The sequence below is a fragment of the Streptomyces sp. NPDC054866 genome (genome assembly GCF_053610745.1).
Window position 1 is genome coordinate 1,259,671 of the sequence record NZ_JBSGZA010000001.1, and the last position, 57,358, is coordinate 1,317,028.

Here is a 57,358-nt window from a genome sequence, read left to right on the forward strand (position 1 = left end):
GCCGGGCGTACGCGGGACCCGGCGAAGCCGACCTGGCTGCCGGGCAGGGCGAGGATCAGGTCGGCGCCCGCCCCCAGGGTGGCCCAGCCGCCGCCCGTGGTCGGATCCCGAAGGACCGCGATCCGGGCGAGGCCCGCCGCGCCGGTGAGCTCGGACTGCAGGGCCACGCGCTGCAGTTGGACCAGGGCGCGCATGCCCTCCTGCATACGGCTGCCGCCCGTCGCGATCAGCGAGACGACGGGCAGCCGGTGGTCCCGGGCGTGACGGTGCGCGGCCTCCAGGCGGTCACCCGTGCGCTCACCGAGGGAGCCGCCCAGGAAGCCGAACTCGAAGGAGACGATCACAGCCCGGGTGCCGCCGACGGTGGCGGTGCCGCAGACCACCGACTCCCGTTCGCCGGTACGTTCCTCGGCGCGGGCGCGGGACTGCGCGTACCCCTGCCAGGCGAGCGGGCCGTCCGGGCGGGAGCCGGTGTCACTGAACTCCGTATCAGGAGAGGGGAGTTCGCGGAAGCTGTCCTGATCGACGACGGCAGTGATGGCCGCGCGGGCAGTCAGGCGGAGCGCCGGGCCGTCAGGCGTCGGCTCAGGCATGGAGAGACCGCTTCATGATCTTCCCCATGTCGTTGCGGGGAAGCTCCGCCAGATAGCGCACCACCCGAGGGCGCTTGTGCGGGGCGAGCTGCGCGGCCACATGGTCCGCCAAGTCACGCTCCGAAGGCGGCTGTTCGGGGTCCGCCGGCACGATCCAGGCGACGATGCGCTCACCCAGGTCGTCGTCGGGCTCCCCGGTCACGGCGGCCTCTCGTACACCCGGGTGCTCAAGCAGGGCGTTCTCGATCTCGCCCGCGCCGATCTTGTAGCCGCCGCTCTTGATGAGGTCGGTGGCCTTGCGGCCGACGATGCGCACATAGCCGTCGTCGTCGCGCACCGCCATGTCGCCGGTGCGGAACCAGCCGTCGGCGGTGAAGGCGGCGGCGGTGGCGTCGGGCCGGTTCAGATATTCGGTGAACAGATTCGGGCCGCGCACCTCGATCTCGCCGACCTCCCGCGGGTCCGCGGTCTCGGCGCCCGTCTCGTCCACGAGGCGCAGCTCCACACCGGCCAACGGCACCCCGACGGTTCCCGCGCGGGCTTCGCCGTCCGCCCGCACGCTCGTGTTCATCAGGGTCTCGGTCATGCCGTACCGCTCGATCACCCGGCGCCCGGTGGCCGCCGCGATCCGCTCGTGGTCGTGCACGGGCAGCGCAGCGGACCCGGAGACCAGGATCCGCGCGCCGGACAGCGCCTTGGCGAGCCCCGGGTCGCCGGGCAGCGCCTCCGCGATGCGGTGGTACATGGTGGGAACGCCGAACAACATCGTTGCCCCGTCGGCGAGTTCCTGCTTCACGCCCTCGATGGAGAACCGGCCCAGGTGTCGCACGGAACCGCCTCGGCGAAGCGGCCCGAGGATGCCGAGGATCAGCCCGTGCACGTGGAACAGCGGGAGCCCGTGCACCAGCACGTCGTCGGACGTCCACTGCCAGGCGTCCTCAAGGGCGTCCAAGGTGGTGGCGAGGGCCCGGCGCGGCAGCACGGCGCCCTTGGGCGGCCCTGTGGTGCCCGAGGTGTAGACGATCAGGGCGGGGGACTCGGGGTCGGGCTCGACCGGCGCTTCCGGGGTGGTCGTGACGCCGGTGAGAGTGATGTCCGTACGCGCCAACGCACGTAGAGGCTCCGGCAGTTCATCACCCGGCCCCGCGAGCACCACTGACGGCGCGCTGTCCGCCACGATGTGTCCGAGCTCGCGCTCGCCGGTCTTCGGGTTGAGCGGCACGACGGGCACACCGGAGAGCAGCGCGGCCACCACGCCGACCGCGGTCTCCAGGGTCGGCGTCGCCCACAGCGCGACCCGGCGCGCGGAGCCGATCGACGCGGCCAGGGAACCTGCCGTGGCGGCGAGTTCGGCGTATGTCAGCGAGCGCTCGCCGAAGCGCAGGGCGGGGAGATCGGGGGCCGCGGCGAGGGCAGGGAAGAGGGGCGGGAAGGCGGGCGGTCGGGGGGAACTCACGCTGAGTGTCTCCTTGGTCGTAGGGGGCCTGTGGTGGTTCGTCCTACCCGAATCCTGGCACCACGAGGACGAGCCACACCGCGGCGGGCACCACCGCCACCACGATCCCGCCGTACACCATGAGCTGCCGGAAGAAGCGCTCCCGGTCGACGTCCGGGGCGGCGGCGAGCACCAGCGCGCCGTTGGTCGAGAAGGGGCTGACGTCCACGACGGTGGCGGAGACGGCGAGCGCCGCGATCATGCCGACCGCGCCGATCTCGCCCTGGGCCAGGAACGGCACCGCCAGCGGGATGAGCGCGCCCATGATGCCGACGGAGGAGGCGAACGCGGAGATCAGCGCCCCGATGTAGCAGAGCAGTACGGCGGCCAGAAGCGGGACGCCGATGTCGGACACCCCCTCACCGGCCCAGGTGATGGTGCCCATCTCCTCCAGTACGCCGACGTAGGTCAGCACACCGCAGATGAGCAGCACGGTCGGCCAGGCGATCTCGCCGACGGCCTTGCGGCTGGACTCGGGCCAGAGCGCGCTCAGGAGCACGGCCAGGGTGATGGCGCTGAGACCGGCGTCGAGATCGAAGCCGAGGACGGCGACGACGAGGGCGACCAGTGCGGCGAGCGTGGCGATCTTGGCCGGATCGAGCCGTGAACCGGCTTCGTTCTCGGCCGATTCGGCCTCTGCCGACTCGTCGCCCTCGTGACGGCCGCCCAGCTTCAGCCCACCGAAGAGGACGAAGACGATCCCGGCGATGAGGAGATTCACGACGAGCGAGGCGAGGAAGAGCGCGACCTCGTTCCCCGGGAGTTTCTCGCGCTCCACGATGCCGTTGACGATCGAGCCGTAGATGCTGATGGGTGAGAAGCCGCCGCCCTGGGCCCCGTGCACCACCATGGCGCCCATCAGGAGCGGGCTGATTCCGTACTGGGCGGCGAAGCTCAGGGCGATCGGCGCGACGATCGCCACGGCGGCCGGACTGACCGCCCCGATCGCGGTGAGCGCACCGGTGATCACGAACATCACCCAGGGGATCAGCGCGATCCGCCCGCGCACAAGGCGGATGGACGCGTGCACCAGCCAGTCCGTGGTGCCGTTGGCGCGGGCGATCGCGAACAGATAGGTCACGCCGACCAGGACCACGAACAGGTCGCCGGGGAAACCGGCGAAGATACCGTCCGCGTCGAGGTCGGCGGCCAGTTCGCCGACCGCGAAGGCGGCCGCGAACGCGAGCGCGCCCATGTTGATGGAGCGGGTGGTGGCGATCACGAAGACCACCACGAGTACGAGGATGGAGATGAGTTCGGCGGACAACGTGGGCTCCCGTCCCTGGGGCCGTCCCTCAGTGGCCAAGTGGCTGAGCCAATATGGCTGTTGGCGGAACTCAGCGTCGGGGTATCGGTTTCGGCCGTCAAGGGATCGGACGCAAATTGGCTCAGCCACTTGTCCACTTGCCCACTTGTCCACTCGTCCACCGGGTCGGCCGCTGTTAGGCTGCGGACCCATCAGCACGGGGACCGAAATCCGGCACGGGGGCCGAAATGGGGGATGGGATGTCCGACGCGCTGCGCCCCATGGGCAGGACGAGGCTGTACGAGCAGGTGCTCGACCGGCTGCGCGCCTACGTCGGCGAGGGCGGCCTGCGCTCCGGCGACCGGCTGCCGCCCGAGCGTGAACTGGCCCAGCGTCTCGGCGTTTCCCGCGCCTCCGTCAAGCAGGCCATCGTCGTACTCGAAGTGCAGGGCCTGGTCGAGGTGCGGCACGGTGGCGGCACCTATCTGGTCAAGGACAGCCTGGACGCCGAGCCCGTGGAGCGGCTCGTGGAGCGCAAGCGACGGCTGCCCGACGTCCTGGAGGCACGCGAGGCCCTGGAGACCAAACTCGCCGAACTGGCCGCCGAGCGCCGCACGGACGAGGACCTGCGGGCGATGCGGGACGCCCTCGACACGATGGCTCGGGAGATCGAGACGGGCGAGCGCGGCGTCGAGGGCGACCGGCTCTTCCACGCCGCCGTGACCGCGGCCGCCCACAGCGCACTGCTCGCCGAGTTCATGCGCTCCATCGCCGAGCAGATCACCGAGAGCCGCAACGAGTCGCTGCGCCAGGTGCGCCGTCCCGCCCGTTCCCTCGCCCAGCACCACGCGATCCTCGACGCGATCGAGGCCGGCCGGGGCCGGGCGGCGGCGGCCGCCATGCGCCGGCACGTGCGGACGGTCGCGAAGGTCCGGCTGCTCGACTGGAACCCGGACGACGAGGCGAGCACCCCGGGCGACTCGGAGGCGTAGGACCCGCGGTCACTTCCCTGCCGCACGGAGGGTGCGGGGCTTCGTCGGCGGCCGGCCGGCCGTGTCGTTCACCCCGGGCGCCGCACGCGGCACCGAAGGTGGGCCCATGCACGACGACACCGAGGACACCGACGACACCACGGACGACGACAGCGCTCCCCGTCAGCCAGGCACCGAGGCACGCGCCTCCGCCCTCCTGCGCCACCCCAAGCTGTGGCTGGTGCCGACCGTTCTGACCGGGCTGCTCGCGCTGCTGCTGTCCCTGCTCTACATGGGCGGCATCATCAGCCCCAACCGCGACCTGCGCGACCTGCCCATCGCCATCGTCAACGCGGACCAGGGAAAGCCCCCGGCCGGGCAGAAGCAGAACCTGGGGACGCAGGTCGCCGAGACCGTCCTCGCCGACACGTCGAGCGACAAGGCCGACTGGCGCGGGCTCACCCGGGCCCAGGCCCAGGACGAGCTGGACTCCGGCAAGATCTACGGGGCCCTGGTCATCCCCGCGAACTTCACCGACTCCGTGGCCGCGCTCACCACCCCGCGTGCGACGGAGCGGCCGACGATGACCGTGCTGACCAACCCCGGCATGGGCAGCCTCGGTTCCTCCCTGGCGAGCAGGATCACCACGGCGGCCGCACAGCAGTCGTCGCAGGCCATCGGCAAGCAGCTGAAGTCGGCGGGCGCCGACAAGGAGGCCGGTTCCACCGCGGGCCTGCTGCTCACCGACCCCGTCGGCATCACCACCGAGGTCGGCCGCCCTATCGGCGACAACAGCGGGTTGGGCCTGAGCGCGTTCTACTACACCCTGCTGCTCGTCCTTGCCGGGTTCCTCGGCGCCAACCTCATCAGCATGGGCGTCGACACGGCCCTCGGCTACGCCGACAGTGAGATCGGCCCGTGGCACACCCGTCGCCCGACCGTGCCGATCAGCCGTACCCAGACGCTGCTCCTGAAGATGGCCATGACCGCGGGGATCACGGTCCTGACCACCACCTTGATCATGCTGGCCACCATCGCGGTCCTCGGGATGGACGCCACCCACCTGCCGCTGCTGTGGATCTTCTCCTACTGCGCGAGCCTCGCCGTGGGCCTGGGAGTTCAGGCCATCAACGCCGCCTTCGGCGGGATCGGTCAGCTCGTGTCCATGTTCGTGTTCATCGTCCTCGGCCTGCCGTCGTCCGGGGCCACCATCCCGCTGGAGGCGGTCCCCGGCTTCTACCGCTTCCTCGGCATCTTCGAGCCCATGCGCCAGCTCAGCGGGGGCGTCCGCTCCATCCTCTTCTTCGACGCCCGCGCCGATGCCGGTCTCGCCCGCGCCTGGATCATGATCGCGGTCGGTGTTGCCCTCGCGGCCGTCTTCGGGTTCGCGATGACCCGCTACTACGACCGCAAGGGCCTGCACAGGATGACCCCGCAGCCCTCGCCCTGAAGCGGCCTGCCCGTGCGGGACGGCGGCCGTCAGCGACGGACGCTGATACGGGTCATCAGGTCTTCGCCCGCGGGGCCAGAAGCCGACTTGTCGACCACGTACGCGGTGCCTTCGGCCACGTGGACGTGGTTGGGGAGGGGGGCGGTGGCCACGGTCCTCACGACGGCTCCCTTGCGCGGATCGACGACCGTCACGGTGGCGGAGAGGCGGTTGACCGCCAGGACGTGGCCCGAACGGTGGTCGACGGCTACGGACTTGGTGCCCCCGCCGGATGCCACGGACCGGGTGACGGCGCCCTCGCGCAGGTCGACGACCGAGACCGTACCCGCGGTCTGGTCACCGGTGTAGGCGGTGCGGCCGTTCTTGGAGAGTGCCACCGAGAGCGGGCCGTCACCGGTCGGTATGAGCCGTGGGCTCTCGCCCTTCGGGGATACCTCGATGATCCGGTCGCCGGTGTGGTCGGCCGCGTACACCGAGCCGGACCGCTCGTTCACGGCGAGACCCGTCGGACCCGCGCCCGGGACGGTGACGCGCCGCTTCTCCTTGAAGGTGCCGGAGTCGAAGGCCACGAGCGTGCCGTCGCCGAAGGCGCTCGCCCACACCAGGTCGCGCCGCTCGTCGACGACGATCTCCCGGGAGTGGGTCACGCCGGGCAGGGTGGCGAGGTGCCTGCCGGTGCGCTGGCTGTAGACGGACACGGAGTTGTCACGGGTGTTCGTCGTCCACACGGTGTTGTGCTCGTCGTCGACGGCGACGCCGTAGACGGACTGGACGGTGCCCGTGGCCGCGTTGACGACCGGCGCGTACGACTTCTCCACCCGCAGGGTGTCAGGGTCGACCTTCAGGAGCCTGGACTCGGTGACGGGCGCGGGCGGCTGGCCCACGGAAGAGGCGACCCAGAGCGCGTCGTTCCGCTCCGAGTACGCGGACTGGTACAGGCCCGGCGCGATCGGCGAGGAGGTGACGGGCGAACCGGTGCCCGCGGTGGTGGCGCCCGCGGTCCCGGACGAGGCCAGGGCGCTCCCCGCGGCGAGGGACACGGCAATGGCGATGCTGCGGACACGGTGGGTGGATGCGGTCATGCTGCGTCGATCTCCTTGGCAGAGGTGGCTCCGGAGGGAGCCACTCGCCGATCAACTTAGCCGAGCCTTACCTAATCCGTCACCGGACGGTCCGCGTCCTGCCTCGCCCGGCGCCGCTCAGGACAGGCAACCGGCGTGCGCGAGGGCCTGCTTGAGGAGGACACCGTGACCGCCCGGCATCTCGTTCTGGACCACCTCGGACGAGGCCTCCCGCGGACTGAACCAGACCAGGTCGAGAGCGTCCTGGCGGGGACGGCAGTCACCGGCCACCGGGACGATGTAGGCGAGGGACACCGCGTGCTGGCGGGGGTCGTGGAACGGTGTGATGCCCTGCGTCGGGAAGTACTCGGCGACGGTGAAGGGCTGCAGCGAGGCCGGGACGCGGGGGAGCGCCACCGGGCCGAGGTCCTTCTCCAGGTGGCGCAGCAGGGCGTCTCGGACCCGCTCGTGGTGCAGGACCCGGCCGGAGACGAGGGAGCGGCTGACCGCCCCGTCCCGTCCCATGCCCAACAGGAGTCCGATACTGGTGACTTCGCCGCTGTCGTCGACGCGCACCGGCACGGCCTCGACGTACAGGATCGGCATGCGGTTGCGGGCCTGCTCGAGCTCGTCGGAGGTCAGCCAGCCGGGCGTGGTTTCGGTCGTGTCAGACATCGGCTGATCATACGTTCACTGGCTCCCGCCGTGCTGCTTCACCTCGCGGTACGGGTGCCTGACCACGTCTCCCACAGGGCGGCGTACGGCCCTGAGCCCGCGCGCAGTTCGTCGTGGGTGCCGCTCTCCACGATGCGGCCGCCCTCCATGACGACGATCCGGTCCGCGGTCGCGGCCTGGGTGAGGCGGTGCGCGACGATCAGCGCGGTGCGTCCCTCCACCGCCCGGCCCGCGGCCTTCTCCAGGAGACGCGCGCCGGTGCTGCCCGCCTCGGCCGTCGCCTCGTCGAGCACGGCCACCGGCGGGTCGGCCAGCATCAGCCGGGCCAGGGCGAGTTGCTGCACCTGGGCGGAGGTGAGCCGGTGGCCTCCGTCGCCCACGACGGTTCCCAGGCCGCCGGGCAGGGCCTCGACCCAGTCGAGCGCCTCGACGTCGGTCAGCGCCGTGCGCAGCTCGTCGTCGGTGGCGTCGGCACGGGCCAGGCGCAGATCGTCCGCGAGCGGCCCGGCGAAGACATGTGTCTCCTGGGTGACCAGGGCCACCGGCAGGCCGTTGCCCCGGCCCCGGGTGCCGGTCAGGTGTACCGAGCCGGAGGTCGGCTGGTGCACGCCCGCGATGAGTTTGGCGAGGGTGGTCTTGCCCGCACCGCTCGGGCCGACCAGCGCCACTCGTTCCCCGGCCCGCAGCGTCAGGTCCACGTTCTGCAGGACGTGCTGCCCGGGTACGTACGCGTGGTCGATGCCGATCACGGTGACGGTGCCGTCAGGCTCCTCCGGCTCCGTATCGGGCCGCGACGGCTGGGCCGTCCCCCGTGCCCGCGCGGGCTCAGGCGTCGGCTCGTCGGCGACTCCGACGAGGCGGGCGAGCGAGGCGGTCGCCGACTGGGCGTCGTCGAGGAGTACGAGTGCGGAGTTGACCGGCGTGAACAGGCTGTGGAAGTAGAGCGCGGCGGCGGTCGCGGTGCCGATGGACACGGAGTCCGCGCGGACCAGGAAGAACCCGGTGACGAGGACGGCGGTGAGGCCGAGGTACTCGGCGACGTGCAGGCGATTGTAGAAGTCGAGGACCAGCCGGATGCCGCGCATCTTCAGCTCGACCGCGGTCGACGAACGCCGGGTCACCCGCGCGGTGTGCTGCTCCTCGATGCGGAAGGCCCGCACCGTGCCCGCGCCGGCGATGGTGTCCAGCAACTGCTGCTGCTGGGCCCCGGTGGCGATGCGCTGCTGGGCGTAGAGCGGGACGGCGTGGCGGACGTACCAGCGGGCCGTGGACGCCTGGATGGGCACCGCGAGGAGGGCCGCGACCAGGAAACGCCAGTCGAGCGCGGCCATCGCGGCCAGCGTCAGCAGGATGGCGAGCAGCGAACGGGCCAGTTCGGGCAGGGCGCTGCGCACCGCCTCGCCCACCACGGAGACGTCCCGGGTCACCCGGGCGGTGAGGTCTCCGGCACCGGCCTTCTCCACCTGTTCGAGGGGCAGCCGCAGGGCCTTCTCCACGAACCGCTCGCGCAGCTGCGCGAGCACGGTCTCGCCGAGCCGGGAGACGAGTGACAGGCCGAGCGCTGTGGTCCCGCCGTGCGCGAGGGCGACCAGGACAAGCAGGACGACCGGCAGCGTGAGGTCGCCCGCAGGGCGCTGGTCGGCCACCAGGTCGACGATGCGGCCGAGCAGCGGCTGGACGAGGAGTCCCACGGCCGTCGCCGCGATCATCACCGCGAAGCCGCCGACCGCGAGGCCGCGGTACGGGCGCACGAGGTCGCGTACCGCGGCGCGGGTGCGTGGTGCGGTGGCGACGGGGAGCAGCTCGCGGGTGTCCGTGTGCTGCTCGGTCGGGGTCTCGTTCATGCCAACACCGCCGTGCGATAGGCCTCATGACGCTGGATCAGTTCGGCGTGCGGGGCCGTGTCGGTGACCCGGCCATCGTCCAGGAGCGCCACCCGGTCGGTGACCGAGAGCAGGGCGGGACTGGTGGTGACCAGGACCGTGGTGCGGCCCTTGCGGATCTCGCGGAGCCCGGCCGCGATGCGGGCCTCGGTCACGGCGTCGACCGCGGTGGTCGGGTCGTGGACCACGAGGACGGGGGGCTCGGCTGCCAGCGCCCGTGCGAGGGCGACGCGTTGGCGCTGCCCGCCCGAGAGCGACCGGCCGCGCTCGCCGACCGGCGTGTGCTCGCCGTCCGGCAGTGTCCGGGCGACCTGCGCCACTCCGGCGGCGGCCATCGCCTGCTCCGGGTCGGTGGCGTCGGACGCGGCGGCGGTGACGTTGTCGCGGACGGTGCCTTCGAAGAGGTCCGCGTCGTGCTCGGCGACCAGCATTGCCGTGCGCAGTTCGGCCGGGTCGACGTCCCGCAGGGGTATGCCGTCGAGCTCCACGGTCCCGGTGTCGGGATCGGTCCGCCGGGCCAGGCAGCGCAGCAGGTCGCCTGCGTGCGCGGGGTCCGTCGCGACCACGCCGAGCAGCTCGCCGGGCGTGATGTCCAGGTCCACTCCGCGCAGCCCGCCGTACCGTACGCCGTCGAGGCGTACCGCTCCGCGCACCGGCACGGGCAGGCTCCGGTCTCCGCCGGTGACGGCGGGCGCGGTGGCGACGACCTCCGCGATCCGTCCTGCCGATGCCCGGCCCTGGGCGAACTCGGCGTTGACCCAGGAGAGCGTCTCCAGGGGGCCGAGGAGGAAGAGCGCGAGCCCGACCGCCGACACCAGTTCGCCCAGGCTGATGCTGCCCTGGGCGGCAAGCCTGCCTCCGACCAGTGCGACGGCGGCGATCAGGCACCCCGTGAGGGCAAGGACCACACCGCTCTGGAAGGCCTGGGCCCGTGCCGCCTTCAGGGTGGCACCGAGGGAGTCGCGGCTGGTGGTGCGGTAGCGGGCGATGGCCGCCGACTCACCACCGATGCCCTTGAGGATCCGCAGGCCGGTCACCAGGTCGGCGGCAACGGCGGATGCGTGCGCCGCGCGCTCCTGCTCGGCCTCGCTGCGGCTCTCCAGCGGCTTGCTCAGGAGGTGCCCGAGCCAGAGCAGCACCGGTGTGCCGAGCAGCACGACGAGGCCGAGCGTCAGCGACATCCGCAGCAGGACGACGGCGCAGGTGAGGATGCCGGTCAGTGCCGAGATCCCGGCCATCAAGGCCATGTTGACGGCGCCGACCCGCTTGGCGTCCTCGGTCGCGATGTTGGCGAGGGCGCCGGGCAGCCGGCCTTCCTCGGCTCCGCCGCCGGGATGGAGGATGCGTCGTACGAGGGAAATGCGCAGCGTGTGCTCGGCGCGGGCGGCGGCCCGCTCACCGGCCATGGCGCCGAAGCGGAAGCTCAGCGCGAGCGCCACATAGCCGACGGCCAGGACGCCGAGACACAGGAGCAGGGCGCCGGTGTCGGAGTCGGTGACGGCCTGGTCGATCGCGACGCCGATCAGGACGGGGACGAGCGCCTCGCCTATCTGGTGCCCGGAACCCAGCACCGAGCCGACGGCGACATCGCGCCGCTGGCCCCGTATCGACTCTCTCAGGACGTCCCGCCCCGACGGACTTGAAGAACTCACCCGCCACCTCTCCAGGGCCGGACAGCAAAAATCTAGGTGAGGCTACCCTAAGTCGGTTCGAGGCCGGGTCATCGCCCGAGGGAGCCCGCGCCACGCCCCGTGGGCCGCCCTCGTCCCTGTGGGCCCCTAGGCTTCCTCCTGGCACCGGCCCCGACCCCTGGAGCGCACACCGTGTTCGACCCCGCACCGGAGCACCCGTACCCCGACGGTCACCGACCGGACGAGGCACCGGCACCGCACGCGCTCCTCGCGCCCGTGCTCGGTCTCCTGGGCACTTGGCACGGCAGGGGGCAGGGCGAGTACCCGACCCTCGACGCGGACTTCACGTACGCCCAGGAGGTCACCTTCAGCCACGACGGCCGCCCCTTCCTCCGCTACGAGGCACGGGCCTGGCTCCTCGACGCCGACGACGCGCCGCTGCGGCCGTCCGCACGCGAGAGCGGCTGGTGGCGGCTCCAGCCCGACGGACGGGTGGAGGCGCTCATCACCCAGCCCACCGGCATCGCGGAGATCGCGGTGGGCCGGGCGAGCGGCAACACCATCGACCTCTCCACCAGTGAGGTGGCCCGTACGCCCACCGCCAAGGAGGTCACGGCCACCCGTCGCCGCTACACGGTCACCGACGACGGTGAACTCACCTTCGTCCACGACCTCGAAGCGGTCGGTCAGCCGCTCCAGCACCACCTCTCGGCACGGCTGCGCCGCACGGCGTAGGGCGGGGCGGGCCCGCCGCCCGTACGTGGCGCGAAAGCGGCCTTGACCGAGGCTGGCCAAAGTCTATGGTCTGGACTAATCGGTCTGGACCAATCGGCCATCGCGAACCTCTGGCCTCAGCACGTGCGCTTCATGAACACCCCCCCACCCCAGTACGTCGCGCAACCCGCAGAAGCACTTCACGCACACCCCCACCCCAGCGCCGTGAAGGAGTTACGCATGCACAGGAAGCGGAAGTTGGCCGCCATGATCGGTGCGGGTCTCGCGCCGGTCTTGGCCCTCACCCTGCCGACGGGTTCGGCCAGCGCGCACGGATACGTCAACGCACCGGCGAGCCGGCAGGCGCAGTGCGCCGCGCGCACGATCGCCTGCGGCGACATCAAGTACGAACCGCAGAGCGTCGAGGGCCCCAAGGGCCTGCGCAGCTGCCACGGCGGCAACGCCAGGTTCGCTGAGCTGAACGACGACAGCAAGGGCTGGAAGGTCAGCGATGTGAGCAGGACGCAGACCTTCACCTGGACGTTCACCGCACGGCATCGCACCGCGAACTACGAGTACTTCGTCGACGGCACGAAGGTCGCCACGATCGACGGCGGCAACCAGCAGCCCCCGGCCACCGTCTCGCACCAGGTCAACCTCGGAAGCGCCACCGGCAGGCACAAGGTGCTCGCGGTCTGGAACATAGGTGACACGTCGAACGCCTTCTACGCGTGCATCGACGTCAACATCCGCTAGGGCAGGCGCCCTTGGTGGAAATCTCTCCCGTCATGGCCCTATGAACTGATACGCCCTCTGGTTACCCTCCGCCGCATGATTTCCACGGTGGTCTGGGGTACCGGAAATGTCGGCCGAGCGGCCATCCGTGCCGTCGAGGCCCACCCGGCGCTGAAGCTCACGGCCGTGCTCGTCCACAGTCCCGAGAAGGTCGGCCGCGACGCGGCCGACCTCGCCGGTCTCCAGGGGCAGTTGGGCATACCGGCGACCGACGACATCGACGCGGTCCTCGCGGCCTCGCCCCAGGCCGTGGTGTACGCGGCATCCGGCGACATCCGCCCCGACGAGGCCCTGGACGACGTCGGCCGGGCGATCCGGGCCGGAGCCGTCGTCGTCACCCCCGCGCTGTACGCGCTCTACGACCAGCGCAACGCACCGGCCGAGCTGCGGGACCCGATCCTCGCGGCCGTCGCGGACGGCGGCGGCTCCCTCTTCGTCTCCGGCGTCGACCCCGGCTGGGGCAACGACGTACTGCCGCTCCTGATCAGCGGACTCGGCAGCACCGTCGACGGGATCCGCTGCCAGGAGATCTTCGACTACTCCACGTACGACCAGGAGGATTCCGTACGCCACCTGATCGGCATGGGGCATCCGATGGACTACGAGCCCCTCATGCTCGCCGAGACCGTACCGACCATGGTGTGGGGCGGCCAGATCCGGCTGATGGCCAGGGCGCTCGGCGTCGAACTCGACGACATCCGCGAGACGTTGGAGCGGCGCCCGCTCGACACGTCGGTGAGCACACGGACGATGGGCGACTTCGGCGCGGGCACTCAGGGCGCCGTGCGGTTCGAGGTGCAGGGCATCGTCGGGGGCGAACCCCGCATCGTCATCGAGCACGTCACCCGCATCCACCCGTCCTGCGCACCGGACTGGCCGACGCCGCCCGACGGCGCGGGCGCGCACCGCGTGATCATCGAGGGCCGCCCGCGCATCGAGGTCATGGTGGAGGCCACCGACGAGGGCGAGAACCGGTCAGCGGGCGGCAACGCCACCGCCGTCGGCCGCCTGGTCGGCGCCATCGACTGGCTCGTGGACGCGGCCCCCGGACTCTACGACGCCCTCGACGTCCCGCTGCGCCCCGCGACCGGCAAGCTCGGAAGGAGCAAGCAATGAGCTCGATGCACATAGACATTCCCGAGGGGCAGGAGCCCATCGGGTACGTGTGGGGCGAGATGGTCCCCGGGATCGGCATGGCGGCGGCGAACTTCTCGCTGTCGGTGTACGAGCACACGACCCTGGGGCTGCGGGAGTTCGAGGCCGCACGGCTGCGTGTCGCGCAGATCAACGGGTGCCTGTTCTGCCTCGACTGGCGGACCGAGCGCGAGGGCCAGAAGGTCGAGGAGGAGTTCGCCGAAGCGGTGACCCAGTGGCGCACCACCGATGCCTTCGACGACCGGACGCGTCTTGCCGCCGAGTACGCCGAGCGGTACGCCCTGGATCACCATGGCCTCGACGAGGAGTTCTGGAAGCGGATGACCGCGCACTACAGCCAGCGCGAGATCGTGGAACTGAGCATGAGCATCGGCTCCTGGCTGGCGTTCGGCCGGCTCAACCATGTGCTCGGCCTGGACGCGGTCTGCGTACTCCCCGGCCATTGAACGGTGTCGCTACACATCCGTGGCGATGATCTTCTCGATGTTCCGTTCGGCGAGCGCCGTGATGGTGACGAACGGATTGACGCTCGTGTTGCCGGGGATCAGCGAGCCGTCGATGACGTACAGGCCCGAATAGCCCTGCAGACGGCCGTAGTTGTCGGTGGCCTTGTTCAGGACGGCGCCTCCGAGCGGGTGGTAGGTGAGGTGGTCGCCCCAGATCTTGTACGAGCCGAACAGATCGGTGCGGTAGATCGTCCCCTCCTTCGAGTTGATCTTGTCGAAGATGGTCTTGGCGGCGTCGATGGAGGGCTGCTTCCAGGCGGTCTGCCAGTTCAGCTCCACCTTGCCCGCCGCCGCGTTCCAGGAGAAGGCGGCACGGTTCGGGTTCTTGGTGATCGAGAGATAGAACGACGCGTACGTCTCGATCCCGGTGGGCAGCGGCGCGACCTCGGCGAACGCGCCACCGGACGCCCAGTTGTCGATGCCGGCCGTGGGGATGGACGACTGGACCTTGCCGGTCGCGTCCCACATGTGGTTGGCGCGGCCGCACATGACGTTGCCGTTGTCGCCCCAGCCCTTGCCGATCTCCCCGTTCAGCCGGGGCAGCGCTCCGGTGGCCTTCAGTTTGACCAGCAACTTGCTGGTGCCGACACTGCCGGCCGCGAAGAACACCTTGTCCGCGGTCACCGTCTTGGTGGCGGTGGTGGTTCCGCTGGTGTTGAGCTGCTCGATGACGACGGTGTAGCCGCCGCCGGAGGCGGGGGAGACCGAAGTGACCTTGTGCAGCGGGGAGATGGTGACCTTTCCAGTGGCGGTGGCACGGGCGATGTAGGTCTTCTGGAGTGACTTCTTGCCGTAGTTGTTGCCATAGAGGATCTCACCGGCGACCGCCGACTTGGGGACTGTTCCGGCCGCCTCCTGCTTCATGTAGTCCCAGTCATAGACACCGGGCACGAAGACGAACGGGAAGCCGGAACGCTGGGCGTGCTTACGGCCGACGCGGGAGTACTGATAGCAGTCGACGCTGTCGAACCATGCGGGGTCGATGGTGCTGACGCCGAGACCGGCGTTGGCGCGCGGGTAGTAGGTGGAGTACATCTCGTCGGCGTCGACCGACGGGAGTACGGCGCCGAAGTTCTCGCGCTTGGGCGTGACCGCCATGCCGCCGTTGACCAGCGAACCGCCGCCGACGCCGCGGCCCTGGTAGACGAGGATCCCGCCCATGTCCTCGGCGTCCAGGATTCCGGTGTAGCGGGGGATGTCCTTGTCGATGGGGAAGCCGAGGAAGTTGCTCAGGGGCTGTTTGGTCCTGGTGCGCAGCCAGTAGGAACGGCCGTCGGGCGAGGTCGTGTGGGCGAAGATCTTGCCGTCGGGGCCGGGGGTGTCCCAGGCCATGCCCATCTCGGCCATGTGGACGTCGACGCCCGCCTGGGCGAGCCGCAGGGCGGCGACGGAGCCGCCGTACCCGGTGCCGATCACAAGGACCGGGACGCGGGCTCCATCGCCGATGGGGCCGGCCGCGGATCGTGTCTGCGCGGAAGCGGCCTGAGCGGAGAGCGTGACGGCTCCCAGAATAGAACCAGTTCCAGCGATGAATCTTCGTCGGCTGACGCCCTCCGGGACGGTTATACGCGTGGTAGAGCCACTCATGTGACGTTCCTCACTCTCGTAGGAATGGGAACGAGTTCTACTGCTACTGGCACATTAAGTCACTGCATACCTAGAGGTAACTTCTGTCCGATCTTGTTCCGCTTGCGGGTCGGACTGCTGCGGCGGAGCGGGCCGTTCACGGCCACCCGTGCCGCCGAGCTGACCGGCGAGTCCGTGGCCAGCTGCTCGTACCACCTGCGGATACTGGCGAAGTACGGGCTCGTCGAGGAGGCGCCCGGCGGCCGGGGGCGCCAGAAGCCGTGGCAGGCGACCGCGCAGTTCACCGACTGGCCCGGATACAGCGAGGACCCGTCCATCGCCGAGGCATCGGACGCGCTGAGCGCGGCGGTCGCCGAGCGGTACTTCGAGCGTGCCGTCCGGGCCATGGAGCAACGCCACCGGCTGCCACGCGTCTGGCGCGAGGCGGAGGAGTTCAGCGACACGCTCCTCCACCTCACCCCCGATGAGCTGACCGGCATCATCGAGCGCATCGACGGACTGCTGCAGCCCTACGAGGACCGTGAGAACGACCCGGACCGGCGCCCCGAAGGCGCGCGCCCCGTCAGCCTGTTGCGCCTCGCCTTCGTCGACCGGGAGATCCCCGAGGAAGTCCCGGACGGTGGTACGGAGGAGGCTGGCGGGTGAAGCTCCGGGAGCGGATACCCGGCCTGCTGCGCGAGCGGAGCTTCCGGCGCTACTGGACCGGGCAGACCGTCTCGCTCATCGGCGACGAGATCTCGCTGATCGCCATCCCGCTCGCCGCCGTGCTGGTCCTCGGCGCGGACGCCGCCGAGATGGGGTGGCTCAAGACCGCCGAACTGCTGCCCACGCTCCTCCTGAACCTGCCGCTCGGCGCATGGGCCGACCGGCAGGCCCGGCGGAGGCGCGCCATGATCGCCGCCGACCTGGCCCGCGCGGCGCTGCTCCTCACGCTGCCGGTGGCCTATTTGCTCGAGGCCCTCACGCTCGGGCAGCTCTACGCGACGGCCTTCGCTATCGGCGCGCTGACCGTTCTCTTCGACGTCTGCAACGCCACGCTGTTCGTGGCGCTGGTGCCGGCCGAGCGCTATGTGCAGGCCAACTCCCTGGTGAACGGCAGCCGTTCGATGTCCTGGCTGGCCGGTCCCGGGGCGGGCGGTCTCCTTGTCCAGTTCCTCACCGCTCCCTTCGCCCTGTTCGCCGACGCCCTCACCTATCTGGTCTCGGCACGCCAGCTGTCCCGTATCAAGCCCGTCGAGCCCGAACCGGCGCCGGTCGCCAAGGGGCACTTCACGGCCGGGCTGCGCTGGGTCGTCAAGGAGCCGACCATGCGGGCACTCTTCGCCTGGTCCGGCACGATCCAGTTCTTCAACTACATGTTCCACACGCTCTTCGTGCTGTACGTGACGGTCGAACTCGGCCTGAGCGCAGGCGTTCTCGGCGCGATACTCGGAGCGGGCGCCGTCGGCGGACTGCTGGGCGCCGCATGCAGCGGCATGGTCGTACGCCGCTTCGGCATCGGTCCTTCGATCATCGTCGGCTCCCTCGGCTTCACCATGCCGCTGCTGCTCATCCCCCTCGCGAGCGGCCCGCTGCCGCTGGTCGTCGCCACGCTCTTCGCCGCCGAATTCCTCTGCTGCGTCGGCGTGATGGTCATCGACATCGCCGCGGCGTCGCTCCAGATGGCGCTGATACCCTCCGCCATCCGCTCCCGGGTGATGGGCGCCTACCGGACCCTGAACCACGGCTTCCGCCCGCTGGGCGCCCTGCTCGGCGGTTTCCTCGGCACGGCCGTCGGCCTGCGCCCCACGCTCTGGATCGGCACGGGCGGGGCCGTCCTCGCGGTGCTGTGGCTCCTGCCGTCGCCCGTAGCGGGAACCCGGGAACTGCCCGAACCCGCGGAAGACGCCGTGCGGGTCCAGGGCCCCTGAAAGGCCGGTGCCCGCACAGGCCGCGCTCTACGATGAGCAGCGCGGACCACATCGGGGGAAGGGGCCTGGGCGTGGAGGTCAACCTCACGTTCGGAGAAGGCAGCGGAGGCAGCGAAGGCACGGACGCGGCGGCCGAAGGCGCCGAGTCCACAGCGTCCGTCCTCTCGCTGTACCGCTGGCTCGTGGCGGAGTCCGAACTGCGCGGCCAGGCACGGGTGTCCACCGGGACACGGCACGTGGCGCCGGGGAGCATGGGCGACGGTCTGGACCTCGTCAACGTCGTCCTCACCAACAGCATCGCCCTGGGCGGCCTGATCACCGCCGTCGCCGCCTGGCGGGGCTCGCGTCCGCGTCCGCCGCAGGTGCGGCTCGAACGGGACGGCGTCGTGATCACCCTCCAGGACAGTTCACCGGAGACCGTCGAACAGGTCCTGCGGCTCTGGAACGAGGGCGCAGGGCCCGCGCCCGCCCCGGCGGACGGAGATGACGAGTAACCGTGGCGCTGCTGTCGGATCCGGCCCGCTCCGAGGCCGTACTGGTCGGTGTCCACGACTACACCCGCCTGGACGACCTGCCCTCCGTCGCCCGCAACCTGCGGGGGCTGCGGGAGGTGCTGACCGATCCCGCCGTGTGGGGGCTGTCCGACGACGCGTGCACGGTGCTGCCCCAGCCGAGCAGTGCAGGACAGGTCCTCGACGTGGTCCGGGAGCGGGCGCACCGAGCCCTGGACACCCTGCTCGTCTACTACGCCGGGCACGGTCTGATGGACCCGCACACCGACGAGCTGTACCTGGCCCTGCCCGACTCGGACGGCGAACGCGAGTACACCTGGCTGCGGTACGAGTACCTGCGCAGGGCCGTGCTCGACCCGCGGGCCCGCGCCCGCAGCACGGTGCTGATCCTCGACTGCTGTTACAGCGGACGGGCTCTGGTCGGCAAGATGAGCGCGAGCGCGCACCTCGCGGACCAGGCCGTGGTCGACGGTACGTGCGTGCTCGCGTCCTGCGCCGAGACGCGTCCGGCGCTGTCCCCGCCCGGCGAGACGTACACCGCGTTCACCGGTGAACTCCTCACCACCCTCGCCGAGGGGGTCGCGGGCAAGCCTGATCCGCTGGACATGGACACCCTCTACCGGGACGTGCGCCGCGCCTTGACCAGCAAATCCCGCCCTGTGCCGCAGCAGCGCAACCGCAACCTCGGCGGCGACATCGCCATCGCCCGCAACCGGGCGGCGTCCCGCGGTGCCGCGCCCCCGCCCGACCGGTGGCGCTTCGACCTCCGGCAGCGGGAGGCCGAGGAGCGGCTCGCGCGGATCGAGCGGCGGGCGGAGCAAATGCGGTGGGAGAGCGAGGAGTTGCGCCGGGAGGCCGAGCGGCGCGCCCGCGAGACCGTCGAGACCGCGCAGCGCCTCGCGGCGGCCGTGGCGGCCGCGCCCGATCCGGACTTCGAGCTGTTCTGGTTCGCGGTGCCGGTCGCGCGCCCGCTGATGGGTGAGGACGGGTCGTTGCAGCCGGTGGCGGAGCTCGAACCGGGCGTCTGGCATCTGGCGGCCGAGCAGCGCGGCACGGCGCTCGTCGCCTTCACCAAGGAAGGCCGTCGTGGGTTCCTGCTCGACACGTCGGGCATCCAGCGGGGAATCAGCGAGAAGCCCGACGCGCCGGCCGTGAAGGCGAGTTCACCGCTGGGCGGCAGCGACGCGGCGGCGTCGAGGCGGCGTACCGAGCGGACCGTGCGCGAGGCCCGGCGACTGGCCGACGCGGTGAGTGCCTCGCCCGATCCGGACTTCGAGCCGTTCTGGTTCACGGTGCCGGTGGCGCGCCCGCTGATGAGCGCGGACGGCGACTTCGAAGAGGTGGCCGAGCTGCAACCGGGTGCGTGGTATCTGGCGAGCGAGCAACGGGGTGAGGCGCTTCTCGCCCAATCCCAGGACGGCTTCTCCGGGTTCCTGCTCGATACGTCGGGCATCGAGCGGGGGATCGGCGACAAGCCCGGCCAGGCGGGCGCCGCATTCGACCCGGACTTCGAGCCGTTCTGGTTCGCGGTACCGGTACCGCGCCCGCTGATGAGCGCGGACGGCGACACGGAATGGGTGGCTGAGCTGCAACCCGGCACGTGGTACCTGGCGATCGCGCGCCGGGGCGAGGCGCTCCTCGCGCTGGCCGAGGACAGTCGCCGGGGGTTCCTGCTCGACACGTCGGGCATCCAGCGGGGCTGACCGCCGCCCACGGCCCGCATTCAGGGGGCCGGCCTCCGCCCACGCCTTGCGCTGCGCGAACCATTGACATCCCACCCCGGCGTAGAGAAGCTCCATCACGCCCGTGTTAACGCTAACACCGGGCCGACACACACCTGGGGGGGAGCCACCCATGTCAGGTAGTCGTCACCGCGTTCATCCGCTGCCAGGTGCTCCGCTCGACCGTCGTGCCCTCCTCGCCGCGGCCGCCGCCGGAGCGCTGGCCACGGCCTGCGGAACCGCGAGCGGGCAGCCTCCCGGCAAGGTCGCCGTACTCGGTGACAGTGCGGCCTGGGAGAAGCCGATGGCCGCGGCGGGAGCCGCCATGAAGTCCGCGGCGGGCCTCCAGTTGGTGCCCGAGGTCAACCCGTCCCTCGAGTCGTTCGAGCAGGTCGTCAAGTCCTCGCTGCGCACCAGCAAGACACCGGACATGCTCAAGTACTGGTCGGGCTACCGGCTCCAGGACCTCGCCCGAACGGGCGGCATCGTCGACCTGACCCGGCAGTGGGACAGCGCCGTCAGGAAGGGCTGGGCCGATGCTTCCTTACGGGACGCGTTCACCTACCGGGAGCGGGTCTACGGCCTGCCGATGAACCTCGCGTACTGGGTGTTCTTCTACAACATCGAGGTGTTCGAGGAGCACCGACTCCAAGTCCCCGAGACCTGGGACGAGTTCCTCGCCACCTGTGAGCGGCTCAAGAAGAGCGGGATCGCCCCGCTGCACGGCTCGGCGGCCGACCGCTGGCCCGCCTTCATCTGGTTCCAGGAGGTCCTCAGCCGCCAGGACCCCCATTTCTACGAGGACTTGATGAACGGTCGCGAGCGGTACACCGACCCGCGCGCCGAACGCGCCCTGCGCACCCTGGAGTCCTTCTTCGACAAGGACTGGTTCACCTCCATGGACATGAGCCACGCGGACGCCGCGGCGGCCGTCGTGCACGGCAAGGTCGGGATGGTGCCCTGCGGCACCTGGCTCGGCTCGACCCTCGTGGGCGCGGGCGCGAAGCCCGGCAAGAACCTCGGTGCCTTCATCCTCCCCATGGCGGATCCCAAGGCACGTCCCTGCGTCATCTTCGAGTCCAGCGCCCTCGTCTCCACCGTCAAAGGCCCCGACAGGCAAGAGGCGTTGAAGGCGGCAGGCAACTGGCTGCGGCCAGCCGTCATGAAAGCCTTCTCGCACACCCTCCAGGACGGCTGCCCCAACCCGAAGGTCGAGCCCCCGAACCCCGTGATCGCCGGCCTCGCGAAGAAGGTGCGCGGCGACAAGCTCTGGCTGCTCAACCGCTTCTGGGAACAGGGACCGCCCGAACTGGTCGAGGCAACCGTCGACGATCTCGCCGGGTTCCTGCTGAATCCTTCGTCCGCCCGCAAGACCCTGCGCACCATGCAGGACCGCGCGGACGAGGCCTGGCAGGTGTGGCGGGAGGCGGAGGAGACATGAGCGAGATCGTGACCCCCGCCCGGCACACCGCGAAACCCGTGCGCGTACGCCGCCGCGTCCCGACCCGCAGCCCGCACCAGGCCGTACGCGGCAACGGCAGGCTCGGCGGTCCGCTCGCCGCACTGCCCTGGGCGCTGCCCGCCTTCGCCTTCGTCGGCGTACTCCTCGTCTATCCCTTCTTCCGCAGCGTCTACGGCAGCTTCTTCGAGGACAACGGCTTCACGAGCAGCTTCACCGGATTCGACAACTACGCCCGGCTCGCCGACGACCCGATCTTCGGCCGGTCGCTGCTCAACACCCTGATGTGGGTGGCCGGGACCCTGCTCCTGCCGGTCCTCGCCGGACTGCTCATCGCCGTCGCCACGCACCGGATGCGGTTCGGTGGCATCGCCCAGCTGGTGATCGTGCTGCCCTACGCCATCTCGGCCGCCGCGACGGCGGTCCTATGGAACTTCATGCTGACGTCCGACGGCGCGGTCAATCAGGTCCTTCGCGGGATCGGCCTCGACTCATGGGCGCAGACCTGGCTCCTTGAGTGGCCACAGAACACGCTCTCGATGATCGTCGCCAGTACGTGGCAGGCCACCGGGCTCAACGTCGTCCTCTTCGCGATCGGCCTGCGGGCCATCCCCCAAGACACCGTCGAGGCCGCCCAGTTGGACGGCGCGAGCGGCTGGCGGATGTTCCGGTACGTCACGCTGCCCCAGCTGCGGGCCGTGACGGTCGTCGTGGTCGGGATGGCCATCGTGAACAGCCTCAAGGCGTTCGACATGATCTGGATCCTCACCAAGGGCGGCCCGTCCCGCTCCTCCGAGACCCTCGCCCTGAGCATGTACCGCGAGGCGTTCCGGCTCTTCCACGTCGGCTACGGCTCCGCGATCGCCCTCGTCCTCTCGGTGATCGTCGTCGCCTCCTCCTGGATGTACCTGCGCCGCCAGATGCCCGAGGCCGACTCCCGCGCCGCCACCGCCAAGGCCTGAGGAGGTCCCCATGGGTCGCACCGTGCGCCATCTCTTCGTCACCGGATGCGTGCTGCTCTGGCTGGTCCCGATGTATCTCCTCGTGGTCAACGCGCTGACGCCCGCCGCCGAGTACACGGGCAAGCCGGACTGGACCTTCCAGGGATTCGACCTCATCGAGAACATCAAGACCGCCTGGAACGTGGCGGGCATCGGCGACAGCTTCCAGGCCTCGCTGCTCTACGCCGTGGTGTGCGGCCTGGCCGCCGTACTCATCGCGGCCATGGCGGCGTTCGCCGTCGTCGTCCTGCCCATCCCCAGGCCCGCCTTCTGGTTCTGGCTGATCTACTCCGGCACGCTCTTCCCCCTACAGATGTTCCTCGCGCCGCTCTTCGGCCTGTACGCGGACGCCGATCTGTACGACACGCGGATCGGGCTCATGCTGATCTACGTCGCGTGGGCGGTGCCGTTCGCCTTCTTCCTGATCCGCAATCAGATGACCACGATGCCGCCCGAGTTGACCGAGGCCGCACTCATCGACGGCGCCTCCTTCCGGCGGATCTTCTGGCGCATCCACGTACCGCTGATGAAGGCAGGGCTCGGCGCGGCCTTCATCTTCCAGTTCACGGCCGTCTGGAACGACCTGCTCCTCGGCATCACGCTCAGCCGCAGCCCCGACGTCCAGCCGGTGATGGCGGCGCTGACCACCCTCAACAACGCCTACTCCTCGACGGGGCCGCCCGTCATCCTGGCCGGCGCGCTGATCGTCTCCGCGCCCACCCTCGTCCTCTTCCTGGTGTTCCGCGGCCTGTTCCTGCGCGGCGTCACCGCATCCGCCCGCTGACCTGCCCCTCTCTGGGAGAACCGCATGACGACACGGGCCCTCGTCCGCACCACCGACTGGGACAACGACCGGATACGCGACAGTCTGCGCTCCTCCGTCATCACCGCGGAGGGAAGCCTCGGCGGCAGCGCGCTGCGGCTGACGGAGGAGCCTCTGCTGCGCAGGGCCGCGGATGGCGAAGGGCTCGCTCAGTCGCTGCGGATCGAAGCGGTCAACGGGTCGGTCTTGCCAAGGGAGTTCACTGTCCGTACCGAGTCCGGTGCCGTGCTGCCCGTAGAGCAGCTCACTGGCCCCGGAGGCTCCGTACGCCTCATGGTGCCCGCCGTCGACACCGAGACCCGCCTCACGGTCTGCCTGCCGGACGCCACCGAGGGTGTGGATGTCCGCCTCACCCCCCAGCGCCGGTGGACCCTCCACCTGGTCCACCACTCCCACCTCGACATCGGCTACACCGACCCCCAGGGCCATGTCCTCGCCGAGCACCTCTCCTTCCTCGACTCCTGCCTGGAGCTGACACGGGCCACCGACGACTGGCCAGCGGAGTCTCAATTCCGTTGGTGCGTCGAGTCGTTGTGGTCGTTCCAGCAGTGGGCGGACGCCCGGCCCGCCGAGCAGGTCGACGAGTTCGTACGCCGCGTGCGCGAAGGACGCATCGAGCTGACCGCACTGCCGTTCAACCTGCACACCGAGACCTGCTCCACGGACGAGCTGCACGAACTGCTCCGGCTCGCCCACGACGTCCGCGACCGGCACGGCGTCACGTTCACCTCCGCCATGCAGACCGACGTGCCGGGGGCGGTCGTCGGCCTTGTCGACGCGCTGTCCGCGGCCGGGGTCAAGTACTTGTCGGTGGCGCACAATTGGGCTGGACGTTCCGTGCCCCACCTGGTCGGCGGAGAGAAGCTGCCCCGCCTGTTCCGCTGGCGCGCCCCCAGCGGCAACAGCGTCCTCGTCTGGGTCACCGACACCCCGCACGGCCTCGCCTACATGGAAGGCCCGCTGCTCGGCTTCGACACGGCCTACGCGGACGTCGACGACCTTCTGCCCGCCTATCTGACCTCCCTGGCCACCAACCCCTACCCCTACCGCGGCGGCATCTTCGGCTGGGCCATGGACCAGACGGAGGTCAAGCGCGAGCCCTACCCCTGGGACGTGCTGCACCTGCGCGTCCAGGGCAAGTTCGGTGACAACGCGCCGCCGCGCCGCATCATCGCCGACACCGTCCGCCGCTGGAACGAGACCTGGGCCTTCCCCCAGCTGCGGCTCTCCCGCAACGAGGACTTCTTCACCGACGCCGAGGCCAGGCTCGGCGATGCCATCCAGACCTTCGATGGCGACTGGACCGACTGGTGGGTCGACGGAGTCGGCTCGGGTGCGCGGCCGCTTTCCCTGGCCCGCACCGCCCAGTCCGTGGTCGCCGACGCCCAGACCATCGGCACGTTCGCAGGACTCCTCGGCGCCACGGGGGCGGAGGAAGACAGCGCGGACGCGTCCGGGGTCTACGAGGCGGTGTCGCTCTTCGACGAGCACACCTGGGGCGCCGGCGACCCGTGGACACACGGCGACGAGGGCGGCCACTCCGGCGAGCACCAGTGGCACTGGAAGTACGGGCAGGCGATGCGCGCGTACGACGACGGGAACGCGCTCCTCGGCAGGGCGAGCGCCCGGCTCGGGCAGCGGCTCGCCACGTCACCGGGCGCCGCCGCCACATACCACGTGATCAACACCTGCTCCTGGCCGCGCACGGACGTCGTACGGATCTTCCTGCCGGAGAGCAGCGTGCCCCTTGAACAGCCGGTGGCCGTGCACGACGCCCGAAGCGGCCACCAACTCGCCCACGAGGAACAGCCGCAGACCAACGAGGACCACCGGGACGCCGGACGTTTCCTACTGCTCCGAGTGGACGAGGTACCGCCCACGGGCTCGGTACGCCTGGACATCACGGCAGCCGCGACACGGCCCGACGAGCGGTCGCCGATCCCGGTCGTGAAGGCGGCCCCAGGCAGGAACCCCACTGGCGGCCCGGGGCGCGAGGATCCGGCGGAGGCCGCGGCCGACGAGCGTCCCGCGGCCCCGGTCGTGAAGGCCGCCACCGGCTGGAACCCCACCGGCGGCACCGAGCGTGAGGACCCGGCGGAGACCGCCGCCGCCGCGCTCGCTCGCCCCGGAGCGACGCTTCTGGAGAATGAGTATCTTGCCGTCCGTGTGGACCTCGCGCGCGCCTGCATCGCCTCTGTCGTCGACAAGGCCACCGGTCGTGAACTCGTCCGGTCCGGCGCGATCGTCGGATTCAACGGCTACATCCACGACAGCTACACCACCGCCGGGGCCTTCAACCACAACTCCAGCCGCACGACCGCCTCCGACCGCCTCGAACACCTCGGCAACCGTGCCGTCGCGCCGCCCGCCGCGCTCATCGCCCGCCACTCGACGGCGACGGCCGAATCCATCACGTACGAGACGCGTCCTGCCGAAGCCAACCGGCTGCGCACCACCCTCACCCTGCCCCTGGGCGTGCCCCGACTTGACATCGAGAACCGCCTCGACAAGGACGCGACCCTGCGCAAGGAGAGCGCCTACTTCGCGTTCCCCTTCGCCTTCGACGAGCCGGTCGTCCGGATGGAGGCGTCGGGCGGGCTGACGGGCAACTCCCTTCCCGTGGTGCCGGGTTCGGCCCTTCACATGCGTGCCGTGCGCCGTTGGGTGACTCTCGCCGACGACGCGCTCGCGGTGGCCTGGTCCACTCAGGACGCCCCGCTGGTGCAGTTCGGCAACATCGCGCTGCCGTACGCGCCGTTCCCGAAGACCATGGGGCACGACGAGCCCGCCACCGTCTTCTCCTGGATCCACAACAACCTGTGGGACACCAACTTCCCCAGCGAGCAGGGCTTCGAGTTCACCTACCGCTACAGCCTGGCCTGCGGCCCCACCGCCGACGGGCTGGGCCCCCGCACGGCGGCGGCATGGAGCCGCCCGCTGCGGGCCGTGCGGGCCAGGGGAGCCGAGGGCGGCGGACAGGCGTCGCTCGCCTTCGTCGACGTGGGGGACGCCCGGGTCCGCCTGGTGGGAGCCACCGCGCCGGGCCCTGGAGAGGTCCTGCTCCGGCTGCAGTCCTTCGCGGAGGAGCCGGTGGCCTGCCCGCTGCGGGTCCACTTCCCGGTCGCCGCCGCTCACAGCGCGGACTACCTGGGTTGGGCAGGCGGTGAACTGCCGCTCTCGGACGGGGCGTTGACCGTCGACATCCCGGCCCTCGGCACGACCGCGGTGCTGTTCGTACGCCCCTGAAACCCCCGCGAGGAACCTCCGCACGAAGGAGCACGCGTGTACCGGCTCGACCCGCGTTACCCCCCGGCACCGGGGACCGTACTGACCGGCGGCTGGGAGGCGGTCGCCGCCCAACTGCCCACCGAACCCGCGATCGTGGCCGTCGAAGGGCCACCCGCCGCCGACTGGGAGACCATCGCGGCCCGGCTCACCACCGGATGCCCCCTCCCCGTACGCACCCTCGACATCCGTACGCGCTACGCACCCCCTGCCATGGTGCGGCGCCGCACCATGAGCGCGCCCGACGCCGACGACCCCTACTACTGCAAGCTCGCGGAGAACCCCCTCACCGACCTGTTCGAGGAACTCCCGCAGGACGACGGCGACATGGAGGGGCTGCTGATCGTCTACGGCCCTGGCGCCTCGCTGGTCCTGCACGACGTGCTCTGGTACGCCGACCTGCCCAAGCGGTACGCGGAGATCGCGGTGGCGGCCGGAGAGGGAAGCAACCTCGGACTGCCGGGTGAGCGGGCCGAGTTGAAGCGGCTCTTCTACGTGGACTGGCCGATGCTCGACCGCCACCGTGACGCGATCGCCCGTCAGCTGGATGGCTGGGTGGACGTCCAGGATCCGGAACGGCCCGTGTTCGTCGACGGCAACGGCCTGCGGGCGAGCTACGCCGGCCTCGCGCGACGCCCCGTACGCACCAGGCCGTTCTTCAACTCCACCCCGTGGGGCGGACGTTGGGGACAGCGGGCGCTCGGCTTCAACCCCGGAGCGCGCAACACCGCCCTCGGCTACGAACTCATCGCCCCCGAAGCGGGCATCCTCATCGGAGAGGGACCCGAGGCCCAGGCGGAGGTCCCCTTCCAGCTCCTGTGTGTCCTCCACCCCGACGAGATCCTCGGCCCCGAGACGCACGCCCGCTTCGGCACGTCCTTCCCGATCCGCTTCGACTATCTGGACACCGTGGGCGGCGGCAATCTGTCGGTGCACTGCCACCCCAAGGAGCCGTACATGCGGGAGCGGTTCGGCTGGCGCTACACGCAGCACGAGACGTACTACATGACGCTCGGCAGCGCGGACACGCGCGTCTTCCTCGGCCTGCGTGAGGACGCCGACCTCGCCCTCTTCCGCAAGGAGATCGAGGAAGCGGCGCACGACGGGGTGCCGATGGACCCCGCGGACCACGTCATGACGTACCCGGCCGAACAAGGCAGGCTCTTCATGATCCCGGCGGGCACCCCGCACGCGAGCGGCGCGGGGAATCTCGTCCTGGAGATCAGCGCGACCCCGTACCTCTACAGCCTGCGCTTCTACGACTGGCTGCGGCCGGACGCCCACGGCAACCCGCGCCCCCTGCCCTACGAACACGGCCTGGCCAACCTTGAGACGGAGCGGCGCGGCGACGCCGTGACGCGTGACCTGGTGCAGGAGCCGTACGTCCTGCGGCGCGGGGACGGCTGGCGCGAGGAATTGCTCGGCGCGCTGGACGAGATGTTCTACGAGGTGCGGCGCTACGCGCTCGACGCGGACGCGGTGGCCGCCGACGACACGGCGGGGCGGTTCCACGTCCTGAACGTGGTGGAGGGCGAGGGGGTCACCGTGCTGACCTCGGCGGGGGACCGGCACACCCTGGAGTACGCGGAGACGCTGACGGTGCCCGCGGCGGTCGGCGGCTACCGCCTGGAGTCGCGGGGCGGCCCGGCCAAGGTGGTGAAGGCGCTCGTGCGTGACCGACGCGGCGCGGGCGCGGGGCACCCGTGAGAGCCGTCCTGGAGATCGGCGGCACCCATGTCACCGCCGCCCTGGTCGATCCGTTACGCACGCGGGTGAGCCGCCGCATCCGGCGGCCGCTCGACGCGCGGGGCAACGCCGAGCACATACTCGGCACGGTCGTGCGCTGTGCCGGGGACCTCCAGGTGCCCGCGGGTCAGGTGTGGGGCGCCGCCGTGCCGGGGCCCTTCGACCACGAGAAGGGGATCGCCCGCTTCGAGGGCGTGGGGAAGTTCGACGACCTGTACGGCATCGACGTGCGCTCGGTGCTGCTCGACGGAGTCTGGCCGAGACCCGCCGACGTGGTGTTCCTGAACGACGCGCACGCGTTCCTGCTCGGTGAGTGGAGCGCGGGGGCCGCGGTCGGCCACCGGCGCTGTGTCGGGATCACCCTGGGGACGGGGGTCGGGTCGGCGTTCCTCGCGGACGGCGTCGTGTGCCGGCAGGGCCCGGGGGTGCCGCCCGAGGGTCGCGTCGACCTGATGCGCTGGTCCGGCGCGCCGCTGGAGCACACCGTTTCGCGGCGGGCGATCCTCGCCCGCTACGGCGGTGACCACGGCGTGGACGTGCGGGACATCGCCGTGCGCGCGCGGGAGGGCGAGCCGTGGGCGGCGCAGGTCCTTGACGAGGCCCTCGCGGTCCTGGGTACTGTCCTCGCCCCGTGCGTACGTGACTTCGGCGCGTCCGCGGTCGTCGTCGGCGGGGGCATGGCGCTGTCCTGGGACCTGGTCGGCCCTGCCCTGCGCACCGGACTCGGGGATACTCCGGTGGGGCCGCGCCCCGGCACGCTGGGCGCGGACGCGGCGCTGATCGGGACGGCCGAGTATGTGGGGGCTGCCGGGAGGTGAGGCGATCCCCCGGGAAAGGACACACATGACGATGCCCGAACCGCGTCCCCCCTCGGACGGTCCGCCCACCCTGCGGGACGTCGCCGAGCGGGTGGGCGTCAGCGCGATGACCGCGTCCAGGGCCCTGCGCGACGACCCGCGCGTGCTCCCGGCCACCCGGGAGCGCATCCGCGCCGCGGCGGCGGAGCTCGGCTACCGGCCCAACGAAGTGGCCCGCAGCCTCCGCCTGGGGCGCGGTACAGGCCTGGTCGGACTCGTCGTCACGAATCTGGCCAACCCCTTCTACTCGCGGTTCGCCCTCGGCGTCGACTCCGTCATCGCGGGCGACGGCTTCAAGACCGTCATCGGGAACACCGGGCAGGACCTGGACGCCGAGCGTGAACTCGTCGCCGACCTGGTGGCCCGCCGCGTCGACGGCATCATCGCCGTCCCCGCCGCGGCCGACCAGCGCCATCTCGCCGCGGCGGTGGCCGACGGCGTGCCCGTGGTGCTCGCCAGCCGGCCGCCCGAGGGGTTCGAGGCCGACTGCGTCCTGGTCGACGACTTCGGCGGGGCCCGCGCCGCCACCGTCCGGCTGATCAGCCGCGGTCACCGCCGGATCGGCTTCCTCGGCTCACCGCCCGCCGTCTACACCGGCACCGAGCGGCTGCGCGGGTACGCAGCGGCCCTCGCCGCGCACGGCATCCCCTTCGACGAGCACTACGTACGGCAAGGACAGACCGAACCGCGCGAAGCCCGGCGCGCGGCGGCCGGACTCCTGGCACTGCCCGAGCCGCCCACCGCGCTGTTCTGCTCCAACAACCGCAACACGATTGGCGCGTTCCGCGCCCTTCGCGCATCCGGCACGGACACCGCGCTCGCGGGCTTCGACGACTTCGAACTGGCCGACGCGCTCGGCCTGCCGCTCACCCTTGTCGCGTACGACAGCGATGAGCTCGGCCGGGTGGCGGGCAGGCTCCTCGCCGACCGGATGCGGGGGAGGGAGCCCGACCCGGGCAGGAAACCGGAGCCGGGCCCGGCCCGACGCATCGTGACGCCCACCAGCCTGGTGGAGTACGGGAGTTGACGGCCGCTGTGTCCGGCCTCGGTCGAGGGGCGTGAGGCGGGGGCTGAGGGCCGGGCGCCGGGTCGGCTGCTTGCCGATCGGATGTGGGGGGGCGGGGGTCTGATGCTGCGAGGAGGCCCCGCCCGGTTCTGGCGTGGTGCGTCGTGACTTCCACCAGCCTGGTGGAGTACGGCGGTCGACGCTCGCGGCGGCCGCTCTCAGCCGGCCGGTGCGAGCGGGGCGGCCGACGGTCGTGCGCCCGCCGAGCGGCGGCCGAGTACAGGCTCGGCCACCCACCGTGCGGGGCGGCACAGGGTCTGACCGTGCCGGGCGAAGAGATCGTCGCGCGAGTCGAAGTGCCCGAGATCATCGAGGACATGGGCCGACAGATCGCAGGACGCGGCGTCGGCGCCGCAGGCTGTCGCTCCGTCCCAGTCGACCGCCGTGCGGGACAAGGCCTCGAAGAGCGTCTCCGCCCCCGCGTTGGTGAAGCCACCGGCGCGGCGCTCCCGCAACTCGTCCAGACCGCCGAAGAGTTCGGACACCGGGAGCCACGGGCCGGTGGCGCCGCCCCGGCCGGGCGTCGGCTCCGGGAAGCGGAACTCCGGCCACGCAAGGAGCACTTGATCCGGGACGAGCCGTCGAAGGTGCGGGAAGCGCGGGTGCCAGAACGCCCCGTCCACGAGGAGCCCGCGCACCCGCGTGGCCACGCCGGACGCCCGTGCCACCGATTCGAGGATCGCGAGCCGCTGGCTGCACGAGCCACGGCCGCGCCGCAGCACCTCCGACACCGGCCGCTCGTCGTGCACCGAGTACACCGGCCGTACGGTCGCGGCGATCCGCCCGTGCGCGCGGCGCAGGGCCGCCAACTGGCCGAGGGAGTCAGGGGAGTCGGGAGCGCCGGTCGGGACGGCTCCGACACTGCGGATGAGGTCGGCGACGCGAGCGTGCCGCCAGTCGAGTATCCGCGTCGGCTCCGTGCTCCCCGCCGCGTCCGGACGCCGTGGCTTCACGCCTGACCGCCCGGCGTCGGCTCCGCCTCGGCGCCCGCACGGCGGCGCTGACGCGAGGCCCGCAGGTTCGCGGCGTTGCCGCAGCCGCGGGTGGAGTGCCAGACGCCGCTGTTGTTGCGGGAGCGGTCGTAGAACGCCGTGGCGCAGCGTTCGTTGCGGCAGATCTTCAGGCGCCGCCACTCTCCGGTGGTCTGGGCGAGCAGCGCCTCGCACAGCACGGCCGACGTCAGCCAGCGCCAGCCCTCGCCCTCCGGCTCGGTGGTCAGGGCGGCGTCGCCGTGCAGGCTGACCTGAAGGGCGCACGAGGTGAAGCGCGCGGTCTCGCCGCTCGCCGTGCCGCACCGGGAGAGCAGGGCCCTGCGCAGCTGTTCGCGCAGTTGCCGCAGCTTGGGCAGGTCCTCCTCGGTGAGGGTGAGCCGCACCGCCGTGCGCCCCGTCCTCTCGGCCCAGGTGGGCAGCGCCACGGAGACCCAGTCCTGCGCGGAGGCCACGTCTTCGAGGAGATCCGCGCCGGGAACACCGCAGGAGGGCGCGGTGTTCAGGATGTCCTGCACGAGCCCCAGGCCGCCGGGGACGGCGGTGGGGAAGTAGCGCTCGGTGGCAGGCCAGGTCATGCGCATATCGTACGCGACCGCGGGCGACAGCAGCGTACGGCCTTGGCTGCTGTCGCCCGGTGGCCCTCGCTCAGGCCCGGTGGCCCTCGCTCAGGCCAGGCTCTTCAGGAGCGACTTGTCGAAGGGCAGCGCCTCGCCGAGCCGGTCCTCAAGGGCCTTGGCCGCCCACTCCGGGTCGGCGATGAGGGCGCGGCCCACCGCCACCAGGTCGAACTCGTCCCGCTCCAGGCGGTCGACGAGCAGTTCGATGCCCGTGGCCGCGGACGGCCCCGCCCAGCCCTGCGGTCCGACGAACTCCTGGTCGAGGCCGACCGAGCCCACGGTGACCACGGGCTTGCCCGACACCTTCTTGACCCAGCCCGCGAGGTTGAGGTCGCTGCCGTCGAACTCCGGCAGCCAGTAGCGGCGGGTGGAGGCGTGGAAGACGTCCACGCCCGCGTTCGCCAGCGGCGTGAGCAGGCGCTCCAGCTCCTCGGGGTTCTCGGCGAGCTTGGCGTCGAAGCTGCCGGCCTTCCACTGCGAGAGGCGGAAGAAGACGGGGAAGTCGGGCGAGACGGCGGCCCGTACGGCCGCGACGATCTCCGCGGCGAAACGGGTGCGGGCCTCGATGTCACCGCCGTAGCCGTCCGTACGCCGGTTGGTGCGCTCCCAGAGGAACTGGTCGATCAAGTAGCCGTGCGCGCCGTGCAGTTCGACGCCGTCGAAGCCTATGCGCTCGGCGGCGGCAGCGGCGTCGGCGAAGGCCCGGATCACGTCGTCGAGGTCCTCGGACGTCAGCGCGCTGCCCTTCGGCTGCCCGTCGAGGTCGATCCCGGAGGGGCCTGCCGCGGGGGCGGAGGGCACCGGGCCCTTGCCCTCGTCGCGCGTGACGCCCACGTGCCACAGCTGCGGAATGATCTTCCCGCCCGCGGCGTGCACGGCGTCGGCCACCTTGCGCCAGCCTTCGAGGGCGTCGTCCCCGTGGAAGCGCGGGACCCGGTCGCTCGTACCGGCCGAGGCGTGATCGACGTACGTCCCCTCGGTGATGATCAGGCCGACGCCGGCGGCGGCCCTGCGGGCGTAGTACTCCGCCACGTCCGCGCCCGGCACGCCGCCCGGTGAGAACTCCCTGGTCATGGGCGCCATCACGATGCGGTTGGGCAGGGTGAGGCTGCCGACACTGAAGGGGCGGTCGAGAGTCTGGGGGGTGCGCGGGGTCTGCGACGCCGAGGTCATGCGTCCTCCTGGCAGGGAACGAGGGAGCGATCTCCCGTGATCAATGACGTAAGCGTACGCGCTTTGCCCATGTCGCTCGCCGGGAGGGGTCTCTGTTCTGCCGGCCCGGTACGAGACGAGGGAGCCGCGCGGTGGCAGGTCTCCCCGCGGGCGACGTAAAACCGTGGCCGCGTGGGAGAATTTTCCGCGTGGACGGGGGGATCCTCGAGCGGGATCTTGAGCTGGCTCGACTGGCCGCCGCCGCACGGGAAGCGGCCGACGGAGCGGGTTCGGTGGCGCTCGTCTTCGGCGAGGCCGGGATCGGCAAGTCGAGCCTCGTGAACGCCCTTCCCGGTGCGCTGTCCGCGCAGGCCAGGGTGCTGGTCGGGCAGTGCGACGACCTCGCGACGCGGCGGCCGCTCGGACCGTTCCGTGACCTTGTCGGCAGTGTGCGGGCCGAGCTGGCGCAAGCGGTGACCGAGGGTGGCGACCGGCACAGGGTGTACGACGCGCTGCGGGCCGAGCTGAGCGAACCGCCGCATCCGACGGTCCTCGCCGTAGAGGACGTGCACTGGGCGGACGAGGCCTCGCTCGACGCACTGCGGTTCCTCGTACGCCGCGTGGACCGGATGCCCGCCGTCCTTGTGCTGACCTTCCGCGACGACGAATTGAGCCGTGAGCACCCCCTGCGGCACCTCCTGGGCCAGGTGTCGAGGGCGGCACGCGTGCACCGCGTCCCCCTGCCCCGGCTGTCCCGCGACGCAGTACGCACGCTGAGTGCCGTGAGCCGCCTCGATCCCGCGCAGGTGTACGCCGTGACCTCGGGCAACCCCTTCTACGTCGCAGAGGTCGTCGCGGCGGGCGGCACCGGCGATGTGCCGCCGACCGTGGTCGACGCCGTGCTGGCCCGGCTGCGCGGCCTCGACGACGTCGCGCGCGACGCCCTCGAACAGCTCGCGGTGGTGCCTTCGGCGGCCGAGCGCTGCCTGGCCGACGCGCTACTGCCGGACGGCATATGCCAGTTGGCGTCGGCGGAGCGGCGGGGCCTGCTCGTCGTGACCCCGGAGCGGGTCATGTTCCGGCACGAGATCATCCGGCGGGCCATCGCCGACTCGCTGCCCGCGGCGCGGCGGATCGAACTCAACCGCCACGTGCTCGCCGTCCTGGTCGCACAGCCGGGCGCCGACTGCTCCCGTATCGTCCACCACGCCGCACAGGCGGGCGACCGGGACGCCATCGCGCGGTACGGACCCGACGCGGCCAGGGACGCCGCACGCACCGGCGCGCACCGTGAGGCCGCCGCCCAGCTGCGGCTCGTCCTGCGGCAGCGCGAGCGATACGGTCCGGCCGAACTCGCCGGCCTCCTTGAGCGGTTCGCGGTGGAGAGCTACACCATCGCCGACTCACCTGCCGCAGTCGGCGCCCAGCGGGAAGCCGTCGCCCTGCGCCGCTCGCTCGGCGACCTGCGGGCGCTCGGCGCCGATCTGCGCTGGCTGTCGCGGATCCACTGGTGGGCGGGCGACGCGGACGCGGCACAGGAGGCCGCGAGGGAAGCCATCGACGTACTCGAACAGGCCGGTGACGAGCGGCTGTTGGCGCTCGCGCTCAGCAACACCTCTCAGCTGCGCATGCTCTCCGACCGGTACGCAGAAGCCATCGGCTACGGCGAGCGCGCCATCACCCTGGCCCGGCGCACGGGCGACGCGGCGATCCTCTCGCACGCCCTGAACAATGTGGGCACGGCCCGCTGGCGCGGCGGCGACCCGCTGGGGCGGCCGCAGCTGGAGGAGAGTCTGGCGGTCGCGCTCAAGGCGGGCGAGGCCGAACACGCCTGCCGTGCCTACGCCAACGTCATCTGGACCCTCCTGGAGAACCTCCGGTTCACGGAAGCGGACCACTTTCTCGCCCCCGCCATGGAGTTCGCCGACCGTACGGAGCATGTGGGGTTCCTCCGCTACCTCCAAGTGGAGCTGGCACTGCGGCAGTTCGCCGCCGGGATGTGGAAGGAGGCGGAGAAGCACGCCGAGTCCGGTGACGCGTACGAGTTCCCGCCCGCGCGCTGCCCCGCCCTGACCGTCCTCGCGCGGATACGGATCCGGCGCGGCACGGAAGGCGGCGACGAACTCCTCGGAAGAGCCTGGGAAGTGGCCGCGCGGACCCGGGAGCTCCAGCGCACCGCCCCGGTCGCGGCCGCACGTGCGGAGGCCGCCTGGCTGCGCGGTGACCACGCGGCCGTGGTCGACGCAGTCGGCCCCCTGTACGTGCAGGCGCGCGGCCTGGCCGCGACGCCGTACCGCGCGGAGCTCGGCCACTGGCTCACCAAGGCGGGGCACCCCGTCCCCGCGGACGAATCTGGCCATCCGTACGACCTCCAGGCCGCCGGGCAGTGGCGCAAGGCCGCCGAGGCCTGGCGGACGGCGGGCTGCCCCTACGAGCACGCCGCCGCCCTCGCGGAGAGCCCGGACCCTGCGGACAAGCTCACCGCGCTCGCCTGCCTCGACGCCCTGGGCGCCGAACCCCTGGCCCGGCTCGTCCGCGCCGATCTGCGCGCCCTCGGTGTCGCCCGGATCCCGCGCGGCCCGCACGCGGCGACCCGCCGCAACCCGGCGGGGCTCACCGGCCGTCAACTCCAGGTCGGACGGCTCATCGCGGAGGGCCTCACCAACATCGAGATCGCCGGCCGGCTCTTCCTGTCCGTGCGCACGGTCGACAACCACGTCCGTGCGGTCCTGGAGAAGCTCGGCGCCCGCACCCGGCGCGACGTCGCCGCCCGCGCCGCGCAGCTGGGGATGGAAATCGGCCGCGAAAAGTAGGCAATCGCCGGGCGTGAGCTGGGTGGTGGGCACGGATATCGGTGGGTGGCGGACGGCACTAGAACGGGCGGATCGGATGCACCAGTCCACCATCGGATGCGTCAATCCAGCACGGGGGAGCACATGTCCATCACGCCCGCACAGGCAGCGCGTAGCGAACTGACGCGGTTCAAAGGAGAGTTGAAGGGACCGGACGACGCCGGGTACGACGAGGCGCGCGCCGTCTACAACGCGATGGCCGACAAGCGCCCCGCGCTCATCGCCCGCTGCACCGACGCCGACGACGTGTCCCTGGTCATCGGCTTCGCCCGCGCGCACGGCCTGCCGCTCGCGGTCCGCGGCGGTGGCCACCACGGAGCGGGCCTCGGCACCGTCGACGGCGGCGTGGTCGCCGACCTGTCACCGCTCAAGTCGATCGAGGTCGACGCGCAGGCCCGCACGGCACGGGTCGGCGGCGGCTGCGTCTGGGGCGAGGTGGACCGCGCCACGCACGAGTACGGCCTTGCCATGCCGAGCGGCATCATCTCCTCGACCGGAGTCGGCGGGCTCACCCTCGGCGGCGGCCTCGGCCACCTCACCCGCAGGTTCGGCCTGAGCGTCGACAACGTCCTGGAGGCCCACCTCGTCCTGGCCGACGGCCGTCTGGTGCGGGCGAGCGCCGAGGAGAACGCGGACCTGTACTGGGCGATCCGCGGGGGCGGCGGTAACTTCGGTGTCGTCACCTCCTTCCTCTTCCGGCTGCACGAGCTGAGCACGGTCGTCGCGGGCCCCACCTTCTGGCCCGCCGAACGGGGCGCCGAAGTCCTCGCCGCCTACCGCGACTTCCTGCCACGGGCACCCCGCGAGGTGAACGGCTTCTTCATGTACGGCACCGTGCCCCCGGCCCCGCCCTTCCCCGAGAGCCTCCACCTGCGCAAGGTCTGCGGCGTCGTGTGGTGCCACACCTCCCAGGACCCCGAAGCGGCGGCCCACGCCATGGCGCCGCTGCTCGACGAGCTGCCCGACCCGCTTCTGCACGCCGTTTCGGAGATGCCGCACCCCGTGCTCCAGTCCATGTTCGACGGGCTCTACCCGCCCGGCGACCAGTGGTACTGGCGCGCGGACTTCGTCGACGAGATCCCGGACGACGCCGTGGCCCTGCACGCCAAGTTCGGCCCCGAAGTGCCGACCATGAAGTCGACGATGCACCTGTACCCCATCGACGGCGCCGCCCAAGACCACAGCTCCACGGACACGGCCTGGAGCTACCGCGGCGCCCGCTGGGCCTGCGTCTACGCGGGAGTGGACGCAGACCCGGCGAACGCCGACCTCATCAAGCGCTGGACCGTCGACTACTTCGACGCACTGCACCCGTACTCGGCGGGCGGCGCCTACGTGAACATGATGATGGACGAGGGGCAGGAGCGCGTACGGGCGAGCTACCGCGACAACTACGCCCGCCTGGCGCGGGTCAAGGCCGCGTACGACCCGGACAACGTCTTCCGGCTCAACCAGAACATCGAGCCCGACCCGCGCGGAGCCGCGTAACCCGGGCGGCCCGCTCCGCCGGGCCCCTGGACCAGGGCGGCCGTAGCGTGGCGACCATGTGCTGGAGCGCGACGGCCGATCTCGTGGCGGGCGTGGGTGTCGCCGCCGTGGGGGTCGCGTGTGTGACGCGGGCAGCTCGTGGCGGCCGGCCCCGCGACCTGCCGCTCGCCGCGCTCCCGCTGCTGCTCGGCGCCCACCAGATCATCGAGTCCGAGGTCTGGCGCGACGGCGGCGGCACGGGCCCCGCCACCGTCGCCTGGGCCGTGATCGCCATGCCGCTGCTCGCGCTGTGGATGCCGGTGGCGGTGCTGTGCGCCGCTCCGCCGAGCGCACGCCGCCGCCTGCTGTTCCCCCTCGCGACGGGCATCGCGACAGCGGCGGCGCTCTCCTACTACATGGCGACCCGCACCGTGACGGCCGAGATCCGCGGCCACACGGTCGGGTACGCACTCGGTCTGCCCCACACCGAGCTGATCGTCGCCGGATACCTGATCGCCACCGTCGGCTCCCTGCTCCTCTCCGGCGACCGGGGCCTGGTCCTCTTCGGCGTCCTGGTCGCCGTCGGGGCGGCGGTGTGCGTGCTGCTGTGGCGACGCGAGTACATCTCCACGTGGTGCGCGTTCGCGGCGGTGTGCTCGGTGGCCCTCTACTTCTGGGTCAGAAGGCGTTCTCGTCCAGTTCGAGCGCGGTCCGGTCCAGGCTCTCCAGGAGCGTGAACTGGGCGCCCGTCTTAGGCAGTTCATGGCGGAAGAAGTAGCGGCAGGCGCCGCGCTTGCCCGCGTGGAAGTCCTCGGTGCCCGGCTCGGCCGCGAGCAGCTGCTCCAGCCACATCCAGGCGACGACCACGTGCCCGACCGCTTCGAGGTAGACGCTCGCGTTGGCGAGGGCTGTTTGCGGGTCACCGGTCGACCAGAGCCGCTGGGTCACCTCGACCGCACGCGCGGCGGACGCGTCGAGCGCCCGCCCGTACCCGGACGCGGAGCCACCCGCCGCGGCGGCACGGGCGGACGTCTGCGAGATCCGCTCGACGAGCAGCCGAAGGCCGCTGCCGCCGTCCATGATCACCTTGCGGCCGAGCAGATCGAGGCCGTGGATGCCGTGCGTGCCCTCGTGGATGGGGTTGAGGCGGTTGTCGCGGTAGAACTGCTCGACGTTGTACTCGCGCGTGTAGCCGTAGCCGCCGTGCACCTGGATCGCCAGGTTGTTGGCTTCAAGGCACCACTGCGAGGGCCAGCTCTTGGCGATCGGGGTGAGCACGTCGAGCAGCAGCTTCGCCTCGTCGCGCGCCTGCGGCGATGTGCCGGTGTGCTGCTCGTCGAGCAGCCGCCCGCAGTACAGGTTGAGCGCCAACGCGCCCTCCACGTACGCCTTCTGGGCAAGGAGCATCCTGCGTACGTCGGCGTGCTCGATGATCGGGACCTGCGTCGACGCCGGGTCCTTCGCGGCGAGCGGACGGCCCTGCGGGCGGGTGCGCGCGTAGTCCAGGGCGTGCAGATAGCCGGTGTAGCCGAGGGCGGTGGCGCCGAGGCCCACGCCGATGCGGGCCTCGTTCATCATGTGGAACATGTACGCGAGACCGCGGTTGGCCTCCCCGATGAGGTGGCCGACCGCGCCGGGCTCACCGCCGGGACGGTGGGCGCCCTCGCCGAAGTTGAGCAGGGTATTGGTCGTCCCCCGGTAGCCCATCTTGTGGTTGAGGCCCGCGAGCACGACGTCATTGCGCTCGCCGAGCGACCCGTCCTCGTCGACGAGCACCTTCGGCACGATGAACAGCGAGAGCCCCTTCACGCCGGGCGGGCCGCCGGGGATGCGAGCGAGCACCAGATGCACGATGTTGTCCGAAAGCTCGTGCTCGCCGCCGGAGATCCACATCTTGTTCCCGAAGAGGCGGTACGTCCCGTCCTCCCGCGCCTCGGCCCGCGTCGCCACATCGGCGAGCGACGAACCGGCCTGCGGCTCCGACAGGCACATCGTCCCCAGGAAGCGGCCCTCCACCATGGGCCGTACGTAGGTGTCGATCTGCTCCTTGGAGGCGTGCGCGAGGAGCAGATTGGCGTTGCCCATGGTCAGGAAGGGGTACGCGGCCGTGCCGACGTTCGCCGCCTGGAACCACGCGAAGCAGGCCTGGGCCACCACGGCGGGCAGCTGCCCGCCGCCGATCTCGTGGTCCATGGCGCTCGCCAGGAGCCCCGAGTCCCCGAAGACCCGCAGGGCCTCCTTGACCTCGGGGATGATGTGCACCCGCTCGCCGTCGAAGGTGGGCTCCTGGGCGTCGTTCTTCTTGTTGTGCGGGGCGAAGTGCCGCGTGGCGATCTGCTCGCTCAGCTCCAGGGCGGCGTCGAAGGTCTCGCGGGAGTGGTCCGCGTACCGATCCCGGCCGGTGAGCGCGGGCACGTCGAGCCACTCGTACAGCAGGAAGTCGAGGTCACGACGGGACAGGAGCAGGGATGCCATGCGGATTCTCCATGCGGTGACGGCGGAACCGATCCCGGGGCAGAGGGCCCCGCACACCCGATACTAAGCGGTTGCTTATGGGGTTTGTCGAGGGCCGCCCTGTGACGCCCGGCTCAGCCGACCGCGTCCCCCTGGAAGGTGGCCGCGCGCACCGCCTCGAACAGCGCCGTGACGTCCTGGCCCGTGAGCCCCGCCGACCGCGCCTGCTCCATCCACTCCGCCAGGGCGGTCTGGAGGGGGGAGTCGGGGCCCGCCTGGGGGCCGGCGAGTGTGCGGGTGATGAAGGTGCCCGCTCCCTGGCGGACCTCGGCGAGGCCCGCGCGCTCCAGCTCGCGGTACGCCTTGAGCGTCGTGTTCGGATTCACCTTGGTGGCCGCGGCCACCTGGGCCGCGGTGGGGAGCCGGTCGCCCTCCACCAACGCGCCCATGCGCAGGGCCTGTTCGACCTGGCGCACGATCTGGAGATACGTGGCCACACCGCTGCGCCGGTCGATGCGGAATTCGACCACTGTCCCCACTCTCTGCTCGTTTGCGGACACTTTACGTACTTACCCTCACCGGCGTCCTAGAGGGGCCGCCGCGACGCCCACCACAGGACGAACACGGCCACGGCGGCGGTCGCGCCGAGCAGCAGGGCGGCACCGGTCCACTGCATGCCCGGCATCTGGTCGTAGCCGAAGTACTCGACCATGTTGTCGACGATGCCGTGCTCCTTGACGCAGGCGTTGGAGGCCTTCTCGGTCTGCTCGGCGCACATGCCCCAGCCGTAGAGCTGTCCGTCCGCGGTGCTGATCCAGCGGTCCGCCTCCACCACACTGCTGCTGTTGACGAGGGCCGGTGTGTCGGCGTTCAGCGGCCAGGTGATCGTGCGCGGGGTGGCGAGACTGTCACGGAACATGCCCCAGGCCACCTGGAAGGCCACGGAGAAGAAGAAGGTGGCCAGCATGGCGGGCAGCACCCTGCGCAGCAGCATGCCGATCGCGATGCCGCAGGTGGTGAGGAAGAGGGAGAGCGCCGTCAGCATGGGACCGGTGTTGTCGAAGACGGAGCCCGACAGCCATTCCGAGAGGAGCAGATCGCGGTAGGGCTCCCACCACCAGAAGAACAGGGTGGCGAGCACGGCGGTGGCCACCAGGACGAGCGAGAGGCACCAGGTCAGCTTGGCCGCGAGCCAGCGGCGGCGCGGTACGGACTGGGTGGTGGCCAGTTGTGCGGTGCCGTGTTCCTGGTCGCTCGCGATCAGCGGCGCGCCGAGGAAGACGCCGAGGATGACGGGCAGGGCGCCCAGGGCCTCGGCGATGTACTCGTAACTCTGCGGCGCCGTATCCAGGCTGACGTCCTTGTCAGGCCAGCCCCTCCCGGCGAGCATGTCGGCCATCTCGCCGCGCTCGTAGATGATCGTGGCCGTGCCGAGCACGACCAGGGCGAGGATGATCCACGTCGTGGCGCGGTGCTGGCGCAGGACGAGCCAGGTCAGCCCGTGCAGCAGGCCCGGCTTCTTGACGGGCTGCCCCGTGCGCGGCTGCTCGGTCAGGGTGGTGCTCATGCGGCGGCGTTCCCTTCGGCCTCGATGCGTGCGTCGTGCGTGAACAGCGGCTCCGCGTCCGGTGTGCGGAGGTGGGCGAGCAGGACTTCCTCCAGGCTCGGCTCGGAGACCTCCCAGTCCGGGGCGAGTGGGCCATGGGGCCGGATGAGGGCACGGAACTGGCGCCCCTGGACCCGGAATTCGACCACCGTGTGCGGGGCGAGGTCCGCGGGCGGCGTGCCGTCGGGCGCGAGACCGGTCACCAGGGCGTGGGCCGGGACCAGCTCATCGGTGTCGCCCGCCATCCTGAGCCGGCCGTCCGCGATGACCAGGAGGTAGTCGCACATGTCCTCCAGCTCGGAGAGCATGTGGGAGGACATCACCACCGTGGTGCCGCGCTCGACGGCCTCGGACATCAGCAGGGAACCCATCTCGTCCCGGGCCAGCGGGTCCAGGTCAGCCATCGGCTCGTCGAGCAGCAGCAGGTCGGGCCGCTTGCCGAAGGCGAGCGCGAAGGCGACGCGGGTGCGCTGACCGCCGGAGAGGGTGCCGACCTTGGCGTTCATCGGGACGTTGCCGGAGCGCACGATCCGCTCGGCGGCCGCCATGTCCCAGCCGGGGTTGAGTTCGCTGCCCATGCGCAGCGTCTCGGCCACGGTGAACCGCTTGAACAGCGGCTTGTCCTGGGAGAGGAACGCGTAGCGAGGCATGGCGGCCGGGTCGTCCGCCGGTACGCCGAAGATGCGCAGCTCGCCCTCGGTCGGCGTCACGAGGCGGGTCGCGAGCCCCAACAGGGTGCTCTTTCCCGCCCCGTTGGGCCCGACGAGGCCACAGATCCGCCCGGCGGGCAGCCGGAACGAGCAGTCGCGCAGCGCCCAGCCGCGGCGATAGCGCTTGCCCAGGCCGCGGGCCTCGAGCGCGATCGCGCTCAGGGGACCGTGGGCCTCGGTGGGGTCGGCAAGGGTCATGTCCACGCGCGCCTCTCTCGATTCCATTAAACAATTAATGGAATCATGATCTGCGCGGCGCATGCCTGTCAAACGCCTCGGGGGCGCTGTGGTGGTGGAGGCGTGGTGGCGCCGCCGCTACGACGCCGGCTTCGTCGTCGGGGCCGTCGCCTCGCGCTGATGCGGGATCAGGACCGATGGCAGTTCGCCCTGCTGGACGTTCACCGTCCTGACCGGGGCGGGGACCCGGATTCCCTCGGCGCGGTAGCGCTGGTGGAGCTGCTTGATGAACTCGTGCTTGATGCGGTACTGGTCGCTGAACTCGCCGACGCCCAGGATCACCGTGAAGCTGATCCTGGAGTCACCGAACGTGTGGAAGCGCACGGCCGGTTCGTGCTCGGGGAGCGCGCCGTCGACGTCCTTCATGACGTTCTCCACGACCTCGGTCGTGACGCGCTCGACCTGCTCCAGGTCGCTGTCGTAGCTGACACCGACCTGGACCATGATCGACAGATCCTGCTCGGGACGGCTGAAATTGGTCATGTTGGTGCCCGCGAGCTGGGCGTTGGGGATGATGACGAGGTTGTTCGACAGCTGGCGCACCACCGTGTTGCGCCAGTTGATGTCGACGACGTAGCCCTCTTCGCCGCTGCTGAGCTTGATGTAGTCGCCCGGCTGCACCGTCTTCGCGGCGAGGATGTGGACGCCCGCGAAGAGGTTGGCCAGCGTGTCCTGGAGGGCCAGGGCCACCGCGAGGCCGCCCACGCCGAGCGCCGTGAGCAGCGGGGCTATGGAGACGCCGAGCGTCTGGAGCACGACGAGGAAGCCCATCGCGAGCACGACGACACGGGTGATGTTGACGAAGATCGTCGCCGAGCCCGCGACGCCCGATCGGGACTGCGCGAGGGACTTCACCAGGGTGGTGACCACGCGGGCCGCCGTCAGGGTCGCCGCCAGGACGAGCAGGGCGGTCAGCGTCATCGTGACGTTGCGGCCGGTCCTGGGGGTGAGCGGGAGGGCCGCGGCGGCGACGGCCGCGCCCGCGGTGATCGCCGCGCAGGGGACCAGGGTGCGCACGGCGTCGACGATGACGTCATCGCCGCTCCACCGCGTCCTGCTGGCCCGTTCGCCCAGCCACCGCAGGATCATCCGCAGCAGCAGACCCGCCGCGATACCGGCGGCCACCGCGATACCGGCGGTGATCAGGTCGTGCCAAGTGAGGGCTCGCTCCATCAGTTCCTTCTCCAGGTTGTGCGGGCGCGCCGGACGTATGTTCGTGTCCGCCGTCGCGAGCGTCATCCTGCCCCATGGGTACGGCGCCGTTGCCGGGGGCCCGCACCAGCTTGCCCTCAACTCTCCGGGCACAGGTCGATATCCGACATCCCGCGCCGAATCACCTGACGTCCGGTCAGGCGGCTACGGCTTGCGGCCCACCCCCGCGTACAGCGGCACCGGTGTGCCGTTCCTGACCTCGTCGACGCCGAGCTCCGGATGCCAGTCGGGCAGCCATGCGATGCCGGGGTCGAGCAGCTCCAGGCCCTCGAAGAACCGCTCCACCTCGGCGCGCGCCCGCGGTACGAGCGTGACGCCGCCCGCCTTGTACATCTCCACCGCCTGCCGCGTCCGCTTAGGATCGAAGTCGCCGGCCATCTGGGACAGGACCAGGTGGCTGCCGGGCGCGAGGGCGGAGACGAGCCGCTCCACGACCTCGTAGGCACCGTCTTCGTCGCTGATGAAGTGCAGCAGCGCGATCAGGGAGAGGGCGATCGGCTGCGTGAAGTCCAGTACGCCCTCGGCCTGTTCGAGGATCTTGTCCGGCTCGCGCGCGTCCACCTGGAGGAACTCCGTCGCCCCCTCGGGCGTCCCCCGCAACAGCGCCTCCGCGTGCGCGAGGACGATCGGGTCGTTGTCCACGTACACGACGCGCGCCTCGGGGGCGGCCGACTGGGCGATGCGGTGGAGGTTCGGCTCGGTGGGGATGCCGGTGCCGATGTCCAGGAACTGGCGTATCCCCGCCTCTCCCGCGAGGCGGCGCGTGGCGCGCTGCATGAACCAACGGTTGTGCTGGGCGCAGTACTTGGTCTGCGGTTCGAGCGACACGATCTGCAGCCCGAGCTCCTCGTCCACCGGGTAGTTGTCCTTGCCGCCCAGGAACCAGTCGTAGACCCGGGCGGGGTGCGGCTTACTGGTGTCGATCGGTTGGGACAGGGGTGACGGGATCGCGGACATGCTTCAACTCCCATGGATGCGGCGGGCGTTCAGGCGGACGTCGGGTGCGTCCGGTCATCGTGCCCGCCCATCCCGCCGGGCTCAAGCGCCACTCGGGTCCCGCAGCAGACTGCCCGCGCCCGGCACATGCGGCGGCAGGCCCAGTTCGGTCAGGACGCGGTACGCCGTCCGTCAGAAGAATGAGGCGGCGGTCCGGCCGATCACGCCGCCGATTTCTGTCCCCGCGAAGGGGGTTCCCGGACGCTCGGGGATATGCAAGTCTCCTCCCTAATCTTCGGGAGCAGCGGTCGACCCAATGGTCAACAGGGCTGCCCCGGCCTCGACATGGGGTGAAGAAGTGTTGCGGAACGGGACACGGGGGCACGATCTCGCCTCGCTGCGCCGGCTGAACACCACCGTCGTGCTGCGCGCCCTGCACCGCCGCAGCCCCCAGACGCTCGCGGAACTCGCCGCGGGCACAGGGCTCTCCCGGCCCACCGTGGAATCCGCCGTCGAGGAACTGACCGCGCACGGCTGGGCGGGGGAGGCCGAGCGTGACGACGCCGAGCGCGCGCCGGGGCGCCCCGCCCGGCGGTTCCGGTTCCGTGCGGAGGCGGGCCGTGTCGTGGGCGCCGACATAGGCCTGCACAAAATGGTCCTGCTCCTCGCCGATCTCGGCGGCACGGTGCTCGCCGTGCGGCGCGAGGACATCGACCCGGAGCTGGGCGGGGCACAGCGGCTCGACCTCCTGCGCAAGGGCCTCGAAGCCTTTCTCGACGCGCACTCCGTGCGGCGCGACGACATCCTCGCCCGCTGTGTGGGCGTGCCCGGCGTCGTCGACGCGGGCGGCACCATCACCTCCCATGTCATCCCCGAATGGTCCGGCGTCGACCTCGGGCGGCTCCTCGGCGACGGGGAGGCGGGGCACACCCTCGTCGAGAACGACGTGAACCTCGCCGTGCTCGCCGAGCGCTGGCAGGGCGCGGCCACCCTGGCGCGTGACGTCGTCTGCGTCCTGACCGGCCACCGCGTGGCGTGCAGCCTCACCATCGGCGGCAGGCTGCACCGGGGGCGGCGCGGCGGCGCGGGCGAGCTCGGCCTGCTACCGCTGCTCGGCATGAACACCGCTCAGGACGCGCTCAGTTGGAGGGGTGACCGCCGCTCCGGCGAGTCCGAAGTGGCCGCGCTCGCCCGCGCGGCGGACACCGGCGACGCTCGCGCCCTCGCCGCCGTCGCGGACTTCGCCGACCGCATCACGCCGGGCATCGCCGCCCTCGCCCTCGCCGTCGACCCGGAGCTTGTGGTGCTCACCGGCGGCGCGACCCCGCTCGGCGGCCACCTCGTGCCGCTGATCGAGGACAGGCTGCGCCCGCTGACCCTGCACGTCCCGCGCATCGCGCTGAGCACGCTCGGCGAACAGGGCGTCGCGATCGGCGCCGTACGCAAGGCACTTGACCAGGTCGAATCGGATCTCCTGACGGATTCGGCGCCGTAGAAACCTCGTAGAACCCCCGCAAAACCCCCGTAGAACCCACGAAACGCAGCCCGGAAGCGGAGGCGCTCATGCGTAGGAGGACTCTGCTGTACGGAGCGATGGCGGCGCCCTTGCTCGCCGCCTGCTCCGGCCAGAGTGACGACGGCAAGCAGAGCGGCGGCAGGACCACCCTCTCGTACGGGGTGTGGGACGTGGCCCAAGTGCCCGGTCTTCAGAAGGTGATCGACGCCTTCGAGAAGGAGAACCCCGGCATATCCGTGCGCATGGAGCTCACCCCCTGGTCGAGCTACTGGACCACCCTGAAGACCGCGATGCGCGGCGGCACGGCCCCGGACGTGTTCTGGATGAACGCGGTCAATCTCCAGCTGTACGCGTCCAGCGGCGTCCTTGAACCCCTGAGCGGCCACATCAAGAGCGACGCGACCCCCTTGGACCGCCACCCCGAGTCGCTCGTGAAGATTTACGCCTACCAGGGCACGCAGTACGGCATACCGAAGGACTTCGACACCATCGGCCTCTGGTACAACAAAGCGCTCTTCGACAAGGCGGGCATCAAGTACCCGGACGCGACGTGGACATGGGACGACGTGCGCGACGCCGCCGCCGAACTCACCAACCCACGCGAGCGCGTGCACGGCATGGCGGCCGAGATGGACCGTCAGGGCCAGCTCTACCCGGCCATCCACGGAGCGGGCGGCTACGTCCTCAGGGACGGGGAATCCGGCTTCGGCGACGAGCGCTCCATCGAGGGCCTGCGCTACTGGACCGACATGATCGACCGCGGCTGGTCCCCGCCGCAGAGCGCGATGGTCGAGTCCAAGGCTCGCAACCGCTTCTGGTCGGAGAAGGCGGCCATGGTCTACGAGATATCCGCGTTCTCGGGGCAGTACTACGCCGTTCCCGCGATCAAGGACCACGCCGGCGTCACCGTCCTGCCCAAGGGACGCGAGCGCGCCACGATCATCCACGGCCTAGCCAACGTCATCTCCGCCAAGAGCCGCAAGAAGGCCGCGGCCTGGAAGTTCGTCCACTTCATGGCGGGCCGCGAGGCCGCCGAGATCCAGGCATCGGCGGGCGTGACCATCTCCTCGTACGAGGGGACGCAGGAAGCCTGGTTCAAGTCGATGCCCGAGTTCGACCTGAAGCACTTCATCGACATGCTGGAGTACGCCGTGCCGTACCCCAGCTCGAAGAACACCGCGGTCTGGGAGAACCTCCAATACCCGCTCCTGGGCGCCGCGTTCAGCGGCCAGGGCGGCATCGAGAGCGCCGCACGCACCCTGGGCGAGCAGATGGACCGGGCCCTGAAGGAGGAACGCGCATGATGAGTGTCTTTCCCTCCACGGCGGCGGCGAAGAAGGCGGGCCGCGGCGGGCAGGCGGCCGGCGCCGCGCCCAAGTCCCGTGGCCAGCGCGCCGCGTACGCATTCATCGCGCCGCTCGGCATCGGCTTCGCCGTCTTCTATTTCTGGCCGCTGCTCCAGACCTTCTACTACAGCTTCACCGAGTTCGGGGCGTTCGGCGGCCACACCTGGATCGGCACGGACAACTATGTGCGCGTCCTCAAGGACGTCACCGTCTGGCAGGCGCTCGGCAACACCCTGATCTACTGCGTCATCGGGCTGCTCGCCCTGCCGCTCGCGATCGGTGTCGCGGCGCTGCTCAACCGGCGCGGACTGCGCGGCGTTTCGGTCTACCGTGCCCTGTACTTCATCCCGTTCGTGACGCTGCCCGTCGCCGTCGGCCTCGTCTGGAACTGGCTCTACAACGGCGACTACGGACTGATCAACGAAGTCCTCGAATGGTTCGGCGCGGACCGCCGCTACTGGGTCTCCGACCCCTCGACCGCCGTGTACGCGATCGGCACCGTGATGGTCTGGTCGACCACCGGCTACTACTTGATCATCTTCATGGCGGGCATCAAGGGCATCCCGCAGGACTACTACGAAGCCGCCGAGCTGGACGGGGCGGGTCCGCTGCGCCGCTTCTTGACGATCACGCTCCCGCTGCTCAGCCCGACGATCTTCTTCGCGTCCATCATCTGCATGATCAACTCGCTGCAGACCTTCGACCTGATCTACATCATGATGGCCGAGAAGAACCCGGCGATAGGCGACACCCAGTCCGTGGTGAGCCTCTTCTACAAATGGGCCTTCGTCGAGAACGCCCAGGGCGCCGCCGCCGCGCTCGCCTTCCTGCTCATGCTGATCATCGCGGCGCTGACGCTGGTGCAGTTCAGGCTGCAGAAGAGGTGGGTGCACTATGCGTGAGTCCTCGCCCCGTCGGCGTATCAACGCCCGTCGTATCAACGCCGGTTCGATTGCCACCCACGCGGCGCTGTCGCTCGGCGCCCTGGTGATGGTCTTCCCCTTCCTGTGGCAGCTGCTCACCGCGGCCAAGTCCCTCGCCGAGACGGCGAAGGTGCCTCCGACGTTCCTGCCCGACACCTGGAACTGGTCGAGTTTCGAGGAGGTCTTCACCGCGCTGCCGTTCCGGGACATGCTGTTCAACAGCGTCTTCAACACCGTGGGACGCACGGTCGGACAGCTGGTGTTCTGCTCCCTCGCCGCCTACGCCTTCGCACGCATGCAATTCCGGGGCCGCAACGTCCTGTTCGCGCTCTTCCTGTCCGTCCTCATGGTGCCGAGCTCGCTGCTCGTCCTGCCGCAGTACGACATCATCCAGCGGCTCGGCCTGCTCAACTCGGTGCCCGCGCTGTTCCTGCCGGGCATGTTCAGCGCGTTCGGGACCTTCATGCTGCGTCAGTTCTTCCTCACGCTCCCCAAGGAGCTGGAGGAGGCCGCGCGGATCGACGGCGCGGGTTCCTTCCGCATCTTCTGGTCGATCATGCTGCCGCTGGTGCGGCCCGCGCTCGCCGCGCTCGCCGTCATCACCGCGATGTGGTCGTGGAACGACCTCCTGTGGCCGCTGATCGTGAACACGGACCCGCAGAAGATGCCGATCAGCGCCGGACTGACGTCGCTGGAGGGGCAGTTCGAGACCAACTACCCCGTGATGATGGCCGGTTCGCTCATCGCGAGCCTGCCCATGCTCATCGTCTACGTCTTCCTGCAACGGCACTTCGTGCAGAGCGTCGCCCTCTCCGGCTCCAAGAGCTGACCCCCTTTTTTTCAGGAACCAGGACAGGAACCAGGACAAGCACCAGGAAAGGTAACTCCCTACATGCGACCGCTTCATATCGGCCTGATCGGGGCGGGCGGCATCGCCCGCGCCCATCTCCCCGGCTGGCTGGAACTGGGTGCGCGCGTCAGTGTGTACACCGTCGACGGCTCGGCGGAGAAGCTCGCCGCCGAGTACGCGAACCGCGAGGTCACCGCGGTGGCGGACCTCGGTGAACTGCTCACCGACTGCACGGCCGTCGACATCTGCACCCCCACCCCCACGCACAAGGAACTCGCCCTCGCGGCCGCAGCGGCGGGCTGCCACGTCATCTGCGAGAAGCCCCTGGCGCTGAACGCGCGGGACGCCGAGGAGATCGCGGCAGCCGCCGAAGCGGCGGGCGTACGGCTGCACCCCGCCCATGTCGTGCGGTACTTCCCGGCGTACGCGGCGATGCAACAGGCCGTCGAGCGAGGTGAGTTGGGTGACCTCGCGGTGCTGCGGTTCGCGCGCGGCGGGGCGCGGCCGCAGTGGGCGCCCTGGTTCGGTGACCCCGCCAAGTCCGGCGGAGTCATCATGGACCTGATGGTGCACGACATCGACATCGCCCGCTGGGTCGCGGGCGACGTGGTCCGCGTGCACGCGCAGACGCGGGGCGTCGAGCACGCCACGGGTGACGGCCGGGCCGAGGTCGTCTCGGCGACCGCCGTCCTCACCCACGCCTCCGGCGCGATCAGCCATGTCACCGGGCTCTGGGGCCTTCCGGACCAGCAGTTCCGTACGACGTTCCGCGTCGCGGGCGGCGACGGGCTGCTGCGGCACGACTCCACGTCCGTGCCCGGCTACCGGATCACCGCGCAAGGGGTGCGCGCGGCCAACGAGGGCATCCCGTCGAGTCCGATGACGGAGAGCCCCTACCTGGCCGAGCTGCGGGAGTTCGCGGCTTCCTGGGAGGACGGCGGCGGAGAACCGCGGGTGCGCGCGCGGGACGGGATCGAGGCGGTGCGGATCGCGGAGGCTGCCGTGGAGTCGAGCCGTACGGGCCGGGCGGTAGAGATGCGGACCGGTGTCAAGGAGGTCGCGCGATGAAGGTCGCCGTGTTGTCGTTCGCCCATGTCCACGCGGCCGGATACCTGCGGCTCCTCTCGCGCATGCCGGACATCGAGGTCATGGGCAGCGACCCGGACATCGGCTCGGCCGCGCCCGGCGAGGTGCGGGGGCGCGTGTTCGCCGAGGAGACGGGGGTCGCGTACGCGGAAACGTACGAAGAGGCCTTCGCCTGGGGCCCTGACGCGGTGATCGTCTGCTCAGAGAACGCGCGCCACCGCCCGCTGGTGGAGCTCGCCGCGTCCCATGGCGTGGATGTCCTGTGCGAGAAGCCCTTGGCCACGACGGTCGAGGACGGCGAGGCGATGCTCGCGGCGTGCCGGGAGGCCGGCGTACGGCTCGCGGTGGCCTTTCCGGTGCGCTTCAGCCCGGCGTACGCGGCCGTCAAGGCGGCCGTCGCGTCGGGAGATGTGGGCCAGGTCCTGACCGTGTCCGGCGCGAACAACGGCTCCATGCCGAGCTCGCGGCGGTGGTTCGCCGATCCCGAACTCGCGGGCGGCGGCGCCCTGATGGACCACACGGTTCACATAGCCGACCTCCTGGACGACCTCTTCGGCGACGCGCGCCCCGTCGACGTGTACGCCCAGACGAACAACCGCATGTACGAGGGCGAGGTCGACGCCGAGACCAGCGGCCTGGTCACCGTGACCTACGACAACGGCTCGGTGGCCACGATCGACTGCAGCTGGTCGCATCCCCGCTCCCACCACTCCTGGGGAGGGCTCGAACTCACCGTGGTCGGTGAGCGGGCGACCCTGGAGATGGACGCCTTCGACCAGTCGGTCCACGGCTACAGCGAACGCCGCCGCGAGGGCCTCGAACTGCCCTTCGGCGCCGACCTGGACGAGCGGATGCTGAGTGCCTTCCTTCACGGTCCGGGCGAGGGCGGCATGGACGTGGCCGACGGCGAGGGCGGGCTGCGGACGCTGAAGATCGTGACGGCGGGCTACGCGTCGGCCCGGAGCGGGGTGCCGGTGACGGTGGGCTGAGCGGCGCCGTGACGATGCACGGCGGCCCACCCGCGGGTACGGGTTGCTCGGCGGGTGCGGTTCCGCCCTGTGACGGGTGGCGCTCGCCGACTCTCAGCCGCTGAACAACTGCGTCCGGTGCGCGCCCGCCGAGCCGGGGCCAGTGAGTGAAGACACCGCCTTGCGCGCCTGCCAGCCCTGGGGGCGGGCCTCGCCGGGTGCGTGGCGGGCTGCTCGGTGGGTGCGGTTCCACCGTGGTGGTCGGTGGTGGGCGACGGCTCTTGGCGCCGTCGAACGGTTGTGTCCGGTGCGGGCCCGCTGTGCCGGGGCCTGCGGTGTGGGGCCGGTGTGTGCAGGACCGGGCCTTGCGTGCCTGCCTGCCTCGGGTGGGTGGGGACGCGTTCGCCGGGTGCGCGCGGCGGGTGGCGGTGGTCGGTTCTTGGCCGTCGAACGGTTGTGTCCGGTGCGTGTCCGCTGTGCCGGGGCCTGCGGTGTGGGGCTGGTGTGTGCAGGACCGGGCCTTGCGTGCCTGCCTGCCTCGGGTGGGTGAGGACGCGTTCGGCGGGTGCGCGTGACGAGTCGCGGCGGTCGGTTCTTGGACGCCGAGCAGCCTTGTCCAGTGCCCGCCGACCCGCCGCGCGGCCGGTTCATGGAGGCACCGGCTTGGGGTGCCGACCCTGCGGTGAGAGGGGCCTTCGCTGGCGCTCAGCCGCCGAACAGCTGTGTCCAGTACGTGCCCGCCGAGCCGCCGCCCGCGAAGCCGACGCCGAGGTGGGTGAAGGAGGGCTTGAGGATGTTGGCCCGGTGGCCGGGGCTGTTCATCCAGCCGTCCACCACCTCGGCGGGCGTGCGCTGCCCGCAGGCGATGTTCTCGCCGATCGCGCGGTGCGTACTGCCCGCGGCGGACGCGCGGTGCCAGGGTTCGCCGCCCTCGGGCGAGGTGTGGGAGTAGAAGGCACGGGCGATCATGTCCGCGCTGTGCCCCTGCGCCGCCACGGTCAGGATCGGATCGGGGGAGAGGGGGCGCAGACCCGCGGCCGTCCGCTCGGCGTTGGTGAGACGGAGCACGGCCGCCGCCCACTCCGCCAGGCCCTGCCCGCTGAACGGCGCGGCCCACAGCGCCGTCCAGTAGACGTCCCCGGAGCGCGCGTCGGCGGTATGGGCCACCCCGACGTGCGTGTACGAGCGGCTGTGCACCGTACGCCGCGACTGCTCGCCGGAGAGGCAGTACTCCACGAACTCGGCGGGCGAGCGCGGCCCGGAGACCAGATGCTCGCCGATCGCCAGATACGCGTACCCGCCCGCGACGACCCGCTGGTAGAGAGACGTGCCGTCCGCGTGCTCCGAGCTGAGCGTTCCCCGCGCCGCCATCCCGGCGGCGTGCGCATGCGCGGCAGCGGTCAGCCGGGCGTCGAGCGAGACGGGAGGCGCGCCGGCCGACGCCCGCGCGGCGTTGACCAGCGGGAGGAATCCGTCGGGGGCAGGCGGGCCGGAGGGTATGGGAGGCCTGGACGGCGCGGGGCGGAAGGGCGGCGACGCACCGGCATGCACCCTCGCCGACGGCCCCGCGGCGACCGGCGGCTGCGTGACTCCCTCCGTCACGTCGTCCTCCGCCACCTCCACCCCGAAGTCCCGCGCCACCCCGGCGAGCCCGTCCGCGTACCCCTGACCGAGTGCCCGGAGCTTCCACCCCGGGCCGCGGCGGTAGATCTCCGCGAGCAGCAGCACCGTCTCGCGGTCGGGGCGCGGCGGTGTGAAACGCGCCACCAGCACGCCTCCGGGCCCGTGCACCTGGAGCGCGATGGCGGGCAGCCGGCCCAGGGGAGTGCCCGGCTCGGCGGGGCTGACCGCCACGGTGACGCGGCTCGCACCGGCCCGCAGCCGCCGACCGTCGACCGTGACCGTGTCGCCCTGGAGCCGGGCGCCGGACGTGGCGGGCTGGTTGTAGAAGACGAAGTCGGCGTCGCCCGCGACCTTCCCGCTGTCGCCCGTGACGATCACGGACAGGTCGAAGGGGCCGGGCACCCGGAGGGTGACGGCACCGTCCGGCAGCGGCACGTTCCCCCCGGCAACCAGCTCGTTCATGCCAGGACAACGCGAGGGCGGCACCGCCAGGTTCCCGGCACGCGGACACCGAGCCGGAGGCTGCGCCCCACGGCGGAGGCCCACTGAGACCGGAGGCGGATCCGCGCCGGAAAAGCCGCGTATTAGCGTGGGGGTCACGGGAAAGCACAATTCACCGACAGGATCCGAGGTGCCCGGCAGATGGCAAGCCGCAGCGAGAGCCGTACCCAGCTCGTCGAGGGACTCATGGAGCGGTTCCCGCAGGTGCCGCGAGAGGCGGTGATCAAGGAGGACCTGCTCAGGGGAGGCATGGCGTTCGACGAGTCCGCGCTCAGCGACAATGAGGGCGGCGAGGTCAAGCCGAAGTCGTACTTCATCTTCTCCTTCGACCACAGCACTCTCCCCGAGCTCGGCGCCGCCGCCCTGCGCCGCCCGCCCGAGGAGATCGTCCTCACCGGCGGCCCGTACGACCTGCGCCGCACGGTCGTCTCGGTCCGCGTGAATCCGTCCTCGCCGTACCGCGTCGCCGCCGACGACGACGGCGTACTCGGCCTCTACCTGGACGGCGTACGCATCTCCGACGTGGGCCTGCCGCCGATGCCGGACTACTACCGGCACACGCTGGAGAACGGCAAGTCCGTCATGGAGGTGGCCCCCACCATCCAGTGGGGCTACCTGATCTACCTGACGGTCTTCCGGGTCTGCCAGTACTTCGGCGCCAAGGAGGAGTGCGGGTACTGCGACATCAACCACAACTGGCGCCAGCAGAAGGCGGCGGGCCGCCCCTACACGGGCGTGAAGCCGATGGACGAGGTCCTCGAGGCCCTCGCCATCATCGACAAGTACGACACCGCGAAGTCCTCCACCGCGTACACGCTCACCGGCGGCGCCATCACCTCGCGGCTCCAGGGCAAGGACGAGGCCGACTTCTACGGGCAGTACGCGAAGGCCATCGAGGAGCGCTTCCCGGGCCGCTGGATCGGCAAGGTCGTCGCGCAGGCGCTGCCCAAGGCGGACGTCCAGCGCTTCCACGACTACGGAGTGCGGATCTACCACCCCAACTACGAGGTGTGGGACCCCTACCTCTTCGAGCGGTACTGCCCCGGCAAGGAGCGCTACGTCGGCCGTGACGAGTGGCACCGCCGCATCCTTGACTCCGCCGACGTCTTCGGGCCGCGCAACGTCATCCCGAACTTCGTGGCGGGCGTGGAGATGGCCGAGCCGTTCGGGTTCAAGACGGTCGGCGAGGCCATCGACTCCACCGTCGAGGGGCTCCAGTACTTCATGTCGCGCGGCATCACGCCCCGCTTCACCACCTGGTGCCCCGAGCCCACGACACCGCTGGGCAAGGCCAACCCGCTGGGCGCCCCGCTGGAGTACCACGTGCGTCTCCTTGAGGCGTACCGCGCGACGATGGAGGCCAACGGCCTTACGTCGCCGCCCGGTTACGGACCCGCGGGGCCGGGGCGCGCGGTCTTCTCCGTCTCCTCCTTCATGGACAGCCTGCCCGCGGAGCAGTCGGCCGAGGAAGTCGGGGAGACGGTCTAAGAGGAACGGGTCCAGGGGGCGGCGAGCGCCGACAGCAGTCGCTCGGCCTCCGCCGTCACCGTGGTGAGGGAGGAGGCCGGGTCGGGCGAGCGGGCGAGGAGCATGCCCGCCTCGCACAGCGCGCCGAACATCAACTGGCAGCGCACGTCCAGATCCCCGTCGCTGAAGTGACCCGCGGCCGCCGCCGCACGCATTCCGCCGGTCAACACCCTCAGCGTATGGGCGTATTCGATCTCGCGGACGGTCTCCCAGCCGAGGACCGAGGGCGCGTCGAGCAGTACGATCCGCCGGAAGCCGGGGTCGAGGCAGTGCTCCAGGAAGCGGCGGCAGCCGCGCCGTAGCGCGGACCACGCGTCGGGTTCCTCGGCGGCGGCGCGCTCCAACTCGGCCGCGATCTCCTCCTGTTCACGGACGAACACCGCATGGAAGAGGGCCGCCTTTCCCTCGAAGTGGTGGTAGGCCGCCCCTTTGGTGACCCCGGCGGCGGCCGCCACGGCGGCGATCGAGGTGGTCGCGTACCCCTCGCCGCCGAAGAGCCGCTGTGCCGCGGTGATCAGCTGCGCGGTGGTCGCGTCGGAGCGTTCCGCCTGGGTACGGCGGGCAGTTGGGCGCGCGGGCGGGATCACGTCGGCTCCTCTTGACGAACATACTCAGGGTACGTAGGTTCCGCACCAGTTGCATACCTTCGGTATGGAAGCGAGTTGAGCATGACAAGGAAGTCGCTCTTCGCAATCTACGGAGCCTATGGCCACACCGGACGCCTCGTGGCATCCGAACTCCTCGCCAGAGACGCGGAGTTACTCCTGATCGGCCGCAACACCGAGGCGTTGCGGAGCCTTGCCGACGAACTCGACGCGGGGCAGCGGGTACGCACCCGCACCGCCTCCGTGGACGATGCCACCGCACTGCGCGAGGTGATGACGGACGCCGACGTCCTCATCCAATGCGCGGGCCCCTTCGCCGTCACCGGCGCGCCAGTCGCCACCGCGGCCGCGGAAGCGGGCTGCCACTACATCGACCACGCGCTCGAACCCCACCACGTGAAAGGGGTGTTCGACACCGCGCAGGCCACGGCACAGCGCAACGGCGCCGTCATGATCCCCAGCCTCAGCTTCTACGGCGGCCTCGGCGACCTGCTCGCGGGAGCGGTGTCGGACGGCATCGCGGGCATCGACCGGATCGTCGTCGCGTACGCCGTGAACGGCTGGCGGCTGACCACCGGCGCCAAGAACACCGCGACCCACCTCCTGGCCGAGACCGAACGCCTCACCTTCAGAGAAGGCGCCCTGCACACGGGCTACGTCGAACCCCGCAACGCCGTCTTCCCCTTCCCGCCGCCGCTCGGCCCGCGCTCGATGATCGCTCCGTTCCCGTCGAGCGAGACCGTGACGGTGCCGCGCCACGTCCCCGTCCGCACCATCGACCTGATGCTCAGCACCAGTGCCTTCGAGGCGAAGGACGCCTTCGAGAGCGAACACATCGGCGCCGCGGAACGGGCGGGCACCGACTTCACCATCGCCGTCCAGGCCATGTGGGAAGGGGGCAGTGTGGCAGGGCAGTTGACGGGCCACGACCTGTGGCGGGCCGGAGCGCTGGCCTCGGTGGAAGGCGCGGTGCGGATCGCGGAAGGGAGGGGGCCGACGAAGACCGGGGTCCTCGCACCCGGCGAGGCGTTCCCGGCGGAGCCGTTCCTGCGGGATCTGGAGCGGCAGGGTGCGTTCACGCTCACGCTGCGGAATGGAGAGGGTGGAGAGGCATGAGCGGGACGGTGTCGAACGAACCGGTCCTCGTCACCGGAGCGGCGGGTGGACAGCAGGGGTCCACGGGCCGCCATGTGGTGCGGCTGCTGCTCGATCGTGGTCAGGCGGTACGTGCTTTCGTGCGCACCGACGACGAACGCGCGGCAGGGCTGCGAAAGTTGGGAGCGGAGGTGGTTGTCGGCGACCTCCGCGAGATCACGGACGTACTCGCGGCGGTACGGGGCGTGCGCCGCGCCTTCTTCACGTACCCGGTGACGGACGGCCTCCTTGAGGCGACCGGCGCGTTCGCGGCGGCGGCCAAGCGGGAGGGTCTGGAGCGCGTCGTCGAGGTGTCCCAGCTGGCGGCGGCGCCGGACGCTGGGACGCCACGGATGCGGCAGCACTGGGTCGCGGAGGAGGTCTTCGACTGGGCGGGGATCGGGGCGGTGCACCTGCGCGCCGGGGTCTTCTTCGAGAACCTGGACTTCCTGGTACGGGCAGGCGGCGGCCACGAGCTCGCGATGCCGCTGGGCCCACTGGACACGGTGCTTCCGCTGATCGCGGGGGAGGACGTGGCGCGGGTGGGCGCGGGGCTCCTCGCGGACCCGATGCCGTCGTGTCCGGACCCCGTAGTGCTGCTGACGGGGCAGGTGCTTTCCGTGGCCGAGGTGGTGGAGACGTTCGGCGGCGGCCTGAAGTACGTGGACGCGTCGCCGGAGGAATGGCGGGAGCGGGCGATTTCCCTGTACGGGGACGCGCACGTGGTGGCCCACCTGGACAAGCTGTGGGAACTGTTCCGTGTCATCGGCTCGCACCACGAGCTGTATGAGGTGACGGAGGCGATCGAACGGTTCGGGGGGAGGCCGCCGCGGACGTTGGCGGAGTTCGTGCGGGGCCGACGGGGCTGAGGTCTCGCCTCCGGCGGGTTCTCTCCCCAACCC

General features: G+C 71.1%; 47 protein-coding genes and 3 pseudogenes (1 of these 50 cut by a window edge). 31 read left to right on the plus strand and 19 right to left on the minus strand.

Annotation, left to right across the window (positions count from 1 at the left end; genetic code table 11):
- The 3 genes in view from ACWGI2_RS05340 to ACWGI2_RS05350 are tightly spaced (at most 43 nt apart) and all read right to left on the minus strand, a layout consistent with a single transcriptional unit that may run on beyond the window.
- Nucleotides 1–593, minus strand: the beginning of a protein-coding gene (locus tag ACWGI2_RS05340; RefSeq protein WP_453694076.1) for a carboxyl transferase domain-containing protein. It extends 829 nt beyond the left edge of the window; only the first 593 of its 1,422 coding nucleotides appear in the window; it begins with the start codon at nt 591–593; its stop codon lies off the left edge, out of view.
- On the minus strand, nt 586–2,049 hold the full coding sequence (locus ACWGI2_RS05345) for an acyl-CoA synthetase (protein ID WP_453694078.1): 1,464 nt from the start codon (nt 2,047–2,049) through the stop codon (nt 586–588). Before ACWGI2_RS05345 ends, ACWGI2_RS05340 begins: the two co-directional genes overlap by 8 nt.
- Nucleotides 2,050–2,092: 43 nt before the next feature.
- Complete coding sequence (locus ACWGI2_RS05350) at nt 2,093–3,355, minus strand: SLC13 family permease (protein WP_453694080.1); 1,263 nt, start codon at nt 3,353–3,355, stop codon at nt 2,093–2,095.
- Nucleotides 3,356–3,594: 239 nt separating this feature from the next.
- Between ACWGI2_RS05350 and ACWGI2_RS05355 the strand changes: the two genes are divergently transcribed.
- Nucleotides 3,595–4,326, plus strand: a complete 732-nt coding sequence (locus tag ACWGI2_RS05355) for a FadR/GntR family transcriptional regulator (protein WP_453694082.1) — start codon at nt 3,595–3,597, stop codon at nt 4,324–4,326.
- Between the two features lie 106 nt (nt 4,327–4,432).
- Entirely contained in the window at nt 4,433–5,755 is a 1,323-nt protein-coding gene (locus tag ACWGI2_RS05360) for a YhgE/Pip domain-containing protein (protein ID WP_453694084.1), read from the plus strand.
- Between the two features lie 29 nt (nt 5,756–5,784).
- Here the strand turns inward: ACWGI2_RS05360 and ACWGI2_RS05365 are convergent, their stop codons facing one another.
- From ACWGI2_RS05365 to ACWGI2_RS05380, 4 genes are all read right to left on the minus strand, one after another.
- Nucleotides 5,785–6,837, minus strand: a complete 1,053-nt coding sequence (locus ACWGI2_RS05365; RefSeq protein ID WP_453694086.1) for a YncE family protein — start codon at nt 6,835–6,837, stop codon at nt 5,785–5,787.
- A 117-nt stretch (nt 6,838–6,954) separates the two neighbouring features.
- Nucleotides 6,955–7,491, minus strand: a complete 537-nt coding sequence (locus ACWGI2_RS05370) for an NUDIX hydrolase family protein (RefSeq protein ID WP_453694088.1) — start codon at nt 7,489–7,491, stop codon at nt 6,955–6,957.
- A 38-nt stretch (nt 7,492–7,529) separates the two neighbouring features.
- Nucleotides 7,530–9,335: an ABC transporter ATP-binding protein gene (locus ACWGI2_RS05375; RefSeq protein ID WP_453694090.1), complete on the minus strand. Its 1,806-nt coding sequence runs from the start codon at nt 9,333–9,335 to the stop codon at nt 7,530–7,532.
- Nucleotides 9,332–11,026 carry an ABC transporter ATP-binding protein gene (locus tag ACWGI2_RS05380; RefSeq protein ID WP_453694092.1) on the minus strand — a complete coding sequence of 565 codons (1,695 nt, stop codon included), beginning with the start codon at nt 11,024–11,026 and terminating at the stop codon, nt 9,332–9,334. The genes ACWGI2_RS05375 and ACWGI2_RS05380 overlap by 4 nt, the downstream gene beginning before the upstream one ends.
- A gap of 171 nt (nt 11,027–11,197) precedes the next feature.
- Here ACWGI2_RS05380 and ACWGI2_RS05385 point away from each other — a divergent pair, with 171 nt between their 5' ends.
- From ACWGI2_RS05385 to ACWGI2_RS05400, 4 genes are all read left to right on the plus strand, one after another.
- Nucleotides 11,198–11,740, plus strand: a complete 543-nt coding sequence (locus tag ACWGI2_RS05385) for an FABP family protein (protein ID WP_453694094.1) — start codon at nt 11,198–11,200, stop codon at nt 11,738–11,740.
- 219 nt (nt 11,741–11,959) lie between these two features.
- Nucleotides 11,960–12,475, plus strand: coding sequence for a lytic polysaccharide monooxygenase auxiliary activity family 9 protein (locus ACWGI2_RS05390; protein WP_160508892.1), 516 nt, complete (start codon nt 11,960–11,962; stop codon nt 12,473–12,475).
- Nucleotides 12,476–12,550: 75 nt separating this feature from the next.
- Nucleotides 12,551–13,630 carry an NAD(P)H-dependent amine dehydrogenase family protein gene (locus tag ACWGI2_RS05395; RefSeq protein WP_453694096.1) on the plus strand — a complete coding sequence of 360 codons (1,080 nt, stop codon included), beginning with the start codon at nt 12,551–12,553 and terminating at the stop codon, nt 13,628–13,630.
- Between the two features lie 5 nt (nt 13,631–13,635).
- Entirely contained in the window at nt 13,636–14,115 is a 480-nt protein-coding gene (locus tag ACWGI2_RS05400) for a carboxymuconolactone decarboxylase family protein (RefSeq protein ID WP_453694666.1), read from the plus strand.
- A 9-nt stretch (nt 14,116–14,124) separates the two neighbouring features.
- Here the strand turns inward: ACWGI2_RS05400 and ACWGI2_RS05405 are convergent, their stop codons facing one another.
- Nucleotides 14,125–15,762, minus strand: coding sequence for a GMC oxidoreductase (locus ACWGI2_RS05405; protein ID WP_453694098.1), 1,638 nt, complete (start codon nt 15,760–15,762; stop codon nt 14,125–14,127).
- A gap of 102 nt (nt 15,763–15,864) precedes the next feature.
- Here ACWGI2_RS05405 and ACWGI2_RS05410 point away from each other — a divergent pair, with 102 nt between their 5' ends.
- The 13 genes and pseudogenes from ACWGI2_RS05410 (at nt 15,865) to ACWGI2_RS05470 (ending at nt 30,103) form a co-directional block, all read left to right on the plus strand.
- Nucleotides 15,865–16,407 (plus strand): helix-turn-helix domain-containing protein, encoded by a 543-nt coding sequence (locus ACWGI2_RS05410; protein WP_453694100.1) that lies wholly within the window; start codon nt 15,865–15,867, stop codon nt 16,405–16,407.
- Nucleotides 16,404–17,672: an MFS transporter gene (locus ACWGI2_RS05415; protein WP_453694102.1), complete on the plus strand. Its 1,269-nt coding sequence runs from the start codon at nt 16,404–16,406 to the stop codon at nt 17,670–17,672. The genes ACWGI2_RS05410 and ACWGI2_RS05415 overlap by 4 nt, the downstream gene beginning before the upstream one ends.
- Nucleotides 17,673–17,743: 71 nt before the next feature.
- A complete protein-coding gene (locus ACWGI2_RS05420; RefSeq protein WP_453694104.1) occupies nt 17,744–18,166 on the plus strand; it encodes an effector-associated constant component EACC1 in 423 nt (140 codons plus the stop codon).
- A 2-nt stretch (nt 18,167–18,168) separates the two neighbouring features.
- Nucleotides 18,169–18,843, plus strand: a pseudogene (locus ACWGI2_RS05425) (caspase family protein); the annotation flags it as partial.
- Between the two features lie 255 nt (nt 18,844–19,098).
- Nucleotides 19,099–19,308 (plus strand): annotated as a pseudogene (locus ACWGI2_RS05430) (hypothetical protein); the annotation flags it as partial.
- A gap of 129 nt (nt 19,309–19,437) precedes the next feature.
- A pseudogene (locus tag ACWGI2_RS05435) lies at nt 19,438–19,647 on the plus strand (hypothetical protein); the annotation flags it as partial.
- A gap of 391 nt (nt 19,648–20,038) precedes the next feature.
- The gene (locus tag ACWGI2_RS05440; protein WP_453694106.1) at nt 20,039–21,346 is read left to right on the plus strand and encodes an ABC transporter substrate-binding protein; all 1,308 of its coding nucleotides are present in this window, start codon (nt 20,039–20,041) and stop codon (nt 21,344–21,346) included.
- Nucleotides 21,343–22,326, plus strand: coding sequence for a carbohydrate ABC transporter permease (locus ACWGI2_RS05445; protein ID WP_453694107.1), 984 nt, complete (start codon nt 21,343–21,345; stop codon nt 22,324–22,326). The genes ACWGI2_RS05440 and ACWGI2_RS05445 overlap by 4 nt, the downstream gene beginning before the upstream one ends.
- 10 nt (nt 22,327–22,336) lie before the next feature.
- Nucleotides 22,337–23,149 carry a carbohydrate ABC transporter permease gene (locus ACWGI2_RS05450; protein WP_453694109.1) on the plus strand — a complete coding sequence of 271 codons (813 nt, stop codon included), beginning with the start codon at nt 22,337–22,339 and terminating at the stop codon, nt 23,147–23,149.
- A gap of 24 nt (nt 23,150–23,173) precedes the next feature.
- Entirely contained in the window at nt 23,174–26,434 is a 3,261-nt protein-coding gene (locus tag ACWGI2_RS05455) for a glycoside hydrolase family 38 N-terminal domain-containing protein (RefSeq protein WP_453694111.1), read from the plus strand.
- A gap of 36 nt (nt 26,435–26,470) precedes the next feature.
- The gene (locus ACWGI2_RS05460) at nt 26,471–28,180 is read left to right on the plus strand and encodes a class I mannose-6-phosphate isomerase (RefSeq protein WP_453694113.1); all 1,710 of its coding nucleotides are present in this window, start codon (nt 26,471–26,473) and stop codon (nt 28,178–28,180) included.
- On the plus strand, nt 28,177–29,037 hold the full coding sequence (locus ACWGI2_RS05465) for an ROK family protein (protein ID WP_453694115.1): 861 nt from the start codon (nt 28,177–28,179) through the stop codon (nt 29,035–29,037). Before ACWGI2_RS05460 ends, ACWGI2_RS05465 begins: the two co-directional genes overlap by 4 nt.
- A gap of 31 nt (nt 29,038–29,068) precedes the next feature.
- On the plus strand, nt 29,069–30,103 hold the full coding sequence (locus ACWGI2_RS05470; protein WP_160510694.1) for a LacI family DNA-binding transcriptional regulator: 1,035 nt from the start codon (nt 29,069–29,071) through the stop codon (nt 30,101–30,103).
- A gap of 197 nt (nt 30,104–30,300) precedes the next feature.
- Here ACWGI2_RS05470 and ACWGI2_RS05475 read toward each other — a convergent pair whose 3' ends face one another.
- The 3 genes from ACWGI2_RS05475 to ACWGI2_RS05485 form a co-directional block, all read right to left on the minus strand.
- Complete coding sequence (locus ACWGI2_RS05475; protein ID WP_453694117.1) at nt 30,301–31,095, minus strand: transglutaminase domain-containing protein; 795 nt, start codon at nt 31,093–31,095, stop codon at nt 30,301–30,303.
- Entirely contained in the window at nt 31,092–31,709 is a 618-nt protein-coding gene (locus ACWGI2_RS05480) for a CGNR zinc finger domain-containing protein (RefSeq protein WP_453694119.1), read from the minus strand. Before ACWGI2_RS05480 ends, ACWGI2_RS05475 begins: the two co-directional genes overlap by 4 nt.
- 90 nt (nt 31,710–31,799) lie before the next feature.
- Nucleotides 31,800–32,924, minus strand: a complete 1,125-nt coding sequence (locus ACWGI2_RS05485) for an NADH:flavin oxidoreductase (protein WP_453694121.1) — start codon at nt 32,922–32,924, stop codon at nt 31,800–31,802.
- A gap of 188 nt (nt 32,925–33,112) precedes the next feature.
- On the opposite strand from ACWGI2_RS05485, the gene ACWGI2_RS05490 reads away from it, so the two are divergent.
- The 3 genes from ACWGI2_RS05490 to ACWGI2_RS05500 all read left to right on the plus strand — a co-directional run bounded on the left by ACWGI2_RS05490 (nt 33,113) and on the right by ACWGI2_RS05500 (nt 37,959).
- Nucleotides 33,113–35,716, plus strand: a complete 2,604-nt coding sequence (locus ACWGI2_RS05490; protein ID WP_453694123.1) for an ATP-binding protein — start codon at nt 33,113–33,115, stop codon at nt 35,714–35,716.
- A gap of 123 nt (nt 35,717–35,839) precedes the next feature.
- Nucleotides 35,840–37,243, plus strand: a complete 1,404-nt coding sequence (locus tag ACWGI2_RS05495) for an FAD-binding oxidoreductase (RefSeq protein WP_453694125.1) — start codon at nt 35,840–35,842, stop codon at nt 37,241–37,243.
- A gap of 56 nt (nt 37,244–37,299) precedes the next feature.
- Complete coding sequence (locus tag ACWGI2_RS05500) at nt 37,300–37,959, plus strand: DUF6629 family protein (RefSeq protein ID WP_453694127.1); 660 nt, start codon at nt 37,300–37,302, stop codon at nt 37,957–37,959.
- Here the strand turns inward: ACWGI2_RS05500 and ACWGI2_RS05505 are convergent.
- The 6 genes from ACWGI2_RS05505 to ACWGI2_RS05530 form a co-directional block, all read right to left on the minus strand.
- Nucleotides 37,901–39,697: an acyl-CoA dehydrogenase gene (locus ACWGI2_RS05505; protein ID WP_453694129.1), complete on the minus strand. Its 1,797-nt coding sequence runs from the start codon at nt 39,695–39,697 to the stop codon at nt 37,901–37,903. The genes ACWGI2_RS05500 and ACWGI2_RS05505 overlap by 59 nt on opposite strands.
- Before the next feature lie 113 nt (nt 39,698–39,810).
- On the minus strand, nt 39,811–40,215 hold the full coding sequence (locus ACWGI2_RS05510) for a GntR family transcriptional regulator (protein WP_453694131.1): 405 nt from the start codon (nt 40,213–40,215) through the stop codon (nt 39,811–39,813).
- A gap of 47 nt (nt 40,216–40,262) precedes the next feature.
- Complete coding sequence (locus ACWGI2_RS05515; protein WP_453694133.1) at nt 40,263–41,243, minus strand: ABC transporter permease subunit; 981 nt, start codon at nt 41,241–41,243, stop codon at nt 40,263–40,265.
- Nucleotides 41,240–42,190, minus strand: coding sequence for an ABC transporter ATP-binding protein (locus ACWGI2_RS05520; protein WP_453694667.1), 951 nt, complete (start codon nt 42,188–42,190; stop codon nt 41,240–41,242). The genes ACWGI2_RS05515 and ACWGI2_RS05520 overlap by 4 nt, the downstream gene beginning before the upstream one ends.
- A gap of 117 nt (nt 42,191–42,307) precedes the next feature.
- Nucleotides 42,308–43,402, minus strand: a complete 1,095-nt coding sequence (locus ACWGI2_RS05525; RefSeq protein ID WP_453694668.1) for a mechanosensitive ion channel family protein — start codon at nt 43,400–43,402, stop codon at nt 42,308–42,310.
- A 183-nt stretch (nt 43,403–43,585) separates the two neighbouring features.
- Nucleotides 43,586–44,398 (minus strand): SAM-dependent methyltransferase, encoded by an 813-nt coding sequence (locus ACWGI2_RS05530; protein ID WP_453694134.1) that lies wholly within the window; start codon nt 44,396–44,398, stop codon nt 43,586–43,588.
- 340 nt (nt 44,399–44,738) lie between these two features.
- Here ACWGI2_RS05530 and ACWGI2_RS05535 point away from each other — a divergent pair, with 340 nt between their 5' ends.
- The 6 genes from ACWGI2_RS05535 to ACWGI2_RS05560 all read left to right on the plus strand — a co-directional run bounded on the left by ACWGI2_RS05535 (nt 44,739) and on the right by ACWGI2_RS05560 (nt 51,087).
- Nucleotides 44,739–45,872 (plus strand): ROK family protein, encoded by a 1,134-nt coding sequence (locus tag ACWGI2_RS05535; RefSeq protein WP_453694136.1) that lies wholly within the window; start codon nt 44,739–44,741, stop codon nt 45,870–45,872.
- A 68-nt stretch (nt 45,873–45,940) separates the two neighbouring features.
- Entirely contained in the window at nt 45,941–47,197 is a 1,257-nt protein-coding gene (locus ACWGI2_RS05540) for an ABC transporter substrate-binding protein (RefSeq protein ID WP_453694138.1), read from the plus strand.
- Nucleotides 47,194–48,141, plus strand: a complete 948-nt coding sequence (locus tag ACWGI2_RS05545) for a carbohydrate ABC transporter permease (protein WP_453694140.1) — start codon at nt 47,194–47,196, stop codon at nt 48,139–48,141. The genes ACWGI2_RS05540 and ACWGI2_RS05545 overlap by 4 nt, the downstream gene beginning before the upstream one ends.
- A complete protein-coding gene (locus ACWGI2_RS05550) occupies nt 48,134–48,991 on the plus strand; it encodes a carbohydrate ABC transporter permease (protein ID WP_453694142.1) in 858 nt (285 codons plus the stop codon). Before ACWGI2_RS05545 ends, ACWGI2_RS05550 begins: the two co-directional genes overlap by 8 nt.
- 63 nt (nt 48,992–49,054) lie before the next feature.
- Nucleotides 49,055–50,080 carry a Gfo/Idh/MocA family protein gene (locus tag ACWGI2_RS05555; protein WP_453694143.1) on the plus strand — a complete coding sequence of 342 codons (1,026 nt, stop codon included), beginning with the start codon at nt 49,055–49,057 and terminating at the stop codon, nt 50,078–50,080.
- On the plus strand, nt 50,077–51,087 hold the full coding sequence (locus ACWGI2_RS05560) for a Gfo/Idh/MocA family protein (protein WP_453694145.1): 1,011 nt from the start codon (nt 50,077–50,079) through the stop codon (nt 51,085–51,087). Before ACWGI2_RS05555 ends, ACWGI2_RS05560 begins: the two co-directional genes overlap by 4 nt.
- Nucleotides 51,088–51,771: 684 nt before the next feature.
- On the opposite strand, the gene ACWGI2_RS05565 is transcribed toward ACWGI2_RS05560, so the two are convergent.
- Nucleotides 51,772–53,151 carry a CAP domain-containing protein gene (locus tag ACWGI2_RS05565; RefSeq protein WP_453694146.1) on the minus strand — a complete coding sequence of 460 codons (1,380 nt, stop codon included), beginning with the start codon at nt 53,149–53,151 and terminating at the stop codon, nt 51,772–51,774.
- Nucleotides 53,152–53,331: 180 nt separating this feature from the next.
- Here ACWGI2_RS05565 and ACWGI2_RS05570 point away from each other — a divergent pair, with 180 nt between their 5' ends.
- Nucleotides 53,332–54,678, plus strand: a complete 1,347-nt coding sequence (locus ACWGI2_RS05570) for a radical SAM protein (RefSeq protein ID WP_453694148.1) — start codon at nt 53,332–53,334, stop codon at nt 54,676–54,678.
- Here the strand turns inward: ACWGI2_RS05570 and ACWGI2_RS05575 are convergent.
- Nucleotides 54,675–55,304: a TetR/AcrR family transcriptional regulator gene (locus ACWGI2_RS05575; protein WP_453694150.1), complete on the minus strand. Its 630-nt coding sequence runs from the start codon at nt 55,302–55,304 to the stop codon at nt 54,675–54,677. The two genes, ACWGI2_RS05570 and ACWGI2_RS05575, sit on opposite strands and share 4 nt — an antisense overlap.
- A gap of 81 nt (nt 55,305–55,385) precedes the next feature.
- Between ACWGI2_RS05575 and ACWGI2_RS05580 the strand changes: the two genes are divergently transcribed.
- Nucleotides 55,386–56,438 (plus strand): saccharopine dehydrogenase NADP-binding domain-containing protein, encoded by a 1,053-nt coding sequence (locus ACWGI2_RS05580; protein ID WP_453694152.1) that lies wholly within the window; start codon nt 55,386–55,388, stop codon nt 56,436–56,438.
- Complete coding sequence (locus tag ACWGI2_RS05585; protein ID WP_453694154.1) at nt 56,435–57,325, plus strand: NmrA family NAD(P)-binding protein; 891 nt, start codon at nt 56,435–56,437, stop codon at nt 57,323–57,325. Before ACWGI2_RS05580 ends, ACWGI2_RS05585 begins: the two co-directional genes overlap by 4 nt.
- Nucleotides 57,326–57,358: the final 33 nt, after the last annotated feature.

What these genes read in the sequence shown, in the direction of transcription:
- ACWGI2_RS05530 (WP_453694134.1), bottom strand. Translation starts at nt 44,398, where the DNA reads ATGTCCGCGATCCCGTCACCCCTGTCCCAACCGATCGACACCAGTAAG.
- ACWGI2_RS05455 (WP_453694111.1), top strand. Translation starts at nt 23,174, where the DNA reads ATGACGACACGGGCCCTCGTCCGCACCACCGACTGGGACAACGACCGG.
- ACWGI2_RS05370 (WP_453694088.1), bottom strand. Translation starts at nt 7,491, where the DNA reads ATGTCTGACACGACCGAAACCACGCCCGGCTGGCTGACCTCCGACGAG.
- ACWGI2_RS05470 (WP_160510694.1), top strand. Translation starts at nt 29,069, where the DNA reads ATGCCCGAACCGCGTCCCCCCTCGGACGGTCCGCCCACCCTGCGGGAC.
- ACWGI2_RS05400 (WP_453694666.1), top strand. Translation starts at nt 13,636, where the DNA reads ATGCACATAGACATTCCCGAGGGGCAGGAGCCCATCGGGTACGTGTGG.
- ACWGI2_RS05525 (WP_453694668.1), bottom strand. Translation starts at nt 43,402, where the DNA reads ATGGAGCGAGCCCTCACTTGGCACGACCTGATCACCGCCGGTATCGCG.
- ACWGI2_RS05495 (WP_453694125.1), top strand. Translation starts at nt 35,840, where the DNA reads ATGTCCATCACGCCCGCACAGGCAGCGCGTAGCGAACTGACGCGGTTC.
- ACWGI2_RS05585 (WP_453694154.1), top strand. Translation starts at nt 56,435, where the DNA reads ATGAGCGGGACGGTGTCGAACGAACCGGTCCTCGTCACCGGAGCGGCG.
- ACWGI2_RS05505 (WP_453694129.1), bottom strand. Translation starts at nt 39,697, where the DNA reads ATGGCATCCCTGCTCCTGTCCCGTCGTGACCTCGACTTCCTGCTGTAC.
- ACWGI2_RS05365 (WP_453694086.1), bottom strand. Translation starts at nt 6,837, where the DNA reads ATGACCGCATCCACCCACCGTGTCCGCAGCATCGCCATTGCCGTGTCC.
- ACWGI2_RS05445 (WP_453694107.1), top strand. Translation starts at nt 21,343, where the DNA reads ATGAGCGAGATCGTGACCCCCGCCCGGCACACCGCGAAACCCGTGCGC.
- ACWGI2_RS05565 (WP_453694146.1), bottom strand. Translation starts at nt 53,151, where the DNA reads ATGAACGAGCTGGTTGCCGGGGGGAACGTGCCGCTGCCGGACGGTGCC.
- ACWGI2_RS05520 (WP_453694667.1), bottom strand. Translation starts at nt 42,190, where the DNA reads ATGACCCTTGCCGACCCCACCGAGGCCCACGGTCCCCTGAGCGCGATC.
- ACWGI2_RS05515 (WP_453694133.1), bottom strand. Translation starts at nt 41,243, where the DNA reads ATGAGCACCACCCTGACCGAGCAGCCGCGCACGGGGCAGCCCGTCAAG.
- ACWGI2_RS05560 (WP_453694145.1), top strand. Translation starts at nt 50,077, where the DNA reads ATGAAGGTCGCCGTGTTGTCGTTCGCCCATGTCCACGCGGCCGGATAC.
- ACWGI2_RS05440 (WP_453694106.1), top strand. Translation starts at nt 20,039, where the DNA reads ATGTCAGGTAGTCGTCACCGCGTTCATCCGCTGCCAGGTGCTCCGCTC.
- ACWGI2_RS05580 (WP_453694152.1), top strand. Translation starts at nt 55,386, where the DNA reads ATGACAAGGAAGTCGCTCTTCGCAATCTACGGAGCCTATGGCCACACC.
- ACWGI2_RS05555 (WP_453694143.1), top strand. Translation starts at nt 49,055, where the DNA reads ATGCGACCGCTTCATATCGGCCTGATCGGGGCGGGCGGCATCGCCCGC.
- ACWGI2_RS05395 (WP_453694096.1), top strand. Translation starts at nt 12,551, where the DNA reads ATGATTTCCACGGTGGTCTGGGGTACCGGAAATGTCGGCCGAGCGGCC.
- ACWGI2_RS05405 (WP_453694098.1), bottom strand. Translation starts at nt 15,762, where the DNA reads ATGAGTGGCTCTACCACGCGTATAACCGTCCCGGAGGGCGTCAGCCGA.
- ACWGI2_RS05485 (WP_453694121.1), bottom strand. Translation starts at nt 32,924, where the DNA reads ATGACCTCGGCGTCGCAGACCCCGCGCACCCCCCAGACTCTCGACCGC.
- ACWGI2_RS05480 (WP_453694119.1), bottom strand. Translation starts at nt 31,709, where the DNA reads ATGACCTGGCCTGCCACCGAGCGCTACTTCCCCACCGCCGTCCCCGGC.
- ACWGI2_RS05570 (WP_453694148.1), top strand. Translation starts at nt 53,332, where the DNA reads ATGGCAAGCCGCAGCGAGAGCCGTACCCAGCTCGTCGAGGGACTCATG.
- ACWGI2_RS05550 (WP_453694142.1), top strand. Translation starts at nt 48,134, where the DNA reads ATGCGTGAGTCCTCGCCCCGTCGGCGTATCAACGCCCGTCGTATCAAC.
- ACWGI2_RS05545 (WP_453694140.1), top strand. Translation starts at nt 47,194, where the DNA reads ATGATGAGTGTCTTTCCCTCCACGGCGGCGGCGAAGAAGGCGGGCCGC.
- ACWGI2_RS05355 (WP_453694082.1), top strand. Translation starts at nt 3,595, where the DNA reads ATGTCCGACGCGCTGCGCCCCATGGGCAGGACGAGGCTGTACGAGCAG.
- ACWGI2_RS05540 (WP_453694138.1), top strand. Translation starts at nt 45,941, where the DNA reads ATGCGTAGGAGGACTCTGCTGTACGGAGCGATGGCGGCGCCCTTGCTC.
- ACWGI2_RS05450 (WP_453694109.1), top strand. Translation starts at nt 22,337, where the DNA reads ATGGGTCGCACCGTGCGCCATCTCTTCGTCACCGGATGCGTGCTGCTC.
- ACWGI2_RS05360 (WP_453694084.1), top strand. Translation starts at nt 4,433, where the DNA reads ATGCACGACGACACCGAGGACACCGACGACACCACGGACGACGACAGC.
- ACWGI2_RS05375 (WP_453694090.1), bottom strand. Translation starts at nt 9,335, where the DNA reads ATGAACGAGACCCCGACCGAGCAGCACACGGACACCCGCGAGCTGCTC.
- ACWGI2_RS05390 (WP_160508892.1), top strand. Translation starts at nt 11,960, where the DNA reads ATGCACAGGAAGCGGAAGTTGGCCGCCATGATCGGTGCGGGTCTCGCG.
- ACWGI2_RS05500 (WP_453694127.1), top strand. Translation starts at nt 37,300, where the DNA reads ATGTGCTGGAGCGCGACGGCCGATCTCGTGGCGGGCGTGGGTGTCGCC.